56 protein-coding genes, 7 pseudogenes and 1 riboswitch (2 of these 64 cut by a window edge) are annotated in these 55,000 nt (G+C 65.6%); of the genes and pseudogenes, 29 read left to right on the plus strand and 34 right to left on the minus strand.

The window, feature by feature from the left end; genetic code table 11:
• The 9 genes and pseudogenes from G6N54_RS23255 to G6N54_RS23290 all read right to left on the minus strand — a co-directional run.
• Positions 1-294, minus strand: the start of a protein-coding gene (locus tag G6N54_RS23255) for an SDR family oxidoreductase (RefSeq protein ID WP_163792402.1). The gene continues 492 nt to the left of window position 1, outside the view; 294 of the gene's 786 nt are visible here — the first part of the coding sequence; the start codon lies at positions 292-294; its stop codon lies beyond the left edge, outside the window.
• A 24-nt stretch (positions 295-318) separates the two neighbouring features.
• On the minus strand, positions 319-1,197 hold the full coding sequence (locus G6N54_RS23260) for an aspartate dehydrogenase (RefSeq protein WP_197939552.1): 879 nt from the start codon (positions 1,195-1,197) through the stop codon (positions 319-321).
• A complete protein-coding gene (locus G6N54_RS23265; protein WP_408632589.1) occupies positions 1,143-2,102 on the minus strand; it encodes an amidase in 960 nt (319 codons plus the stop codon). Before G6N54_RS23265 ends, G6N54_RS23260 begins: the two co-directional genes overlap by 55 nt.
• A pseudogene (locus G6N54_RS31735) lies at positions 2,038-2,559 on the minus strand (amidase family protein); the annotation flags it as partial. The gene G6N54_RS23265 and the pseudogene G6N54_RS31735, both read right to left, overlap by 65 nt.
• Positions 2,556-2,762 carry a hypothetical protein gene (locus G6N54_RS23270; protein WP_163792405.1) on the minus strand — a complete coding sequence of 69 codons (207 nt, stop codon included), beginning with the start codon at positions 2,760-2,762 and terminating at the stop codon, positions 2,556-2,558. The pseudogene G6N54_RS31735 and the gene G6N54_RS23270, both read right to left, overlap by 4 nt.
• Positions 2,759-3,664 carry a polysaccharide deacetylase family protein gene (locus G6N54_RS23275; protein ID WP_197939553.1) on the minus strand — a complete coding sequence of 302 codons (906 nt, stop codon included), beginning with the start codon at positions 3,662-3,664 and terminating at the stop codon, positions 2,759-2,761. Before G6N54_RS23275 ends, G6N54_RS23270 begins: the two co-directional genes overlap by 4 nt.
• A complete protein-coding gene (locus tag G6N54_RS30760) occupies positions 3,664-4,350 on the minus strand; it encodes a FadR/GntR family transcriptional regulator (RefSeq protein ID WP_163792409.1) in 687 nt (228 codons plus the stop codon). Before G6N54_RS30760 ends, G6N54_RS23275 begins: the two co-directional genes overlap by 1 nt.
• Positions 4,351-4,439: 89 nt before the next feature.
• Positions 4,440-6,089, minus strand: a complete 1,650-nt coding sequence (locus G6N54_RS23285; protein WP_163792411.1) for a DNA repair helicase XPB — start codon at positions 6,087-6,089, stop codon at positions 4,440-4,442.
• 7 nt (positions 6,090-6,096) lie between these two features.
• A complete protein-coding gene (locus G6N54_RS23290; RefSeq protein WP_163792413.1) occupies positions 6,097-8,349 on the minus strand; it encodes a helicase-associated domain-containing protein in 2,253 nt (750 codons plus the stop codon).
• Between the two features lie 138 nt (positions 8,350-8,487).
• On the opposite strand from G6N54_RS23290, the gene G6N54_RS23295 reads away from it, so the two are divergent.
• Genes G6N54_RS23295 through G6N54_RS23310 form a run of 4 tightly spaced genes read left to right on the plus strand, consistent with a single transcriptional unit; the run spans position 8,488 to position 10,089 of the window.
• Positions 8,488-8,688: a hypothetical protein gene (locus G6N54_RS23295; RefSeq protein WP_163792415.1), complete on the plus strand. Its 201-nt coding sequence runs from the start codon at positions 8,488-8,490 to the stop codon at positions 8,686-8,688.
• 2 nt (positions 8,689-8,690) lie between these two features.
• Positions 8,691-9,185, plus strand: coding sequence for a cyclic pyranopterin monophosphate synthase MoaC (moaC, locus tag G6N54_RS23300; RefSeq protein WP_163794918.1), 495 nt, complete (start codon positions 8,691-8,693; stop codon positions 9,183-9,185).
• Positions 9,185-9,667, plus strand: coding sequence for a MogA/MoaB family molybdenum cofactor biosynthesis protein (locus G6N54_RS23305; RefSeq protein WP_163792417.1), 483 nt, complete (start codon positions 9,185-9,187; stop codon positions 9,665-9,667). Before moaC ends, G6N54_RS23305 begins: the two co-directional genes overlap by 1 nt.
• Positions 9,664-10,089, plus strand: coding sequence for a molybdenum cofactor biosynthesis protein MoaE (locus tag G6N54_RS23310; protein WP_163792419.1), 426 nt, complete (start codon positions 9,664-9,666; stop codon positions 10,087-10,089). The genes G6N54_RS23305 and G6N54_RS23310 overlap by 4 nt, the downstream gene beginning before the upstream one ends.
• Before the next feature lie 300 nt (positions 10,090-10,389).
• On the opposite strand, the pseudogene G6N54_RS31740 reads toward G6N54_RS23310, so the two are convergent.
• The 4 genes and pseudogenes from G6N54_RS31740 to G6N54_RS23330 form a co-directional block, all read right to left on the minus strand.
• A pseudogene (locus G6N54_RS31740) lies at positions 10,390-10,855 on the minus strand (transglycosylase family protein); the annotation flags it as partial.
• An 11-nt stretch (positions 10,856-10,866) separates the two neighbouring features.
• Positions 10,867-11,052: riboswitch (cyclic di-AMP (ydaO/yuaA leader) on the minus strand.
• A 236-nt stretch (positions 11,053-11,288) separates the two neighbouring features.
• Positions 11,289-11,567, minus strand: coding sequence for a MoaD/ThiS family protein (locus G6N54_RS23320; RefSeq protein ID WP_163792423.1), 279 nt, complete (start codon positions 11,565-11,567; stop codon positions 11,289-11,291).
• Positions 11,560-12,642: a GTP 3',8-cyclase MoaA gene (moaA, locus tag G6N54_RS23325; protein ID WP_163792425.1), complete on the minus strand. Its 1,083-nt coding sequence runs from the start codon at positions 12,640-12,642 to the stop codon at positions 11,560-11,562. The genes G6N54_RS23320 and moaA overlap by 8 nt, the downstream gene beginning before the upstream one ends.
• Entirely contained in the window at positions 12,639-13,037 is a 399-nt protein-coding gene (locus G6N54_RS23330) for a YccF domain-containing protein (protein WP_163794919.1), read from the minus strand. Before G6N54_RS23330 ends, moaA begins: the two co-directional genes overlap by 4 nt.
• Positions 13,038-13,202: 165 nt before the next feature.
• Here G6N54_RS23330 and G6N54_RS23335 point away from each other — a divergent pair, with 165 nt between their 5' ends.
• The 3 genes from G6N54_RS23335 (at position 13,203) to G6N54_RS23345 (ending at position 16,654) form a co-directional block, all read left to right on the plus strand.
• Positions 13,203-13,610 carry a cold-shock protein gene (locus G6N54_RS23335; RefSeq protein ID WP_163792427.1) on the plus strand — a complete coding sequence of 136 codons (408 nt, stop codon included), beginning with the start codon at positions 13,203-13,205 and terminating at the stop codon, positions 13,608-13,610.
• Between the two features lie 75 nt (positions 13,611-13,685).
• Complete coding sequence (locus G6N54_RS23340) at positions 13,686-15,641, plus strand: acyl-CoA dehydrogenase family protein (RefSeq protein ID WP_163792429.1); 1,956 nt, start codon at positions 13,686-13,688, stop codon at positions 15,639-15,641.
• Between the two features lie 14 nt (positions 15,642-15,655).
• Entirely contained in the window at positions 15,656-16,654 is a 999-nt protein-coding gene (locus tag G6N54_RS23345; RefSeq protein WP_163792431.1) for a glutathione S-transferase family protein, read from the plus strand.
• Between the two features lie 88 nt (positions 16,655-16,742).
• On the opposite strand, the pseudogene G6N54_RS23350 reads toward G6N54_RS23345, so the two are convergent.
• The 3 genes and pseudogenes from G6N54_RS23350 to G6N54_RS23360 form a co-directional block, all read right to left on the minus strand.
• Positions 16,743-17,587 (minus strand): annotated as a pseudogene (locus G6N54_RS23350) (endonuclease domain-containing protein); the annotation flags it as partial.
• 105 nt (positions 17,588-17,692) lie between these two features.
• Positions 17,693-18,181 (minus strand): DUF2771 domain-containing protein, encoded by a 489-nt coding sequence (locus G6N54_RS23355; protein ID WP_163792433.1) that lies wholly within the window; start codon positions 18,179-18,181, stop codon positions 17,693-17,695.
• Positions 18,178-19,821, minus strand: a complete 1,644-nt coding sequence (locus tag G6N54_RS23360; protein WP_163794920.1) for an MFS transporter — start codon at positions 19,819-19,821, stop codon at positions 18,178-18,180. The genes G6N54_RS23355 and G6N54_RS23360 overlap by 4 nt, the downstream gene beginning before the upstream one ends.
• Before the next feature lie 116 nt (positions 19,822-19,937).
• On the opposite strand from G6N54_RS23360, the pseudogene G6N54_RS23365 reads away from it, so the two are divergent.
• Positions 19,938-20,714: pseudogene (locus G6N54_RS23365) on the plus strand (DUF3027 domain-containing protein); the annotation flags it as partial.
• A gap of 239 nt (positions 20,715-20,953) precedes the next feature.
• Here the strand turns inward: G6N54_RS23365 and G6N54_RS23370 are convergent.
• Both G6N54_RS23370 and G6N54_RS23375 read right to left on the minus strand, forming a co-directional pair.
• Positions 20,954-21,409 carry an SRPBCC family protein gene (locus tag G6N54_RS23370; RefSeq protein WP_163792437.1) on the minus strand — a complete coding sequence of 152 codons (456 nt, stop codon included), beginning with the start codon at positions 21,407-21,409 and terminating at the stop codon, positions 20,954-20,956.
• Between the two features lie 19 nt (positions 21,410-21,428).
• Positions 21,429-21,704, minus strand: coding sequence for a DUF2530 domain-containing protein (locus G6N54_RS23375; protein ID WP_163792439.1), 276 nt, complete (start codon positions 21,702-21,704; stop codon positions 21,429-21,431).
• 122 nt (positions 21,705-21,826) lie between these two features.
• On the opposite strand from G6N54_RS23375, the gene G6N54_RS23380 reads away from it, so the two are divergent.
• Genes G6N54_RS23380 through G6N54_RS23390 form a run of 3 tightly spaced genes read left to right on the plus strand, consistent with a single transcriptional unit; the run spans position 21,827 to position 23,363 of the window.
• Positions 21,827-22,258: an Rv0880 family HTH-type transcriptional regulator gene (locus tag G6N54_RS23380; protein ID WP_163792442.1), complete on the plus strand. Its 432-nt coding sequence runs from the start codon at positions 21,827-21,829 to the stop codon at positions 22,256-22,258.
• A complete protein-coding gene (locus tag G6N54_RS23385; protein WP_163792443.1) occupies positions 22,255-23,079 on the plus strand; it encodes a TrmH family RNA methyltransferase in 825 nt (274 codons plus the stop codon). Before G6N54_RS23380 ends, G6N54_RS23385 begins: the two co-directional genes overlap by 4 nt.
• On the plus strand, positions 23,076-23,363 hold the full coding sequence (locus G6N54_RS23390) for a DUF2537 domain-containing protein (RefSeq protein WP_163792445.1): 288 nt from the start codon (positions 23,076-23,078) through the stop codon (positions 23,361-23,363). The genes G6N54_RS23385 and G6N54_RS23390 overlap by 4 nt, the downstream gene beginning before the upstream one ends.
• Here G6N54_RS23390 and sepH read toward each other — a convergent pair whose 3' ends face one another.
• Positions 23,364-24,152: a septation protein SepH gene (sepH, locus tag G6N54_RS23395; RefSeq protein WP_163792447.1), complete on the minus strand. Its 789-nt coding sequence runs from the start codon at positions 24,150-24,152 to the stop codon at positions 23,364-23,366. It abuts the gene before it with no gap.
• 133 nt (positions 24,153-24,285) lie between these two features.
• Positions 24,286-25,404, minus strand: coding sequence for a phosphoserine transaminase (gene serC / locus G6N54_RS23400; RefSeq protein ID WP_163792449.1), 1,119 nt, complete (start codon positions 25,402-25,404; stop codon positions 24,286-24,288).
• A 232-nt stretch (positions 25,405-25,636) separates the two neighbouring features.
• Here serC and G6N54_RS23405 point away from each other — a divergent pair, with 232 nt between their 5' ends.
• Both G6N54_RS23405 and G6N54_RS23410 read left to right on the plus strand, forming a co-directional pair.
• Positions 25,637-26,662, plus strand: a complete 1,026-nt coding sequence (locus G6N54_RS23405; RefSeq protein WP_163792451.1) for an AurF N-oxygenase family protein — start codon at positions 25,637-25,639, stop codon at positions 26,660-26,662.
• Between the two features lie 18 nt (positions 26,663-26,680).
• Positions 26,681-28,366 (plus strand): FAD-dependent oxidoreductase, encoded by a 1,686-nt coding sequence (locus G6N54_RS23410; RefSeq protein WP_163792453.1) that lies wholly within the window; start codon positions 26,681-26,683, stop codon positions 28,364-28,366.
• Here G6N54_RS23410 and G6N54_RS23415 read toward each other — a convergent pair.
• Together G6N54_RS23415 and G6N54_RS23420 are read right to left on the minus strand one after the other, a co-directional pair.
• Positions 28,363-28,821, minus strand: coding sequence for a VOC family protein (locus tag G6N54_RS23415; protein ID WP_163792455.1), 459 nt, complete (start codon positions 28,819-28,821; stop codon positions 28,363-28,365). The two genes, G6N54_RS23410 and G6N54_RS23415, sit on opposite strands and share 4 nt — an antisense overlap.
• 126 nt (positions 28,822-28,947) lie before the next feature.
• Positions 28,948-30,069, minus strand: coding sequence for a citrate synthase 2 (locus tag G6N54_RS23420; protein ID WP_163792457.1), 1,122 nt, complete (start codon positions 30,067-30,069; stop codon positions 28,948-28,950).
• A 104-nt stretch (positions 30,070-30,173) separates the two neighbouring features.
• Here G6N54_RS23420 and pdxH point away from each other — a divergent pair, with 104 nt between their 5' ends.
• Positions 30,174-30,800 carry a pyridoxamine 5'-phosphate oxidase gene (gene pdxH, locus G6N54_RS23425; protein ID WP_163794921.1) on the plus strand — a complete coding sequence of 209 codons (627 nt, stop codon included), beginning with the start codon at positions 30,174-30,176 and terminating at the stop codon, positions 30,798-30,800.
• Between the two features lie 182 nt (positions 30,801-30,982).
• Entirely contained in the window at positions 30,983-32,275 is a 1,293-nt protein-coding gene (locus G6N54_RS23430; protein ID WP_163792459.1) for a citrate synthase, read from the plus strand.
• Here G6N54_RS23430 and G6N54_RS23435 read toward each other — a convergent pair.
• Together G6N54_RS23435 and G6N54_RS23440 are read right to left on the minus strand one after the other, a co-directional pair.
• A complete protein-coding gene (locus G6N54_RS23435; protein ID WP_163792461.1) occupies positions 32,272-33,834 on the minus strand; it encodes a phytoene desaturase family protein in 1,563 nt (520 codons plus the stop codon). The genes G6N54_RS23430 and G6N54_RS23435 overlap by 4 nt on opposite strands.
• A gap of 2 nt (positions 33,835-33,836) precedes the next feature.
• On the minus strand, positions 33,837-34,094 hold the full coding sequence (locus G6N54_RS23440; protein ID WP_163792463.1) for a DUF2630 family protein: 258 nt from the start codon (positions 34,092-34,094) through the stop codon (positions 33,837-33,839).
• 106 nt (positions 34,095-34,200) lie between these two features.
• Between G6N54_RS23440 and arfA the strand changes: the two genes are divergently transcribed.
• The 3 genes and pseudogenes from arfA (at position 34,201) to arfC (ending at position 35,704) form a co-directional block, all read left to right on the plus strand.
• Positions 34,201-35,169, plus strand: a complete 969-nt coding sequence (arfA, locus tag G6N54_RS23445) for a channel-forming protein ArfA/OmpATb (RefSeq protein ID WP_232072956.1) — start codon at positions 34,201-34,203, stop codon at positions 35,167-35,169.
• An 11-nt stretch (positions 35,170-35,180) separates the two neighbouring features.
• Positions 35,181-35,261: pseudogene (gene arfB / locus G6N54_RS31410) on the plus strand (channel accessory protein ArfB); the annotation flags it as partial.
• Between the two features lie 14 nt (positions 35,262-35,275).
• Positions 35,276-35,704, plus strand: coding sequence for a channel accessory protein ArfC, sunset domain variant (gene arfC / locus G6N54_RS31875; protein WP_163792466.1), 429 nt, complete (start codon positions 35,276-35,278; stop codon positions 35,702-35,704).
• Positions 35,705-35,720: 16 nt separating this feature from the next.
• On the opposite strand, the gene G6N54_RS23455 is transcribed toward arfC, so the two are convergent.
• Both G6N54_RS23455 and prrA read right to left on the minus strand, forming a co-directional pair.
• The gene (locus tag G6N54_RS23455) at positions 35,721-37,061 is read right to left on the minus strand and encodes a sensor histidine kinase (RefSeq protein WP_163792468.1); all 1,341 of its coding nucleotides are present in this window, start codon (positions 37,059-37,061) and stop codon (positions 35,721-35,723) included.
• A 22-nt stretch (positions 37,062-37,083) separates the two neighbouring features.
• Entirely contained in the window at positions 37,084-37,794 is a 711-nt protein-coding gene (prrA, locus tag G6N54_RS23460) for a two-component system response regulator PrrA (RefSeq protein WP_163792470.1), read from the minus strand.
• A gap of 381 nt (positions 37,795-38,175) precedes the next feature.
• Here prrA and G6N54_RS23465 point away from each other — a divergent pair.
• A pseudogene (locus G6N54_RS23465) lies at positions 38,176-39,221 on the plus strand (ATP-binding cassette domain-containing protein); the annotation flags it as partial.
• Between the two features lie 35 nt (positions 39,222-39,256).
• On the opposite strand, the gene G6N54_RS23470 reads toward G6N54_RS23465, so the two are convergent.
• Positions 39,257-39,883 (minus strand): TetR/AcrR family transcriptional regulator, encoded by a 627-nt coding sequence (locus tag G6N54_RS23470; protein ID WP_163792472.1) that lies wholly within the window; start codon positions 39,881-39,883, stop codon positions 39,257-39,259.
• Between the two features lie 54 nt (positions 39,884-39,937).
• Here G6N54_RS23470 and G6N54_RS23475 point away from each other — a divergent pair, with 54 nt between their 5' ends.
• Together G6N54_RS23475 and G6N54_RS23480 are read left to right on the plus strand one after the other, a co-directional pair.
• Positions 39,938-40,381 (plus strand): alpha/beta fold hydrolase, encoded by a 444-nt coding sequence (locus G6N54_RS23475; protein WP_163792475.1) that lies wholly within the window; start codon positions 39,938-39,940, stop codon positions 40,379-40,381.
• Between the two features lie 125 nt (positions 40,382-40,506).
• A complete protein-coding gene (locus tag G6N54_RS23480) occupies positions 40,507-40,902 on the plus strand; it encodes a hypothetical protein (protein ID WP_163792477.1) in 396 nt (131 codons plus the stop codon).
• 63 nt (positions 40,903-40,965) lie between these two features.
• On the opposite strand, the pseudogene G6N54_RS31750 reads toward G6N54_RS23480, so the two are convergent.
• The 3 genes and pseudogenes from G6N54_RS31750 to G6N54_RS23490 form a co-directional block, all read right to left on the minus strand.
• Positions 40,966-41,088: pseudogene (locus tag G6N54_RS31750) on the minus strand (hypothetical protein); the annotation flags it as partial.
• 180 nt (positions 41,089-41,268) lie between these two features.
• Complete coding sequence (locus G6N54_RS23485; RefSeq protein ID WP_163792479.1) at positions 41,269-42,459, minus strand: PPE family protein; 1,191 nt, start codon at positions 42,457-42,459, stop codon at positions 41,269-41,271.
• Between the two features lie 74 nt (positions 42,460-42,533).
• Positions 42,534-43,352, minus strand: a complete 819-nt coding sequence (locus G6N54_RS23490) for an HpcH/HpaI aldolase/citrate lyase family protein (RefSeq protein WP_163792481.1) — start codon at positions 43,350-43,352, stop codon at positions 42,534-42,536.
• An 11-nt stretch (positions 43,353-43,363) separates the two neighbouring features.
• On the opposite strand from G6N54_RS23490, the gene G6N54_RS23495 reads away from it, so the two are divergent.
• Positions 43,364-43,567 carry a hypothetical protein gene (locus tag G6N54_RS23495; protein ID WP_163792483.1) on the plus strand — a complete coding sequence of 68 codons (204 nt, stop codon included), beginning with the start codon at positions 43,364-43,366 and terminating at the stop codon, positions 43,565-43,567.
• Positions 43,568-44,490: 923 nt separating this feature from the next.
• Positions 44,491-45,042 carry a TetR/AcrR family transcriptional regulator gene (locus G6N54_RS23500; protein WP_308207250.1) on the plus strand — a complete coding sequence of 184 codons (552 nt, stop codon included), beginning with the start codon at positions 44,491-44,493 and terminating at the stop codon, positions 45,040-45,042.
• Between the two features lie 225 nt (positions 45,043-45,267).
• Here G6N54_RS23500 and G6N54_RS23505 read toward each other — a convergent pair whose 3' ends face one another.
• Together G6N54_RS23505 and G6N54_RS23510 are read right to left on the minus strand one after the other, a co-directional pair.
• The gene (locus tag G6N54_RS23505; protein ID WP_163792485.1) at positions 45,268-46,533 is read right to left on the minus strand and encodes an alpha/beta hydrolase family protein; all 1,266 of its coding nucleotides are present in this window, start codon (positions 46,531-46,533) and stop codon (positions 45,268-45,270) included.
• A gap of 897 nt (positions 46,534-47,430) precedes the next feature.
• Positions 47,431-47,754 (minus strand): DMT family transporter, encoded by a 324-nt coding sequence (locus tag G6N54_RS23510; protein WP_163794923.1) that lies wholly within the window; start codon positions 47,752-47,754, stop codon positions 47,431-47,433.
• A gap of 182 nt (positions 47,755-47,936) precedes the next feature.
• Here G6N54_RS23510 and G6N54_RS31755 point away from each other — a divergent pair, with 182 nt between their 5' ends.
• Positions 47,937-48,317 carry a PE-PPE domain-containing protein gene (locus G6N54_RS31755; protein ID WP_163792487.1) on the plus strand — a complete coding sequence of 127 codons (381 nt, stop codon included), beginning with the start codon at positions 47,937-47,939 and terminating at the stop codon, positions 48,315-48,317.
• The gene (locus G6N54_RS31175) at positions 48,239-48,487 is read left to right on the plus strand and encodes a PE-PPE domain-containing protein (protein ID WP_163792489.1); all 249 of its coding nucleotides are present in this window, start codon (positions 48,239-48,241) and stop codon (positions 48,485-48,487) included. Before G6N54_RS31755 ends, G6N54_RS31175 begins: the two co-directional genes overlap by 79 nt.
• A 38-nt stretch (positions 48,488-48,525) precedes the next feature.
• Here the strand turns inward: G6N54_RS31175 and G6N54_RS23525 are convergent, their stop codons facing one another.
• On the minus strand, positions 48,526-49,998 hold the full coding sequence (locus G6N54_RS23525; protein WP_163792490.1) for an acetyl-coenzyme A carboxylase carboxyl transferase subunits beta/alpha: 1,473 nt from the start codon (positions 49,996-49,998) through the stop codon (positions 48,526-48,528).
• Positions 49,999-50,025: 27 nt separating this feature from the next.
• On the opposite strand from G6N54_RS23525, the gene G6N54_RS23530 reads away from it, so the two are divergent.
• Together G6N54_RS23530 and G6N54_RS23535 are read left to right on the plus strand one after the other, a co-directional pair.
• Positions 50,026-50,757 carry an enoyl-CoA hydratase gene (locus tag G6N54_RS23530; protein ID WP_163792491.1) on the plus strand — a complete coding sequence of 244 codons (732 nt, stop codon included), beginning with the start codon at positions 50,026-50,028 and terminating at the stop codon, positions 50,755-50,757.
• Between the two features lie 4 nt (positions 50,758-50,761).
• The gene (locus tag G6N54_RS23535; protein ID WP_163792492.1) at positions 50,762-51,880 is read left to right on the plus strand and encodes an MBL fold metallo-hydrolase; all 1,119 of its coding nucleotides are present in this window, start codon (positions 50,762-50,764) and stop codon (positions 51,878-51,880) included.
• Here the strand turns inward: G6N54_RS23535 and mug are convergent.
• The gene (gene mug, locus G6N54_RS23540; protein WP_197939554.1) at positions 51,858-52,397 is read right to left on the minus strand and encodes a G/U mismatch-specific DNA glycosylase; all 540 of its coding nucleotides are present in this window, start codon (positions 52,395-52,397) and stop codon (positions 51,858-51,860) included. The genes G6N54_RS23535 and mug overlap by 23 nt on opposite strands.
• A gap of 44 nt (positions 52,398-52,441) precedes the next feature.
• On the opposite strand from mug, the gene G6N54_RS23545 reads away from it, so the two are divergent.
• Together G6N54_RS23545 and G6N54_RS23550 are read left to right on the plus strand one after the other, a co-directional pair.
• Entirely contained in the window at positions 52,442-54,022 is a 1,581-nt protein-coding gene (locus G6N54_RS23545) for a serine hydrolase (RefSeq protein WP_163792494.1), read from the plus strand.
• Positions 54,019-55,000, plus strand: the beginning of a protein-coding gene (locus G6N54_RS23550; protein ID WP_163792495.1) for a cation-translocating P-type ATPase. It continues 1,418 nt past the right edge of the window; the window shows 982 of its 2,400 coding nt (coding positions 1-982); the start codon lies at positions 54,019-54,021; its stop codon lies off the right edge, out of view. The genes G6N54_RS23545 and G6N54_RS23550 overlap by 4 nt, the downstream gene beginning before the upstream one ends.

Raw genomic sequence — 55,000 nt, forward strand, 5'->3', positions numbered from 1 at the left:
TATTGGCGGAGGACCGCCGGTGTTGTTGACCAGAATGTCTACATCGCCGTACCGATGCGGCAGGTCAGCGAGCATCTCGGACAAGCTTGTAGCATCAGTGAAGTCAACAACTAGGGGAGTGAAGTCGAGCTTCTCATCGCTTATCGACGCCGAAACTGCGGTAAGAGATTCAGCGTTGCGATCGGCGCCGAGCACGCGGACACCTTCACGCGCTAGCGCCAATGCGATGGCTCCGCCGAGTCCGCCCCCGGCGCCGGTGACAAGGGCGACCTTATCGATTATTCCGAAATCCATAATATGCCTTCAATAATCGGAGAATTAGGTTGCCAGGCGCAGCGTGGCCGCTGTTTTGGCGAGGTGGGCTACCACGCTTTGAGCGGTGATTCGGCCTGTTTTGGGGTTCTCGGTGGGGATGTTTGCAATGCGGATGTGTAGATCAGCGGAATCCGAGCGCATGTCCACGATATGGGTATTGCGGTCAACTGTGGGGTCGGCCCACACCCGCAAGGTGGTCTTGTCCGGTCCGATCCCGGCGAGGGAAAGTGCCACGGCGACATTGAGATTGGCCGGGAATCCGGTGGCCGCTTGGCGAGCGTTTCCCTCGAAAAGCAGCATCGGTTCACGCAATGAGCGCAGCTCGTCGTCGCGACCGCGCAGGTAGGGGGCGCCGATCAAGCTTGCGATCGGTTTGCGCGTGGTCATCGTGACTTCGAAGATGGTGCCGTGAGCTGCCGCCTGGACTGCGTCCAATCCCGCGATCGCTCCGGAGGGCACGCTGATAACGGCTCCGGTTTGGTGAGCGCGCTCAACCAGGCTCCAATGTTCCAGCAGTGCACTCGAACTCAGGACGACAAGACGCTTTCCTGCCTCGATAGTTGGTGTGGCGATCGTGGTGAACAGGGATGCCGGCGCGCATTCGATCACGAGGTCAGAGCAGGGTTCGATCTGGTCGGCATCCACCACGGGGACTGGTGAGGTAAGCGTTCGGGAGAAGTCTTCAGCGAGCTTGGTGCGCCGGGCGCTGATCGCGGATAGACGGTAGCCGGCGATGCCTTTGTCGATAGCTCGGGCCACAACGCTTCCGACAGGTCCGAGCCCGACGATTCCGACGCGGAGGGGATTCGGGGTGGTGACGGAGGCAGTCATTGGTTGCTTTCGAGTGCAGGGGCAGGGATGGGAAGGATTGACGTCGAACACTTTTGGAAGGCAGCTGCCACGGTGAGGACTGTTTGGTCGGCAAATGGTCTTCCGGCAAGTTGCAGGCCTACGGGCAAGCCATCGGCGTCGGTGCCCGCTGGGACGGTGATGGCCGGAAGGCCGAGGAAACTAAACGGGCGTGTCGTGCGCAGCAGGCGTGACGTCGTCTGCGCGGCATCTTCGGTCGCGGCGACGATGGTAGGGGCGGTGTCCGACGTCGTATTGGTTGCGAGGACATCACGCTCGTCAAAGACCGTGTTGAGGAACCGTGCAAGCGAAACGCCCTGGGCGCACAACGCCCGTACGTGATCCGCGCTGCTGGTGACGAACGCGTGATGCAGTCGCGATCGTATTGCCGCGGGATAGTCGTTGGCGGCATTACCGAAATGGTCTCCGTGAACCGCTGCTGCTTCACACCAGGTCAGTAGTGATCCGGCTCGGTCATAGTCTCGAAGCGGTCTCAGATCCACTTCGACGAGTTGTGCACCCATGGATTCCAAGAGCTCCCAGGACGCTTCGATGTTGGTGGCTATGTCTGGGCTTGACTTCTCACGCAGGTAGGCAGAATCGATGCCGATTCTTGTGTTGTGCAAGTTGGCATCTACTTGTGCCAGCGGCTGGATTGGTCGGCACTTGATGGATGCCGGGTCTGCCGGATCGTGCTCGGCCATCACCGCTAGCGCGAGGGCTACATCCTGCACCGTCCGAGCGATGATGCCGATGGTGTCTTGGGACTGAGACAACGAGATTGCACCCCGCCGCGATATGCGCCCAAATGTGGGTTTGAAACCGACCACGCCACACAGAGCAGCGGGAATTCTGACTGAGCCCCCCGGTGTCGCTGCCGATCGCGATGGGTACCGCACCGCTTGCGACGACTGCGGCCGACCCGCTCGATGATCCACCGGCAATGCGAAGTGGGTCGAAAGGATTGCGCACGTGGCCGTGGTGGGTGTTGAGTCCCGTTGCCAAGTAACCGTAGGGGTCGAGGTTGAGCCGGCCCAGCGTGATTGCGCCTGGACTATCGAGCTGGTCGAGGCATGGTGTGTCATCGTCTGCGGTTCGTAGCGATGAACGGCTCACTCCTAGCCCGGCTGGTTGTCCGTTACGCGTGAACATGTCCTTATACGCATAGGGGACACCGGCTAGCGGTAATGATTGCGGGATAGGCGTTTTCATAACCTGATCTATCCGCGCTGCCACATGACGCGCTCCTCGCTCGTCGAGACTAACGAAACAGTTCGTCGACGCCTGTGCTAGCTGGCTGGCTTCTATCGCGGACTCGACCACCTCGGTGGCGCTTAGGGTTTGGGAGCGCACGCCGGCGCAGATCTCGACGGCAGTCAATGGTTGTCGGCTCACGCGCTCGCCTCACGTCTGAGGAGTTCCCGGAATTGCCCGATCTCCAGCAGGGCTGTTTCGTCTTTGATCATCGAATTCACGGTTGAGCGAACGGATCGGATTGTCGAGCTGATTCGGGCAGCTTCAGAGTCATCGACGATCACGCCATGCTCTTGCAGTATCGGGCGGATGCTGGCGGATCCTGATGCGTCGTAGTCAGTCATGAACGCGCCGCATCCGGAGGCGGACAGAGGTGGGTGCGGTAGTAATCGGCGATTCCGCCGGGTGTGGTGAACCACACGGATTCTCGTTGGCGTTGTATATGTTCCAAGGCCCGTCGGAAGTGGTGCAACCGGAACGGCTGGCCGACGATGAAAGTATGTATCGAGATACCAAGTACGAGGGGCTGTTCCAACGATTGTTGCCGCATCTCGTCGAATGATGCGACGACCATATCGGCAAATTTGTCCGCGCTGCCATGATGCAGGACGACCATCGGTACGTCGTTGACTTCATGGGGGTAGGGAACGCTGAGAAGTGGGCCGGTACGGGTGTTGAGCCAAACTGGTTGGTCGTCCATCGGCCAATCCAACGTGTATCGAAACCCACGCTCTGCCAAGAGGTCCTCGGTGATTGCGCTCGGATTGGCGCCGGGACTCATCCACCCTTGGGGTGGGTGCCCCTCGTAATGTGTGATCTTTGCAAAGGTTTCATCGATGATGGCTCTTTCGGCATCTTCATCCAGCCCGTTTGGATGGATTGAGTTCGTTCGGCCATGCGCAACAAATTCCGCCCCTTGTCCGCGGAACCGGTCCATTAGTGCTGGGGCATGCTCGTAGGCGGCGGTGTTCAGGAGCACGGTCGGTGCGATCCCGTACTGATCGAGAAGATCTGCGATTCGGAAGCCGCCTACTCTGTTCCCGTAGTCCCGCCATGCCCAGTTGTAGGTATTGGGGTGATCGAGCCCGGGCGAGTAAGACAAACCCAACCCATCCTCGTTGTACGAGAAGTGTTCCGCATTAACGGCCACATATAGGGCCAGGCGTTTGCCGTCCGGCCAGCAGAAGTCCGGCCGATCAACTATTGCCGAGTACTTGAAGCGGCCGTGGGTGGGCAGCGCAGGCATCATCGTTCTCCGTATGCTTGGGCGATTTGAGCGCGTTCTTGGATCGCGCGTAAATGTGCGGCCATTGCCGTCTTGGCCCCTTCGGCGTCCGCCGCGGCGATCGCGTCAACGATCGCCCCGTGCTCAGCGATAGGCGCGCCCAGCCCGCCCAGCCGTCTGGCTGTCTTGACTGTCTGCTCGAACTGAAGCTCGCGAAGCTGACTGATCAATCGCACGTGCAGTGAATTCCCGGTCATCTCGGCGATCGCCGTGTGAAAGCGGAGGTCGTTGCGCACCCACGTCACGACGTCGGCGTCCTCGCTGTTGGTTGCCGCTAATTCGAGCAGCTGATCCAGCTGCTTAGTGCTCCTGCGCTGTGCTGCCAGACCGGCGCCAGGGACCTCCAGCATCGATCGCACCTCAAAGAACTCGGTAGAGGTTGTTCTACCAAGTAGGGACAACCCTGCGTCGGTACCGGTCGCACTGGTAACGAATGTCCCTGCTCCCGAACGGCTCTCGATCATTCCTGCCGCACGCAGCCCGCCGAGGGCTTCGCGGAGCACCGGGCGAGACACGCCGAACGACCGAGCCAAGGCGATCTCCCCCGGCAGCCGATTTCCCACCGCGAAGTGCCCCGACCGAATCAGCGTGACCAGCTCGTCTCGTACCGCGGTCGCCGACGTCGTCCGCCGGATGGGCGCCGGCATGGTGGGCGATTGGTCCTGGATCTGTCAAACTGTAATACAGCGTTACCGGAATCGCAAAACTAACCGCTGCCGAAGTATCGTTTCGCTCCCTAAATCGCGGGGCCCAGAAGGTCGTCCGCGTCCCGGATGATGTAGCCGTAGCCCTGCTCGGCCAGGAAGCGTTGTCGATGGGCGGCATATTCGGCATCCAGGCTGTCGCGGGCCACCACGGAGTAGAAGATGGCGCCACCGCCGTCGGCCTTGGGTCGCAGCAGCCGGCCCAGCCGTTGCGCCTCCTCCTGACGCGAGCCGAAGGTACCCGAAACCTGAACCGCCACTGAGGCTTCCGGCAAGTCGATGGAGAAGTTGGCGACCTTGGACACCACCAGCGTCCTTATCTCGCCGGTGCGGAAGGCGTCGAACAACGCCTCGCGTTCCTTGGTCTTGGTGGAGCCCTGGATCACCGGGGCATTCAGCTCGGTGCCGAGCTCGTCGAGCTGGTCGAGATAGGCGCCGATCACCAGGGTCTGCTCGTCCGGATGCTTGGCCAGAATCGACTTGACCACAGCGATTTTCGTGTGCACCGTCGAGCACAGCTTGTAACGCTCTTCGGGTTCGGAGGTGGCGTAGATCATTCGCTCGTTGTCGGTCATCGTGACCCGGACTTCGACACACTCCGCCGGGGCGATCCAGCCCTGCGCCTCGATGTCCTTCCATGGCGCGTCGTATCGCTTCGGGCCGATCAGCGAGAACACGTCTCCCTCGCGGCCGTCTTCGCGGATCAGCGTGGCGGTCAGGCCGAGCCGCCGCTTGGACTGCAAGTCGGCCGTCATCCGGAACACCGGCGCCGGCAGCAGGTGCACCTCGTCGTAGACGATCAGCCCCCAGTCGCGGCTGTCGAAGAGTTCCAGATGCGTGTATTCGCCCTTACTGCGGCGGGTGATCATCTGGTACGTCGAGATGGTGACGGGCCGAATCTCCTTGCGTTCGCCCGAGTATTCGCCGATTTCGTCTTCGGTCAGCGAGGTGCGCGCGATGAGTTCGCGTTTCCATTGCCGGGCGGCGACGATGTTGGTGACCAAGATCAGCGTCGTCGCACTGGCTTTCGCCATCGCGGCCGCGCCTACCAACGTCTTGCCGGCACCACACGGAAGCACCACCACCCCGGAGCCACCGGCCCAGAACGAGTCGGTGGCCAGCCGCTGGTAATCGCGTAGCTCCCAGCCGTCGGGCTCCAGGCTGATCGGATGCGCCTCGCCGTCGACGTAACCGGCGAGATCCTCTGCGGGCCAACCGATCTTGAGCAGCATCTGCTTGACCCGGCCGCGCTCGCTGCCGTGCACGATGACGGTGTCGTCGTCGATCCGGGCGCCGAGCATCGGTGCGATCTTCTTGTTGCGCAGCACCTCCTCGAGCACCGCACGATCCAGGCTCACCAGGGTCAGGCCGTGCGCCGGGTTTTTGACCAGCTGCAGCCGGCCATACCGGGCGATCGTGTCGACGATGTCGACCAGCAATGGCTGCGGCACCGCGTAGCGCGAGAAACTGACCAGCGCGTCGACGACCTGCTCGGCGTCATGGCCCGCGGCGCGCGCGTTCCACAGCGCCAGGGGAGTGATGCGGTAGGTGTGCACGTGTTCGGGTGCGCGCTCGAGCTCCGCGAATGGCGCAATGGCGGCGCGTGCCGCGTCGGCCAGTTCGTGGTCCACTTCCAGCAGCACCGTCTTATCGGACTGCACGATCAACGGTCCGTCGGTCATGCGTCCATTATCCGTTCTCCGCCGACACCACCGACGTGATGCGGTGGATCGCGAAGTCGCGCAGCCGTCCCGACGCCGAATCGAAGGCCACCAGCTGTCCGCCACGTACGGCGATCGGCGACACCATCCGCTGGCTCGCGACGCCCGCCGCGTCGAGGTAACCGATCACCAGCGTGTCCTGATTCCTGGCCGCGTCGGCCAGCAGCGATATCGCGATCGCCGGGTCGACACGGCTACTGCCGAACGGCGCCGTGGTCACCTTGCGCAGCACCGACACCACCGCGTTGAGCGTCTCGGTGTTGGGCCGCGGGGCCCCGCGGTAGGGCCGACGTTGCTTCGGCGTGGGCACCCGCGCCCGCCGCGGGCGGACGTCGACGATGGCGCCGGTGGAATCCTCGGCGGCCGGAGCGAAACCCGCTGCCCGCAGCGCGGCGAGCACTTCGGCGATCGGCGCGGGGGACACGGCCACCGTCGGCGCCAGCGCCCGCAGCTGCAGGTCCTCACCGGCCGCCACCGCCTGGGCCAGCAGCGCCGGGTCCTCGCAACGCACGAACGACGCGGCCATGCCGATGCGAAGTTGGCCGTGTCGGCGCGCCACGTCGTCGATCAGGTAGGTGAGTCCTTGTGGCACAGGCGTTTTCGAGTGGTTGGCGAAAAAGGCGTGCATCCAGTCGCGAGTCTTGCCGATGTCGAGCGCGTGGCGGATCGACTGCTCGCTGATCCGGTACACCATCGCCGCCCCGGCGGACTCGACGTTGGCCACCGTCGCCAATTCGTCGGCGAGATCGCGTTGCAGGGGCCCGGGCACGACGACGGTCAGGTCGGCCTGCATCAGGAAGTGGTCGACCGGTTTGGGCAGTGCTCGCGCCATCACGTCGACCGCGGCGGAGAAGTCGATGGTTTCGGCCAGCAGTTCGCGCCCGGGCGTGCTGATCGCCCCGCGGCCCACCAAGCCCAGCGCGTGACTTTCGGCCAGCAGGTCGCCCATCGGCCCCGGCTGCAGGCGCCGGGTCCACCGTGGGCGGCGCCAGATCAGTGCCGCCGACGCCGTCGTCGCGTCGACGCCGGCGCCCGGCGGCAGGTCGGCAAGCATGTCCAGCAGCAACCGCCGGTCCAGCGGGGCCGCCGTCGAGTACAACGAATCCGATAGGGCCGCATACGGTTTGCCATCGGGGCCGCGGCCACCGATCAGCGCCGGGCGGCTCGAAAGATCAAGCCAGGCGGTGGCCAGCAGGTGCCAGCGCTCGGCGGCGGACATCGCGCCGAAGCGGTCGGCGGCCACCGTCGGCGCCCAATATAGGCCGTCGGCATGCTCCGGTTCCGGATCGGGCGTGCCGTTGGCGATCAGCCCGGCCGCCGCCGCTACCTCGAGTACCAGGCCCAGTCGCGGCTCGTCGATGCCGGTCGCTTTGGCGAGCCGCTTGACTTCGCGCACCCCCAGACCGCCGCTACGCAATTCGGAAACTGTTGTGGTACCGAGGTTTTCGAGCAGCACGTCGAATTCGCGCAACAGGTCGATGACGGCTCCGGCCGCCGCGGCGTCGACGTCGCCGGGTGTGGTCGTCGACACCACCGGGTCGGGTGCTGTGAGCTGCATCGGGCCGGGCTGCTCGCCGCGCAGCACCTGTGCGACGTGGCGGGGCAAGATCACTGTCTCTGCGTCGACCCGTCGCAGCAGCCCGATCGCGAGCAGCTGCGGCACCGGCCGCTCCGCGGGCGCGCCGGGCGCAGCGTCGCGGGTGCGCCCCATCGGGGATCCTTCGAGCAGCTTGTCGAGCACTTCCCGCTGCGCCTGGTTCAGCCCGTCGATCAGCTCCGAAATCTGTGCCCCGGTGCGCGACGCGTCCTCGAGCGTCACCTGTCCCGGGTGCCACGGCAACGCCATGCCGGTGTCGGCAGCCAGCCGCGTCGCGGCATCTCCCCACACCAGGGCACGTCGGCGCAGGTCGTCCAGCGCGTCGATCACGTCGGCCTCGGGAGCGCGGTCGCCGATGAGCGCCAGCAGCTTCGCCGTCGGCACCGGCGCGGTGTCCGCGTGCAATACCAGCAGCGCGTCGAGCACCGCCAGCCGCAGGAAGTCGAGCTCGTCGGTGGCAGCCTTGACCGACTGACGGGCCTCAGCGCGCGCGGCCAGGGCCGCGATGCTGCCGGGTGGCGGCTGGGCAAGGTCCGGCCGCAGTTCCAGCAGTTGGATCAGCCGCTCGTCGGGCAAGTCGGCCAGCCAGGACCCCAGCGGGATATCCGGGGTGTTGTCGGTCATTGCTGACCAGCGTAAAGCAGCTGGCGGATCCGCCGGCGGCGGCGAGTGGGCCCCGGCCTCGGCCACGGGTTGTGGGGAAGAACTCGTCCGTGGCGACTAGCGTCACGCGCGCGTGCGCGACCTGTCAGAATGGACGACGTGGCTGACATTGCTGAGGGCAAGGCGGGCAAAACCAGGTACGTCGACAACGGCTGGCCGACGACGGACCCCGACGACCATGCGGTAAGCGAGCTGGTGACCGATCGCACCGGGGCGCTCTCGCCGTTCGGTGACCTGGTGTTCCCGGTGGAATCCGACCACCTGCCCTACCTCCACCCGGTCACGGTCATCAACCGGTAGGTATTGCCGGGATGACTGGGGCATCCCGCCCGGACGCGCTTTCGCACCTCGACGAGCGGGGCGCGGCACACATGGTCGATGTCACCGAAAAGGGAGCCACCAAGCGCACCGCCGTCGCCGCGGGCACCTTGAGAACCTCCGCTGACGTCGTCGCGCTGATCTCCAGCGGTGGGTTGCCCAAGGGTGATGCATTGGCCACGGCCCGGGTGGCGGGCATTCTGGCGGCCAAGCGCACCAGTGACCTGATCCCGCTGTGCCATCAGCTCGCGCTCACCGGAGTGGACGTCGATTTCACCGTGGGCGAGTCGGATATCGAGGTCATCGCGACGGTGCGCAGCACCGACCGTACGGGGGTGGAGATGGAGGCGCTGACCGCGGTCAGCGTGGCCGCGCTTACGCTTTACGACATGATCAAGGCGGTTGACCCGGCGGCCCGTATCGATGACATCCGCGTGCTCCGCAAGGAGGGCGGCAAGACCGGAAGCTGGGTGCGCTGATGGGCGCCCGCTCCGCACGCATCATTGTCGCCTCGACGCGGGCTTCGGACGGCGTCTATACCGACGAATGCGGTCCAATCATCGCGGAGTGGCTTGAACAGCATGGGTTTTCGACTGCGGCCCCGGCAGTGGTCGCCGACGGGAGTCCGGTCGGCGAGGCACTGCGCGGTGCGCTCGACGACGATGTCGACGTCATCCTCACCACGGGCGGCACCGGTATCTCGCCCACCGACAGCACGCCCGATCAGACCGTCGCGGTGGTCGACTACATGATTCCCGGCCTGGCCGACGCCATTCGCCACTCGGGGTTGCCCAAGGTGCCAACCTCGGTGCTCTCGCGCGGCGTGTGCGGAGTCGCCGGCCGGACCCTGATCGTCAACCTGCCGGGTTCACCCGGTGGCGTCCGTGACGGGCTGGGAGTGCTTGCCGACGTGCTCGACCATGCCCTCGACCAGATCGCGGGCAAAGACCACCAGCGATGACGGTCGTCCTGCGTGCGGCGATCACCGAGCAGCCGATCTCGCTGGCCGAGCATGAAGAACTGGTAGACCACCAGGCGGCCGGGGCCGTCGTCGGGTTCGTCGGGGTGATTCGCAATCACGACGGCGGCCGCCCGGTGACGCGGCTGGAATACTCCGCGCATCCGTCGGCCGCGCAGGTGATGGCGGAGGTGGTCGCCGAGGTCTCCGAGGCCGCCACCGGTGTGCGCGCGGTCGCGGCCAGCCACCGGATCGGGGCGCTGCACATCGGCGAGGCGGCACTGGTGGCCGCGGTTGCCGCGGATCACCGACAGGAGGCGTTCGCCACCTGCGCCAAGCTGGTCGACACCATCAAGGCGCGGCTACCGGTCTGGAAGCACCAATTTTTCGACGACGGAACCGACGAATGGGTGGGTTCGGCCTAGCGCGTACGACTAGGCGCCAGCCCGCCCGTCAGTTGACGGGGGCAGGCTGTGCCAGCGAGTCCAGTGCGTCGTTTCCATTGACGTCTTCGCCGCGGATCGCTTCCCATAGTTTCTGGATGTAGCCGACCTTGGTGGCCTGCTGCACGGCGTCCGAAGGCGGCGGAGCGTCGGCGGGCGGCGGAGCGTCGGCGGGCGGGGCCGGTGGCAGATCCGCGGGGGGCGGTGCCGGTTGGTCAAAGGACGCCAGCTGCACCGGCGCGGGCGGGTCAGCGGGTGGCGGAGGCGGCGGTGGAGGAGCGTCCGGCGGAGGCGCATCGGCCGGCGGCGGGGCCAGCGGTCCCGGGTCGCCGTTGAGCCCAGGGACGTCCAAGCCCGCCGGAGTCGGAAGGACCTCGCGCGGGGTGGGACCCGACAGCGGTCCACCGCACACCGGCCAGGCGCCGCGACCCTGTGTCGCGAGAACTCGCTCAGCGACGGCGATCTGCTGTTCCCGAGCGGCCAGCTCGGCGGACGGTGCGTACTCGCCGCCGCCGTGGGAGGCCCAGGTACTTGCGTTGAACTGCACGCCGCCGTGGTAGCCGTTGCCGGTGTTGATTCCCCAGTTGCCGCCGGACTCGCAACGGGCTACCTGATCCCATTCGCTGTCGGTGGCCGCCACGGCTTGACCAGCCAGGGCAATGCTGCCGCCACCAAGTACCGCCCCGGTAAAGGCGATCTTGGCGACGCTGATGTTGGATGTCGTGGGCTTGCGGTGACGTCCACTCATACGCGCCGAAAATTTCCTCTCGTGACGCGCCTGCGAGGTCAGCTGTCGGGTTCGGGTACACGAGGTCACCCGGCCTTTGTCGTCTCGAGTCATCTCTGAGAGCCGACGCAGGCTTCACCCCAAGGAGTCGCACGCGACTCCAGTCCGGCGGACCGGTGGGTCCCCCGCCTCCATCCAGGTTTCGGTCTCCCTTGCCCATTGGATGGAGCTCGGCGCTACGGGTAAGGGAGGAACGCCAATCCGTGTTCTTGGCGAGCCTGCGCAGACGGTAACCGGTTCTGTCGGCCGCGTCACCTTCTACGTAACTCGGCGTTTTCCGCACGGACGTCTTCGAAAGACGCAGGAATACCTAGAATTTGCGCAGGTCACCACAACCCGATATCGCGCTGTGTCCGTGCCGTTATCATTCCGTTACGTGAGCTATCTCACAAAATTAACCACCGGCGAAGGGTGGTAACACATCAATCGTGTTACCCGAGCGCAACGCTTTGGTTTCGTCGCGGACCGCGATGCCGTCGCAGAGATAGGAGCAGCGGTCCAACACGGTTGCCAGACGAGTACCCGGAACGGCGAGTGTTTCAACCAGCTCGGCCACCGTGGCGCCCTGGCGCAGCACCACCGTTTCGGACTCGGCTCCGGCCGCCGCGCGCGCGGCCGCGAAGTACCGGATCGTCACCTGGATGCCGTCGGTGTCGACGGAAAGCTCAGCCACCGATAGCACTCATCGGGCGATCGGGCTGGACGAAGTTCGGGTCGTTGATGCCGTGGCCGGCGGGCTTGGCCCACATCGCGGTGCGCCAGGCGGCCTCGATCGCATCGTCGGTCGCGCCGCCGCGCAGCAGGCCACGCAGGTCGGTCTCGGCGGCGGAGAACAGGCAGCTGCGGATCTGGCCGTCGGCCGTCAGCCGGGTGCGGTCGCAGGTCCCGCAGAAGGCGTGCGACACCGAGGCGATGACGCCGAACTTTCCGGCCGGCGTATCCGGGCCGGTGTCGACCAGCCACAGCTCGGCGGGAGCGGAACCGCGGGGCGTCGGATCGGGCCGGAACCGGAAGTGCGGACGCAGCGCCGCCAGCACATCGTCGGCGGTCAGCGCGGCGTCCCGGCGCCACTGGTGCCCGGCGTCCAGCGGCATCTGCTCGATGATGCGCAACTGATAGCCGTGGTCGAGGCAGAAGCCCAGCAGCTCAACGACATCCTGGCGACCGGTAGCGGGATCGAGCACCGCGTTCACTTTGACCGGCGCCAGCCCGGCGGCCTTGGCCGCGGTCAGGCCGGCCACCACCTCGGCCAGCCGGTCGCGGCGGGTGATGGCCGCGAAGCGCTCCCGGTCCACGCTGTCCAGTGAGATGTTGACCCGGTCCAGCCCGGCCGCGGCCAGCTTGGCTGCCCGCCGCGCCAACCCCACGGCGTTGGTGGTCAGTGAGATCTCCGGGCGGGGACGCAATGCGGCGGCCGCCGTGACCACCTCTTCGAGATGGCGGGACAACAGCGGCTCACCGCCGGTGAACCGCACGCTGGTGACGCCGAGCCGGGTGACGGCGATATGCATCAGCCTGGCCAGCTCCTCGCGCCGCAGCAGCTGCTCTCCGGGCAGCCAGTCCAGGCCCTCGGCCGGCATGCAGTAACTGCACCGCAGGTTGCACCGATCGGTCAGCGAGACGCGCAGATCGGTCGCGGCCCTGCCGTAGGTGTCGAGCAGCGGGCCGTCCGTTGGCATTCCGACGCCGACGGCCCCGCCGCTCGACAGGCTGGGCACTGTCGGCACACCGAGTGCGGTCAGCGTCATGCGGGCACCCGCGCGGGAGTGGAAACGATCGCAACGATGTCTTTGCCGAGCGGCATCAGCGACACCGGGATCAGTTTGAGGTTGGCCAGTGCCAGCGGGATGCCGATAATCGTCACGGCCATGGCGGCCGCGCTCACCACATGCCCGATCGCCAGCCAGATACCGAACAGCAGCACCCAGATGACATTCCCGATCAGGGCGCCGGCGCCGGCGGTCGGCTTGTCGACGATCGTCCGGCCGAACGGCCACAGCGTGTACAGCGCGATGCGCATCGCCGCGAACCCGAACGGAATCGTAATGATGAGCAAAAAGCTGATGAGTGCCGCAGCGAGGTACCCGACGGCCATCCAGAGGCCGCCGAATACAAGCCAGATGACGTTCAGAATCAGGCGCATATCTCCTCCAGCAGTACTGCCAGCGTAGCGAGTCACGCGGAAACGGGGGTGCTGGCCGGGCAATCACCCGAGTAGGATCTGGAGCCGCATCGCGTCCTGCACAGGCGGGACGCTTCTTATGTTGTCCATTCCTAGTTATTTCCTTCAGACAAGCAGGTGAGACCAGTGCCGACCGGCAAGGTTAAGTGGTACGACGCCGAAAAGGGGTTCGGCTTCCTATCGCAGGAAGACGGCGAGGACGCCTACGTCCGATCGTCGGCGTTGCCCGAGGGCGTTGAGGGGCTGAAGACGGGGCATAAGGTGGAGTTCGGCTTGGCTTCTGGCCGGCGCGGACCTCAGGCGTTGAGTCTCAAGCTGATCGACCCGCCCCCGACCCTTGCCAAGACGCGGCGCGAGGCACCTGTCGAGCACAAGCACAACCCCGATGAGCTCCACGGCATGGTCGAGGACATGGTCACTCTGCTGGAGAGCACCGTGCAGCCCGAGCTGCGTAAGGGGCGTTACCCCGACCGCAAGGTGGCCCGTCGCGTCTCCGAGGTCGTCAAGGCCGTGGCCCGGGAGCTCGACGCCTAACGCCCTGACGGGGGAGTACCGCGTCCCAGTTTGGGTACTCACTCCTCGCGACAGTCGTGTAGCGAGGAGGCTGCGATGGCACAGCAGGCGCAGGTCACCGAGGAACAAGCGAGAGCTCTCGCTGAAGAGTCCCGCGAAAGTGGTTGGGATAAACCGTCCTTCGCCAAGGAGTTGTTTCTCGGTCATTTCCCGTTGGAGCTGATACGCCCGCTCCCCAAACCGTCCGACGCCGACGAAGCGCGCACCCGCGAGTTTCTCGCGAAACTGCGGGAATTCCTGGACACCGTCGACGGCAGTGTCATCGAACGCGATGCGCAGATTCCCGACGAATACGTCAAGGGCTTAGCCGCACTGGGCTGTTTCGGCATGAAGATTCCGTCCGAATTCGGCGGGCTGAACATGTCGCAAGTCGCCTATAACCGGGCATTGATGATGATTTCGTCGGTTCACCCGAGCCTGGGCGCGCTGTTGTCGGCGCATCAATCGATCGGGGTCCCCGAGCCGCTGAAGCTTGCCGGCACCGACGAGCAGAAGCGAAAGTTCTTGCCGCGGTGTGCCGCCGGTGCGATATCGGCCTTTCTGCTCACCGAGCCGGACGTGGGCTCTGACCCCGCGCGGCTGGCCTGCACGGCGACACCGGTCGACGACGGGCAGGCCTACGAACTCGAGGGCGTGAAGTTGTGGACCACCAACGGCGTGGTCGCCGAACTGCTGGTGGTGATGGCCCGAGTGCCCAAGAGCGACGGGCACCGCGGCGGCATCAGCGCCTTCGTCGTCGAAGCGGATTCGCCCGGGATCACCGTGGAGCGGCGGAACAAGTTCATGGGACTGCGCGGCATCGAGAACGGTGTGACCCGGCTGCACGCCGTCCGGGTGCCCAGCGAGAACCTGGTCGGCCGGGAAGGCGACGGCCTGAAGATCGCGCTGACCACGCTCAACGCCGGGCGGTTGTCGATTCCCGCGAACGCGACGGGATCGTCGAAGTGGGCGCTGAAGATCGCCCGCGAATGGTCCGGTGAGCGGGTGCAATGGGGCAAGCCGTTGGCCAAACATGAAGCGGTGGCTCACAAGATCTCGTTCATCGCCGCCACCAACTACGCGCTGGATGCCGTGCTCGAACTGTCTGCCCAGATGGCCGACGAAGGGCGCAACGACATCCGCATCGAGGCGGCGCTGGCCAAGTTGTGGTCCAGCGAAATGGCTTGCGTCATCGCCGATGAGCTCGTACAGATCCGCGGTGGTCGTGGCTATGAAACCGCGGAGTCGCTGGCTGCGCGCGGAGAGCGCGCGGTACCTGCCGAACAGGCGGTGCGTGATCTGCGCATCAATCGCATCTTCGAAGGGTCCAGTGAGATCATGCGGCTGCTCATCGTCCGTGAAGCCGTCGATGCTCACTTGAGTGCCGCGGGTGACCTCGCGAAATCTGACACGGGGTTGCGGGAAAAGGCCGCCGCGGCGGTCGGTGCCAGCGGCTTCTATGCAAAGTGGTTGCCACAGCTTGTTTTTGGTGAGGGACAGCGCCCGCGTGCCTACAGCGAATTCGGTCCGCTGGCGTCACATCTGCGGTTCATCGAGCGCTCCACCCGCAAGCTGGCCCGCAACACCTTCTACGGGATGGCGCGCTGGCAGGCCAAGCTCGAGCAAAAACAGGGGTTCCTGGGGCGCATCGTCGACATCGGCGCCGAGCTGTTCGCGATGTCGGCGGCGTGCGTGCGCGCCGAAGGGCAGCGCGTCGCGGATCCGCAACTGGGACAACAGGCTTACGAGCTGGCCGAGGCATTCTGCCAGCAAGCGAGCTTGCGGGTCGAGGCTCTGTTCGACGCCCTGTGGGCCAACACCGACAGCAGCGATGTGCAGCTCACCCACGAGGTGTTGCAAGGACGGTACCGCTGGCTGGAGGACGGGATCGTCGATCAGTCCGATGGCACCGGGCCGTGGATCGCGCACTGGGAAGCGGGCGAGACCACGGAGACCAACCTAGCTCGACGGTTCCTGACGGTGTCTGCGTCGACGGGCTCAAACGCCAAGTAGCAGAATCATCTCCCATGGCCACCTACGTTGCCGGTGCAGGGGAATTCACCCGCGACACCAACTACATCACCACCCGCATCACCGCCGACGGACGCGACGGCTATCCCGTCGAGCCGGGGCGGTATCGACTCGTCGTCGCACGCGCCTGTCCCTGGGCGAACCGCGCGATCATCGTCCGGCGGTTGTTGGGCCTGGAAGACGCCCTCTCCATTGGATTTTGCGGTCCCACCCACGACCAGCGCAGCTGGACGTTCGACCTTGACCCTGGTGGTGTGGACCCAGTCCTGAAAATCCCGCGGCTGCAGGATGCCTATTTCAGACGCTTCCCCGACTATCCCAAGGGGATCACCGTTCCGGCGATCGTCGACGTCCCGACCGGCGGCGTCGTCACCAACGATTTCGCGCAGATGACGCTGGACCTGTCCACCGAGTGGACCGCCTATCACCGCGACGGCGCGCCCGAGCTATACCCCGAGCGGCTGCGCGCCGAGATCGACGAAGTCAGCAGACGGGTCTACACCGAGATCAACAACGGCGTGTACCGGTGCGGTTTCGCCGGCTCGCAAGACGCCTACGACGCCGCCTATGACCGGCTGTTCACCGCGCTGGACTGGGTGAGCGATCGGCTGACCAACCAGCGATACTTGGTGGGCGACACCATCACCGAGGCCGATGTGCGACTGTTCACCACGCTGGCCCGCTTTGACCCGGTTTATCACGGGCACTTCAAATGCAACCGGAGCAAACTCTCCGAGATGCCGGTGTTGTGGGCCTACGCGCGTGACCTGTTCCAGACGCCGGGGTTCGGGGACACCGTCGACTTCATGCAGATCAAGCAGCACTACTACATCGTGCACGCCGACATCAATCCGACCCGGATCGTGCCCAAGGGGCCGGACCTGACCAACTGGCTTAGCACACACGGACGGGAGGCGTTGGGCGGCAGGCCTTTCGGTGATGGAACACCGCCCGGGCCACCGGTCGACAGCGAGCGGGTGCCGGCACTTCCTTGAGTGCCGAACGTCGACTTGTTGGGAGAAATAGCCCCCTTCGGGCCCAACAAGTCGACGTTCCGCTTATTCAGAGCGGACAACCGGCGGCAAGCAGGGCGGCACGGGTACGAGCGACTACGACCTGGGGTCGGTATCGCAGCATCTCGGCACTTACCGGATGATCGTCCAGCCCCTGTCCTGAAGCTCTGCCAGTCGATCGATGTCCCTAGCCCGCTGTGTGGGGTCGGTCCAGTGATGTGCGCCGTCGAATTCCACTCCGACGCACCATTCTTCCCAGCCCATGTCGATGCGCGCGACAACCGCGCCCCACTCGTTGAGCACCTCGATCTGGGTATGCGGCCTAGGCAATCCGCCACCTAAAAGGGCCAGACGGGTCTTTGTCTCGCAGGGTGATTCCGCGCCACCGTCAGACATCAGCAAGGCCTGTCGCAGTTGGACTAATCCACGTGCACCCTGATGCCGGTCCGCTAATAGTCCGACGTCGGCCGACTTCAACTCGGTTGCGCGCATCAGCGCGTCCAGCCGAATTACCGCTGTAAATAAGCCTTTTCGCCTACCCAAGTCGAAAGCCGTCCGTGCTGGCGTCGTTAGGCTGATCCCGTCTCGGACGCACGTTTGGTCCTCGTCGAGTGAGTCGCTATGCAAGACGATGCCGCGTGCTTTGTCCCGGCTGCGTCGGTTCAAATCGGCGGGCAGCCAATCGTCGATCCACGCCGTCCGGTGTACTGCCGCCGCGGACAGCCCAGCCAGTGCCGCGGAACGGTCCGACCAAAGCCACGCGGCGATCGCCCGTGTCACGGGTGTCAGCCTCTTCCCGCGCGGGATGTACACGTTGCGGTGGACCGGTTCGAAGTCCGTCCGTAATCGATGCGGTGTGACGAGTCCGGCGGCCATTGCTTCAGTCCCTCTGAACGGCCACTCCAGGGCTTTCATGCCGACACCATGCTCCGCCGCACCGACACCTTCGGCCCAACGTCGACTTGTTGGGGGAAATAGCCCCGTTACGGCCCAACGAGTCGACGTTCGGCGGTGAGAGGCTCAGTGGGTGAGCCGCACCGACCACTCCGCGTGCGGTGCTTCGCGCAGTTCGCCCGCGGGATCGATCACCAAAGTCAGTAGCTGCACGACGATTCCGGTCAGCCGGCCGCGCTGCGGGTCGATCGACGGGATAGTGACCGCAAGCCGCGTGTTGGGACGGTACATAGTGGCCGCGGTGTTGGCCGGGTCCTCGTATACCTGTAGCAGTCGCCACGGTGCCCGCGAAATCGCCTCGGGGACCGAGAGTTGCACCGGATAGTTGCCGGTGACCCGCAGCTCGCCCTGAGCTCCCGGTCGCTGGCAGTCGTCGAGGTTGAGCACATTGCAATACAGGTAGGGCCCCACCCGGATCGAGCGGCCGTGCGAATACGCACTAATCTCTGGTCGCTGCGGGCCGGAGTCGCGCAGCAGCCACCACGTGCCGACTCCGGCGCCCACGGCAAGCAGCGTGACCACGACCGCAAGCGCAACGGCCACACCACGTTTCACTTCGGCACCGCCGCGGTCATGCCGCCTCGCGGCATGCCTTCCTGCTCGACCATCACCGGCCGGTTGCCGCCTAGGCCCGGGATCAACGAGTTGCCGCGGAAGCTGACGATGGTCTGCGCCAGACCCAGAATCAATATCGCACTGATGGCCGTGAAGCCTACCCACAGCTCGGTGTAGACCATCACACCCACCGCGCCGCCCAACACCCAAGCCAGCTGCAGCGTCGACTCCGAGCGCCCGAACGCCGACGCCCGGGATTCTTCGGGCAGGTCGTCTTGCAGCGATGCGTCCAGCGACGCCTTGCCGATCGCGGCGGCGGCGGAGGTGATCAGGGTGGCGATCGCGGCCGACACCAGAGTCCCGCCGATCGCCGCGGCCAACGCGACCGCGCACACCGCCACGGTGCAGCGCACCACCAGCACGGCGGGCCTGCCCAGTTTCAGCCGTGCGGTGGTGAAATTGCCGACGAAGTTACCGATCCCGGCCGCGGCGCCGATGACACCCAGCATCGCGAGCTGCTCCCACCCGCTGGCTTGGTGCGACTTCGCGACGAAGGCGGGATACAGAAACAGGAAGCCGACCATCACCTTGATCGTGCAGTTACCCCACAGCGAAGTAATGATGTTGCGGCCCAACGGCTGTCGAAGGGCCCCGCTGACTTCCTTATGCCAGCTGCGGCGCAGCGGCTCGCTGTCCTGCCGATAGCTCAGGGTGGTAGGGACCTCGCCTGCCGTCACCTCGACCCAACGCGGTATCCGCATCGACAGCATCGCGCCGGCGATCGTCACCGCGACCACGACGAACAACGCTCCGGGCAGCTTCAACAAGTTTGTCCCGGCGTACTCGACGCCGCCAGCGATCGCACCGCCGGCGATCGTGCCGCCGAGCAGACCGAACATGGTCAGCCGGGCGTTGACCCGCACCAGGTCGATGGTCGGCGGCATCACCCGAGGTGTCACCGCGCTGCGCAGCACGCTGAACGACTTCGAGAACACCATCATCCCGAGCGCGCACGGGTAGAGCACCCAGGACGGAAAGCTGCCGCTGGTGCCGTCGTAGTTCATGATCAGCAGCACTGCCAACGCGGTGCGCAGTCCGAAGGACAGGGCGAGCGCGACGCGGCGGCCATGCTGGAGTCGGTCCAGCGCTGGACCGATCAACGGTGCGACCACCGCGAACGGTGCGATGGTAATCAGCAGATAAAGGGCAACTTTGGACTTGCTCTCCCCGCTGGCCGCGGCAAAGAACAACGTGTTCGCCAGCGCGACTGCCATCGCGGAGTCGGCCGCGGAGTTGGCCACCACCGGCCACGTCAGCGCCGTGAGGCCGGACTTGTCGGCACCGTCGGCGGTGGCCGCCCGCTGGACCATCCAGTACATCCGGGAGCCCATCTCGCGGCTACGCATCGCGGCCGCGCGGGTGACGGTGATCCGTTCACCGGGAGTGGGGCGGCGCGGGGGTGGGGTGTCGCGGGGCGGTTCTTTCTGCCGTCCCAGCGGCGGCAGATAGCGGTTGGCGCTGGGCGGCGCGGGCGGGCGGCGCGTGCGCCGATGGTCCGCGTCGTCGGTCGGGTAATTGGCCATGCCCGGGTGCTGATTCGTCGATCCAGTGCGGGTCCGGCGGCCCGGGTTGGGGGCCACGCGGCCCGGATCATCACGCCGCCGTCCAGCCACGAATCAATTCTGTCTTATACCGAGGGGCAACCGGGCGTGGCTCGCCAACCTAGTATTGAGACGCGATGCGTGGAGAAGAAAGCGTGAACGGACCCACCGAGGAATCCGCCGTGGCAACCGTGGCCGAGTGGCCCGAAGGGTTGGCGGCGGTGCTTCGGGGTGCGGTCGACCAGGCCAGGGCGGCCGTCGAGGAGTTCAGCGGACCCGAGGCGGTCGGGGATTACCTCGGCGTCAGTTACGAAGACGCGACCGCAGCCACCCACCGATTCTTGGCTCACCTGCCCGGTTACAGCGGGTGGCAGTGGGCCGCCGTGGTAGCCGCTTACCCCGGCGCCGACCATGCCACGATCAGCGAGGTCGTGCTGGTCCCCGGGCCGACGTCGCTGCTCGCGCCCGATTGGGTGCCGTGGGACCAGCGGGTGCGACAAGGGGACCTGAGCCCCGGTGATCTGCTGCCCCCGGCGGCCAACGACGAGCGGTTGGTTCCCGGGTTCACCTCGAGCGGCGACCCGCAGGTCGACGAGACAGCCGCCGAAGTCGGGCTGGGCCGGCGCTGGGTGATGGGCCTGTGGGGCCGCGCCGACGCGGCCGAGCGCTGGCACGCCGGGGAGTACGGACCCGATTCGGCGATGGCGCGATCCACCAAGCGGGTGTGCCGCGACTGCGGCTTCTTCCTGCCGCTGGCGGGTTCGTTGGGCGCGATGTTCGGGGTATGCGGCAACGAACTGTCCGCCGACGGACACGTCGTCGACAAGCAGTACGGCTGTGGCGCCCATTCCGACACACCGGCTCCGGCGGGCAGCGGTTCACCGGTGTACGAGCCCTACGACGACGGTGTCCTCGATGTCATGGCGGCGCCCGAGCCTCCGGCGTCGGATCCGCCGGCGGCGCCAGCCGAGGTGTCCGGACCGGACGAAGAATCGCCCGAGGCGTCGGCGGTTTCGACGGAGGAGCCCCCGGCGGTGCCCGACGTCCCGACCGAGACAGCCGAGGCCTCGCAGGCTGCAGAGCCTTCCGAAACACCTTCCGAAACCTCGCAGGCCTCGGCGGAGCCGGAAGCCGCTCCGGACGCACCGGAATCGGCGACGGACTCGCCCGACTAGCCTTTCTCGGCGGCGGCTTTGATCCTGGCCAGCGAGGCGTTCATCCCCTCGACCAATTCGCGTTCGAAGTTCGCGGTCCCACCGAACAACGCGTTGACCGACAAACTCGAATACGCGCTGACGCCGTTCTCGGCGTGTCTGCTCTCGACTACCCGGGTGCCTTTGCCGTTGGGCTCGAGTTCGTAGCTCCACATCGTCCGGTTGGTGTCGACACGAAACGCCAGCTTCTGCTCCGGAATGACCTCGATGACGGTGGCAGTAGTCGGCCAAAGCACGTGGAAGCGCCGGTTGAGGTTCAGCGTGCGGGTGCCCGGTCGCAGCGGTCCGAACGCCTTCATCAAGCGGCACTGTGGACTCCACTGCGGCATGCGCCGGAAGTCGGAAATCAGCGCCCAGACTTTCCGGGGCGGTGCATCGATGTCGATTTGCGCCTGCAGTAGTGGGGCTACCATTGCGTCCTCCCGGCCGAAGCTACTTGGGGTCGAGGAAGGGTTCCAGACCCGTCTGCGCGCCGCGCTCGCCACGGCGGGCACCGGCGAGTTGTAGCAAGAAGATCGACGTACCGACGACGCCCGTGCCCAACCCGGCCAGCGCGATCGGACGCCAACTCGCAAGGGCGGGAACAAGAAACGCCGCGACCACGGCGAGCAGCCAGCCCACGGCGCCAATTGCGATGAACGGCCACACCTGCAGCAGCACGGGTGGCAGCGGAGGGGGCTCGGGGCTGGGGCCAGGTTCGGCGCTCATCGCGATCAATTTAACCCGCGGTCGTCAACGCATGCCGCGTCGGTTGTCCCAGCGGGTGCGTCCTCGGCCACCCTTCGACGTTTCTAGGCCCGAATTCTTGCGTTCCGATGTAACCTCGCGCCATGCCTGACAGCGATGCGCGGCTGGCGGCCGACCTGTCGTTGGCGGTCATGCGGCTGGCGCGACAACTGCGGTTTCGGAATCCGTCCGCTCCGGCGTCGCTTTCGCAGCTGTCGGCATTGACGACCCTGGCCAATGAAGGCGCGATGACGCCCGGCGCCTTGGCGATTCGCGAACGCGTCCGGCCCCCGTCGATGACTCGGGTGATCGCGTCGCTCGCGGACGAAGGCTTCGTCGACCGCACTCCGCACCCCGTCGACGGCCGGCAGGTGCTGGTATCGGTCTCCGAATCCGGAGCCGAATTGGTCAAAGCGGCGCGCCGTGCCCGCCAGGAGTGGCTGGCCGAACAGCTCGCGACGATGGACAGCGATAAGCGCGCCACCCTTCGCGAGGCGGCCGACCTGATGTTGGCGCTGGTCGACGAAAGCCCGTGAGCCCGCGCCTGGATGTCCAGGACGTCAACGATCCCGACGACCCGCGGCTCGATGATTTCCGCGACCTGAACAGCATCGACCGGCGCCCCGACCTGCCCACCGGCAAAGGACTGGTGATCGCCGAGGGTGTGCTGGTCGTGCAGCGGATGCTGGCGTCCCGGTTCACGCCGCACGCCCTGCTCGGCACCGAGCGCAGGCTCGACGAGCTCAAAGACGACCTGATCGGCGCCGGGGCCCCGTTCTACCGGACATCCGCCGACGTCATGGCGCAGGTGGTCGGCTTCCACCTCAACCGTGGGGTGTTGGCCGCCGCGCGACGGGTGGCGGAGCCGAGCGTTGCCCAGCTGATCGAGGGCGCGCGAACGATCGCCGTACTCGAAGGTGTCAACGACCACGAGAACCTGGGCTCCATCTTCCGCAACGCGGCGGGCCTGGGCGTGGACGCGGTGGTGTTCGGCAGCGGCTGCGCCGACCCGCTCTACCGTCGGGCCGTTCGGGTCTCGATGGGGCATGCGCTGCTGGTGCCCTACGCCCGCTCTCCGAACTGGCCCGCCGATCTCGGGATGCTGAAAGAAAGCGGATTCCGGCTGCTGGCTATGACCCCGGACGGCGAGGCGTGCGCACTGGCCGACGCGATGGCCGCCGCGCGCGATGATCGGATCGCGGTGCTGGTCGGCGCCGAAGGCCCGGGCCTGACCCCCGCCACCCTGAGGATGAGCGACGTGCGAGTGCGCATCCCGATGTCGCGCGGCACCGACTCGCTCAACGTCGCGACCGCTGCGGCGTTGGCGTTCTACGAGCGGGTTAGGCTCGGCGGGTGAGCGACAAACTCGGCCAGCACACCCAGTCTGTGCCCTGGGCAACGGGTTTGACGGTCGCGGGGTTTGTCGCCGCGGTCACCGGCGCCGCGATCGTGGTGCTCAGTCTCGGTCTGGTCCGGGTGCATCCACTGTTGGCCGTCGGGCTCAATGTGGTGGCCGCGGGCGGACTGGCGCCGACGCTGTGGGGGTGGCGGCGCACTCCAGTGCTGCGCTGGTTTGTGCTGGGCGCGGGAGTGGGCGTGACGATCGCGTGGCTGGCGCTGCTCGCGATGACGTTGTCGTAGCTAGCGCTGTCCGCCCGAGCGCACGCCGAGCAGCACGTCCTCCCAAGCCGGAATGACGGGCTTGCCGCGACGGCTGTGCACCGGCTGCTCCGGCGGCGGGGCGGCAGCGGCCGGCTCCACCGGCTCGGTGACGGCCACCGGCTCGGCCGCGGGCGCTTCGAACGCGACGTGAGCCACCCGGGCCAGCGGGCGCAGCGGACGCTCGAAGTCCGGGTCGATCAGCTCACTGGCCGCATCGTCGATCGCGGTGACGGTGCCACCGTGCGCGCCCGGAACAAAGCAGAAATGCGCCAGATTGTCGGAACGGCCGACCTTCCAAGCCAGCTGCACGGTCCAGCGGTTGTCCTCGTTGCGCCAGGCGTCCCAGCTGAGTCCACTGTGATCCAGGCCGCGGGTGACCATCGCGGCGCTGACGGTCTCCAGCAGGGTCATCACCGCGGGCCGATCGGCGAGCATGGGGTGTGCGGCGGTTGCCAGCTCGGCAGCGCGGAAGCGCTCCAGCAACACCGGGTGGGCGAATCGGCGGACGCGGGAGAGGTCTGAGCCCGACGCCGCTGCCACCTGCTCCACGGAGGCGCCGGCCCGGATCTTGGCCTGAATCTCCCTGGGGCTCAGCATGTTGGTGACTTCCATGTCGAGGTGCGGCTGGTCGGGCGGCGCCACTTGCTTGCGTACCAGGTCCCGCACTCGATCGTCGACCGCCAGCTTGAATTGCTCCGCGGGGCCATCACCCTCACAGATGATGTATTTGCTGTCGGCGTCGAGCCCAACCACTTTGAGTTCCCGCATGGCTTCTCCTCGCAGGCTTTGTGCAGGTCAGCTTCAATTTCTCCGGACCCGTCACTGTGCCGCACTCTAGTCCAGCTAACGCCCACAACCTGTGCTGACACGCTGGGCGGTTTGCGCGTCGATGGCCGGCGGGTTAAAGCCGTTCGACAACCCAGTCGACGCATTGCGTCAATGCGCTGACGTCGTCGGGGTCGACCGCGGGAAACATCGCGATCCGCAACTGGTTGCGGCCGAGCTTGCGGTACGGCTCGGTATCGACGATCCCGTTCGCCCGCAAAACCTTGGCGACCGCCGCGGCGTCGACGTCGTCGACGAAATCGATGGTGCCCACCACCTGGGAGCGCAGGGCCGGATCGGTGACGAACGGCGTGGTGTACGACCGCTCCTGGGCCCACGAGTACAGCCGCTGCGACGAATCCGCCGTGCGCTTGACCGCCCAGTCCAGTCCGCCGTTGCCCAGCATCCAGTCGAGCTGCTCGGCCATCAGCGCCAAGGTGCCGATCGCGGGTGTGTTGTACGTCTGATCCTTGAGGCTGTTCTCGATCGCGATCGGCAGCGACAGGAAGTCGGGCACCCAGCGACCGGAGGCGGCGATGGCCTCGACCCGGGCCAGCGCGGCGGGGCTCATCACGGCCAGCCACAGGCCGCCGTCGCTGGCGAAGTTCTTCTGCGGCGAGAAGTAGTAGGCATCGGTGTCGCTGATGTCGACCGGAAGCCCGCCGGCCCCGGACGTCGCGTCGATGAGGACCAGGGCGTCGCCCGAACCGGCCGGGCGACGGATCGGGACGGCAACGCCGGTCGACGTCTCGTTGTGCGCCCAACCGATCGCGTCGACCGACGGGTCGGTCTGCGGCTCGGGCGCGCTGCCGGCGTCGGCCTTGACGATGATCGGATCGCCGACGAGCGGGTTCTTGGCGACACAGGAGGCGAACTTCGAGCTGAACTCGCCGAAGGACAGGTGCAGCGAGCGCTTGTCGATCAGCCCGAACGCGGCCGAATCCCAGAAGGCGGTCGCGCCACCGTTGCCGAGAACGACCTCGTACCCGTCCGGCACGGAGAAAAGCTCCGCGACCCCCTTGCGCACCCGGCCCACCAGATTCTTGACCGGCGCCTGCCGGTGCGAGGTGCCGAACAGCGCCGCCGCGGTGGTGGTCAGGGCCTGCAATTGCTCGGGTCGGACCTTGGAGGGGCCGCACCCGAAGCGGCCGTCACGAGGTTTGAGGTCAGCGGGAATCTGGAGCTGGTCAGCCATGCTCCTCAGGGTAGTGAGCCGACCTGATAGGGCGATGCGGCGGGCTGTTTGTTCGGCCGCAGCAACGGCTACCTAGAGTGACAACGGCCGTTTGATGTGATGCAGATCACAGAGTGTCGATGACCACTGGTCAGGCGACAGTGCTCGCGAGGGCTCTAGTCAATTCCCGGTACCTGCGGTACTGTTTGGACATAGCACGTCCGAATGTAAACCTCGTTGGGGAGGCTTGGATATGGCTAGGACGCGAATGGTCCGGCGTTGGCGCAAGAAGATGGAAGTGCGCGACGACGCCGAGTACGTGCAGATGCTCGCCACACTGTCTGAGGGGTCTGTGCGGCGGAATTTCAACCCGTACACCGACATCGATTGGGAATCACCGGAGTTCGCCGTCACCGAGAATGACCCGCGGTGGATTCTTCCGGCGACGGACCCGTTGGGCCGACACCCCTGGTATCAGGCCCAGTCCGAAGAGCGCCAGATCAAGATCGGCATGTGGCGCCAGGCGAACGTGGCCAAGGTGGGGTTGCACTTCGAGTCGATCCTGATCCGCGGCCTGATGAACTACACGTTCTGGGTGCCCAATGGTTCCCCGGAATACCGGTACTGCTTGCACGAATCGGTCGAAGAGTGCAACCACACCATGATGTTCCAGGAGATGGTCAACCGCATCGGCGCCGACGTCCCGGGCATGCCGCGGATGCTGAAGTGGCTGTCGCCGGCGGTTCCGCTGGTGGCCGGGCCGCTGCCGGTGGCGTTCTTCATCGGAGTGCTGGCCGGCGAGGAACCCATCGACCACACGCAGAAAAACGTTCTGCGCGAAGGCAAGTCGTTGCACCCGATCATGGAGCGGGTGATGGCGATCCACGTGGCCGAGGAAGCGCGGCACATCTCGTTCGCGCACGAATTCCTCCGCAAGCGGTTGCCGGAATTGGCCAAACGGCAACGGTTCTGGACCGCGTTGTACCTGCCGCTGACCATGAAGCTGTTGTGCCGCGCAATTGTGGTGCCGCCCAAGTCTTTCTGGCGTGAGTTCGACATACCGCGGGAGGTCAAAAAGGAACTGTTCTTCCGGTCACCGGAATCGCGTAAGTGGTTGTCCGACATGTTCGGTGATGTGCGGATGCTCGCCTATGACACCGGGCTGATGGAAAACCGCTCCGCGCGGCTGATGTGGCGGATCTGCAAGATCAACGGCAAGCCGTCGCGTTACCGCAGCGAGCCACAGCGCCAGCATCTGTCCGCTGTCCCGGCCGCGTAACCGCCGCGAGTTCCCTATATGCCGCACGTTATTACCCAGTCGTGCTGTAACGACGGGTCCTGCGTCTTCGCCTGTCCGGTGAATTGCATTCACCCGTCACCGGACGAGCCGGGATTCGCGACGACCGAGATGCTCTACATCGATCCGCTGGCCTGTGTGGACTGCGGTGCATGTGTGAGCGCTTGCCCGGTGGGCGCGATCGCGCCCGACAACCGGCTGGAAAGCAAGCAGCTGCCGTTCGCCGAGATCAACGCCTCGTTCTATCCCGAGCGACCGGCCGACGTGAAGCTGCCGCCGACGTCGAAGCTGGCGCCGGTGATCCCGGCCGCCGAGGTGCACGCCCGGCGCCGGCCACTGACCGTCGCGATCGTCGGGTCCGGGCCGGCGGCGATGTACGCCGCCGACGAACTGCTCACCCAGCATGGCGTGCGGGTCAATGTCTTCGAAAAGCTACCCACGCCTTACGGTTTGGTGCGTACAGGGGTGGCACCCGATCACCAGAACACCAAGAAGGTGACCGAGCTCTTCGACCGGGTTTCCCGGCATCGCCACTTCCGCTTCTATCTCAACGTCGAGGTCGGCAAGCACCTGAGCCACGCCGAGTTGCTGGCGCATCACCACGCCGTGCTGTACGCGGTGGGCGCGCCCGACGACCGCCGGCTCGACATCGACGGCATGGGCCTGCCCGGCACCGGCACCGCGACCGAGCTCGTCGCGTGGATCAACGGCCATCCCGACTTTCAGTACCTGCCAGTCGATCTCAGCCACGAGCGAGTGCTGATCATCGGCAACGGCAACGTCGCGCTCGACGTGGCCCGCGTGTTGACCGCGGATCCGGACGACCTGGCCCGCACCGACATCTCCGACCGTGCACTCGCGGCGTTCCGCAAGTCCGCGGTCCGTGAGGTCGTGATCGCCGCCCGGCGCGGCCCTGCCGACTCGGCGTTCACCCTGCCCGAATTGATCGGGCTGGCAGGCGCTTCCGACGTCGTGCTCGATGCCGGCGACCACAGCCTGGTGGCCCGCGATCTCGCGACCGCCCCGGACACGTTGACCCGCAACAAACTCGAGATCCTGAACAAGCTCGGCGACGCGTCGATTCCGGGCTCCCGTCCACGCATCCGGCTGGCCTATCGACTCACCCCCGCGCGCGTGCTCGGTGAGCAGCGTGCCACCGGCGTGGAGTTCTCGATCACCGGCGCCGACGAGGTGCACCGCATCGATGCGGGTCTGGTGCTGACGTCGATTGGCTACCGCGGCAAGCTGATTCGCGATCTTCCGTTCGACGAGTCGGCATCGGTCGTTCCCAACGACGGCGGCCGCGTCGTCGACCCCGTCTCCGGCCGGCCGGTGACCGGGACCTACGTCGCGGGGTGGATCAAGCGCGGCCCGACGGGCTTTATCGGCACCAACAAGTCCTGTTCCTTCCAGACGGTCCAGGGGCTGGTCGCCGATTACAACGCCGGCGCGCTGACCGACCCGGTGGCCAAGCCGGACGGACTGGACCAGCTGGTGCACGCACGCCAGCCCGACGTCGTCGACTCCGCGGGATGGGCCGCGATCGACGCCGCGGAGATTGCCCGCGGCATCGACGACGGGCGCCCGCGCAACAAATTCACCGACATCGCCGACATGCTCGCGGCCGCCGCTGCGACCGCGCCACCGGCGCCGAAACGCCGGCTGCTGGCGCGGCTACTGGGCTAGCTGCCCGCCTGCGCGGCCATGGCTGCTTGGATCTCCTCCGGGCTGACCTCGCGCATCGGCTGTCCTAGCGACCAGTGGTGGCCGAATGGGTCCGCGACCACGCCGTAGCGGTCACCCCAGAACTGGTCGTCCAGCGGCATCACCAGCGTGGCGCCGGCGTCCAGCGCCCGCTGGAACTTGGTGTCGACATCGGTGACCGTCAGATGAATGGTGACCGGCGTTCCACCCAGCGACGTGGGCGTCATCGACTTGCCGCCACACATCTCGGGAAAGTCGTCGTTGAGCATGACCGTGCTCCCGTTGATGCGCACCGCGGCGTGCACCAGCTTGCCGTCCGGGCCTGGCACCCGGCCGATCTCCTCGGCGCCGAAAGCCTTGACGTAGAAGTCGATTGCCGCCGCGGCGTCGTCGACGACGAGATGGGGGAGAACTGCGGGTTCGATCGTGATGGCCATTGTGGTCTCCTTGCTGTCGTGTCGCACGCCAGACCCGGCCGGGACTGGCTCACGGTTATTGACTGCGCCCGCGACGCAAAATCATCGCGGCGAGACCCATTCAAACGCCGGGCACCGACAAGCGGATTACGCGTGCGCGAGAACCCGATCCCAGCCCTCGACGGACTCCGGGCTGCGCGGCGCCGGTCCCACGTAAACCGCCGACGGCCGTACCAGCTTGCCGAGCCGTTTCTGCTCGAGAATGTGCGCGCACCAGCCCGCGGTGCGCCCACAGGTGAACATCGCCGGCATCATGTTGGCCGGCACCTCGGCGAAGTCCAGGATGACCGCGGCCCAGAACTCGACGTTGGTCTCGATCGCCCGATCCGGACGGCGTTCGCGCAGCTCGGTCAGCGCGGCCTGCTCCAGGGCAACCGCGACCTCGTGGCGCGGCGCTTTCAGTCGCTCGGCGGTCGCACGCAGTACACGGGCCCGTGGGTCCTCCGCGCGGTAGACCCGGTGCCCGAATCCCATCAGCTTGTCGCCGCTGTCCAGGATCTTCTTGACCAGGCCGCGCGCGTCGCCGGTGCGCTCGACCTCCTCGAGCATCGGCAGCACCCGCGCCGGTGCGCCACCGTGCAGCGGACCGCTCATCGCTCCGATCGCTCCGGACAGCGCCGCTGCGACGTCGGCGCCGGTGGACGCGATCACCCGGGCGGTGAACGTCGAGGCATTCATGCCGTGTTCGGCGGCCGACACCCAATACGCGTCGATGGCCTCGACGTGCCTCGGATCGGGCTCGCCCTGCCAGCGGGTCATGAAACGCGCCGTGACCGTTTGGCATTCATCGATGACCCGCTGCGGCACGGCAGGTTGGTAGATGCCGCGCGCGGACTGCGCGACGTAGGACAGCGCCATCACCGACGCCCGGGCCAGCTGGTCGCGGGCGGTGGCTTCGTCGGTATCCAGCAGCGGCTTGTAGCCCCAGATCGGCGCCAGCATGGCCAGGCCTGCCTGCACGTCGACGCGAACGTCGCCGGTGTGGATCGGCAGCGGGAACGGCTCGGCAGGCGGCAAACCGTGGCCGAACCTACCGTCGACCAGGAGCGCCCAGACATCGCCAAATGTCACCTGCTGGTCCACCAGGTCTTGGATGTCGACGCCGCGGTAGCGCAGCGCACCGCCGTCCTTATCCGGTTCGGCGATCTCGGTGGTGAAGGCTACGACGCCCTCGAGACCGGGGACAAAATTTTCCGGGACCACAGACATAGGAAAATTCTTGCACCTCGGAGTTTGGCCGACGCTACCGGCCGGTAGCTACCGCCGGTAGCGTTGGGCCGGTGGCCGGACCAGACCAAGATCACCTGCAGCGGATGCGCGTGGAATACGGCTCGGCGGAGCGCGACGCCAGCCCCGATCTCGACGCTTCCTGGCTCGCCGACGGGTGGCTTGCGTTATTGCGGACGTGGATCGACGACGCCGAACGTTTCGGGGTCCCCGAGCCCAACGCGATGGTGGTGGCGACGGTCGCGGACGGCAAGCCGATCAGCCGTACGGTGCTGTGCAAGAGCGTCGACGAGAGCGGGATCACCTTTTTCACCAACTACGACTCCGCCAAGGGCATCGAGCTGGCCGAGACGCCGTACGCGTCGGCGATCTTTCCCTGGCACCTACTGGGACGCCAAGTCCACGTCCGCGGCGCGGTGACCAGAGTCAGCGCGCAGGCCAACGAGGACTACTGGTCCAAACGGCCACGCGGCTCACAGCTGGGCGCCTGGGCGTCGCACCAGTCGCAGCCGATCGCATCCCGTGCGGCGCTGCTCGATCAGCTGGCCGAAGTCACTGGCCGCTTCGCCGATTCCGAGACCATCCCGGTGCCGCCGAACTGGGGCGGCTACCTGATAGCGCCCGAGGTGGTGGAGTTTTGGCAGGGCCGCGAAAACCGGCTGCATAACCGCATTCGGGTCATCGGCGGCCGCGTCGAACGCCTGCAGCCCTGATCACGCGCGCCGGGCGGGTGTGATGCCTAACACCGCACGCTAAGGCGGGGTTCACCGCGAGGAAAGCCGCGAGGTCTGCAGAGCAGACCCCGGGCAGGCGCGTCGCCACGATAACGACTACCTTCAGCTGTACGCACCTAGCCAAGGCGCAGCCATACCAGCCAGAGCGCAAAGGGGTTCTCGTGGCCGACACCGACGACACCGCAACTCTGAAGTACCCAGGCGGTGAGATCGACCTGCAGATCGTCAAAGCCACCGAAGGCGCCGACGGTATTGCTCTTGGCCCGTTGTTGTCCAAGACCGGCTACACGACGTTCGACAACGGCTTCGTCAATACGTCCGCGTGCAAGAGCTCGATCACCTACATCGACGGCGACGCCGGCATCCTGCGTTATCGGGGAATCCCGATCGATCAGCTTGCCGAGAAGTCGACCTTCATCGAGGTCTCGTACTTGCTGATCTACGGCGAGTTGCCCACCGCCGACCAGCTGGCCGACTTCACCAAGCGGATCCAGTTGCACACCATGCTGCACGAGGACCTGAAGCGGTTCTTCGACGGCTTCCCGCGCAACGCCCACCCGATGCCGGTGCTGTCCAGCGCCGTCAACGCTTTGTCCGCGTACTACCCCGACTCGCTCGACCCGATGGACACCGAGGACGTCGAGCTGTCGACGATCCGGTTGCTGGCCAAGCTGCCGACCATCGCCGCGTACGCCTACAAGAAGTCGGTCGGCCAACCGTTCCTCTACCCGGACAACTCCATGTCGCTGGTGGAGAACTTCCTGCGGATGACGTTCGGGCTGCCCGCCGAGCCGTACCACGCCGATCCCGAAGTAGTACGGGCGCTGGACATGCTGCTCATCCTGCACGCCGACCACGAGCAGAACTGCTCGACCTCGACGGTCCGGCTGGTGGGGTCGTCGCAGGCTAACCTGTTCACCTCGATCTCCGGTGGCATCAACGCGCTGTGGGGACCCCTGCACGGCGGCGCCAACCAGGCCGTGCTCGAGATGCTCGAAGAGATTCGCCAGAGCGGCGACGACGTCAGCGAGTTCGTCTGCAAGGTGAAGAACCGCGAAGAGGGCGTCAAGTTGATGGGCTTCGGCCACCGGGTCTACAAGAACTACGACCCGCGTGCCCGGATCGTCAAGGAGCAGGCCGACAAGATCCTGGCCAAGCTCGGCGGCGACCCGCTGCTCGACATCGCCAAGCAGCTCGAAGAGGCCGCGCTGACCGACGACTACTTCATCGAGCGCAAGCTGTACCCGAACGTCGACTTCTACACCGGGCTGATCTACCGGGCACTCGGCTTCCCCGTCCGGATGTTCACCGTGCTGTTCGCGCTGGGCCGGCTGCCTGGCTGGATCGCGCACTGGCGGGAGATGCACGACGAGGGGGACAGCAAGATCGGCCGTCCGCGCCAGATCTACACCGGGTATACCGAACGCGACTACGTCGGCATCGATACCCGCTAGCCACCGATCGAGGCCAGTACCGCCATCGCGGCGTTGTGGCCGTCGATGCCCGACACGGCACCGCCGCGGCGAGCACCAGAGCCGCACAACATGATTCGTTCGTGTGTCGTCGCCACACCCCACTGACGGGCCGGGCTGTCGAGCGGATCGTCGTCGTCCGCGAACGGCCATGATAGCGCGCCGTGAAAGATGTTGCCCGCCGTCATCGCCAGGGTGTGCTGCAGATCCAGGGTGGTCGTGGTCTCGATGCAGGGCCGGCCCTGCGCGTCGCTCATCACCACGTCCGTAATCGGCTCGGCCAGAACGGAATTCAGCGACTTCAGCACTGACTCGGTCAGCTGGTCGCGGGAGGTGGTGTCGGTCAACGAGTGTGGTGTGTGCAAGCCGAACACCGTCATCGTCTGCGCACCCGACTCGCGCAGCTCGGCCGACAGGATGCTGGGGTCGGTCAGCGAATGGCAGTACGCCTCGCACGGCAACGGATCCGGTAGCCCGCCGGCAGCTGCGCGTGCGTAGGCCGAATCCAGTTGGCTCCACGTTTCGTTGACGTGAAACGTGCCGGCAAACGCCCGCTCCGGGGTGACGCTGTCGTCGCGCAACCGCGGCAGGCGGCGCAGCACCATGTTCACCTTCACCTGTGCCCCCGGCGCGGCCGGTGCCGGTGGCTCGCCGAGCAGCTCGGCCAACACCGTCGGGCTGACGCCGGCCAGAATGAACCGGCCCCGAACCCGAACTTCTTGTCCGTCCTGGCGATAGCGCACCCCGCCGTCCGGCTCGACACCGTAAACATCTGCACCAGTGATGATTTCGGCTCCGTGACGGACAGCTGCGGCGGCCAGGGCCGCGGTCAGCGCGCCCATCCCGCCGACCGGGACGTCCCAGTCGCCGCCGAGCACGTGATACCGGAAGCAGATGTTCTGCAGCAGCGACGGATCGTCGAGACGGGCGAACGTGCCGATCAGCGCGTCGGTGCCGATCACGCCCCGGACCAGGTCGTCGCGCACGGCGTCGGCGATCGCGTGCCCGATCGGCTCGTCGACGATCGCCCGCCACACCGCGGCGGCCCGCGGATCGCCGCCGTCGATGACGTGGCGGCGCGCCTGCGCGCGGGTGCGCAGCGGCTCGGTCAGCGTCGGCCACAGCCGGTCGGTCAGCACGCGGCAGCGGCGGTAGAACTCCGCGAATCCCCGCTCATCGGCGGCGGCGCCGACGAGCGAACCCTGCGACCCGACCAGCAGCCCGCTGCGCCCGCCCGTCGCCGGGTGCGGCGTATACGACGAGAACGGCCGCCGAGCCAACCGCACGTCGGCGCCCAGGTCCGCCACGATGCGCGGCGGCAGCAAGCTCACCAGGTACGAGTACCTCGACACCCGGACGTCGACGCCGTCGAAGGCCCGCGCCGAAACCGCGGCCCCACCGACGTGCCCCAGCCGCTCCAGCAATCGCACCCGGAGCCCGGCCCGGGCCAGGTAGCCCGCTGCCACCAGGCCGTTGTGGCCCCCACCCACGACAACGGCGTCGCAATCCGGGTCACAATCCGGCGCGTCACCGAGGGACATATCTAGCCCAGGTAACCCTCGACCTGGTCGCCGGGGCGCACCGCGGCCTCGCGCGGATCACCGCCGGTTTCGCGCAGCGCGCGCCGCTGACGCAGCAGGTCCCAGCACTGGTCGAGTTCGATCTCGACTCGGCGGAGCCGTTCGTGCTCCTCGGACTCGCTGATGTCGCGGTGCTGCAGCTGTGCCCGCAAATTCTTCTCCTCGGCGACCAGATTGCGGATGTGCGCCAGGGTCTCGCTGTCGGTCGGTCTACTGCCCATTGCTCCAGTGTGCCCGACGCGCCCGGTGACAACAGGTGCAGTCGGTAGGCTGCATATCGCTTGCGGGGTCGACACGCCCCGGCACAGGCATCGAGGAGGGGCAGTCGTGGGTCTGCGGGCGCGTTTCGGCCATGCGGCCGACTCGCCGCACGCCCCGATCTCCTATCGGCGTTCGCTGGGCCTGGGCTGGCTGATCGGGTTGGTGGTTATCCCATTGCTGATAGCCGCGATCGGCTACGGCGCACTCGAGCGGTCCCGAGCTGCCCCCGGGCCGGCGCGTGCAGCACCGCCGGTCGCGTCGTCGGGCAGGCCCGGCAAGCCGCCGCTGTCCCTGGCGCCGCTCTCAATTGTCCGCACCGGCAACGACGTAACCCTCACCGGCGAGTTTCCCGACGATTCCGCGAAGGCCGTGCTGACCCGGGTGCTGAAAACCGCACTGCCGGCCGATGGGGACATCATCGACCAAATCGGCATCAATCCGAACGTGGACGCACTCGACTTCTCCAATGCCGGACCGATTTTCACGAACAGTGCGTCGATCACCAACTTCAATCTCACGGTCGACGGGAACACGATCACCCTGACCGGAACAGCAGCGTCGCAAGATCAGAAGAACACGATCGACTCCGACGCCGCGCACACCTGGTCGAATCTGACTGTCGTCGACCAGCTTGCGGTTGACGGCACGCCGCCGCCGCCACCGCCCGCGGGCCAGTGCGGCGACCTGCAGTCGGACATCAACGCCGTGACGGGCGGGCTGATTACGTTCGGCAACGACGGATTCAGCCTGACCCCGGCCGACGATCGGATGTTGACCCAGGTCGCCGACAAGCTGAAGGCCTGCCCGAATGCGCACGCGACGATCAACGGCTACACCGACAATTCCGGCACCGAGGCGGTGAACATCCCGCTGAGCGATAGCCGGGCTCAGATGGTGACGAATTGTCTTGTCGCCCAAGGCGTCACGAGTAATCGCTTGACCGTCCGGGGCCTGGGTTCGATCAACCCGGTCGCCGGCAACGACACCGCCGACGGCCGCGCGAAAAACCGCCGCGTCGAGATCGTGGTTGGCTGAGGAGGATCGGCGTGGATTTCGTGATCCAGTGGTTGTGGTACCTGCTGGCCTTCGTGGCGGGATCGTCGGTTGCCTGGGTGATCGCCGCGCTGATAGCTGTGCGCCGATGAATCACGTGCACTGGTGGCTGTTCGGCTTGTCGTTCGCGGCAGGGTTGCTGTTGACGCTCGCGTTCCTGTCCCGGCCCGTCAAACATGAAGTGCCGCTTGAGGTACCTGTCGACCACCCGGTGATACCCGACCCCCCGACCACGAGGATCGTGGCAGACCCGCCGACAACGCAGCTCCCCGCGAATAGCGAGTCGCGGACGACGAAGATCCCGGTGCCACCACCCACCCCCTACGGACCCGGCTCCGCGCAACCCGGACCGGATGGCCGCGGACCGGCGGGATGGCTGGTCAAGGCGCGCGTCGATGTCCGGCTTTACTACACCCCCGACAACCCCGGCTACGACCCGACCGTTGCCCAGGTCTGGTTCTCCGACGAGCAATCCGCCTTGCGGGCCGGCTTCACGCCGTGGCACCCCGGGAAATGACCATGGGCGCCGGGCATTAACTCGGGGCGGGCAGCCGCAGCAGCAGTCGCGCGCCGCCCAGGGGGCTGTCTTGCAGCGAAGCCGTCCCGCCGTGCAAGTGGGCCTGCTGGGCCACCAGGGCCAGCCCCAGACCCGATCCCGAGTGCGAGGCCGTCGACCCGCGGGAGAAGCGCTCGAACACCAGGTGGCGCTCGCCTTCTGGCACGCCACTGCCGTTGTCGTCGACGGCGATGTCCACCCCGGCGCGCGAACTGACCGCGGACAGCTGAGCCCGGGTGGCGCCGCCGTGCTTGACGGCGTTGGCGATCGCGTTGTCGACCGCGAGGCGCAGACCCGCCGGCATTCCCACGATGATGCAGGTGGGCGACGGTACCAGCGAGACGTCGACATCGGGATAGACCCGCGTCGCGTCGTGGGCGGCGCGGTCCAGAAGTTCGGTGATGTCAACCGGCACGTGATCGTCGGAGGTGGACAGTTCGCCCTGGGCCAGCCGCTCCAGCGCGCTCAATGTCGCCTCGATCCGGGACTGCGTCCGGATGACGTCGCTGATCACCTCGTTGCGCTGGTCGTCCGGCAGATCGAGGGTCGACAGCACCTCGAGGTTGGTGCGCATCGCGGTCAGGGGGGTGCGCAGTTCGTGGGAGGACACGGCAGCGAAATCGCGCGCCGACGAGAGCGCTTCCTTGGTGCGGTTTTGCTCGTTCCAGATGCGTTGCAACATGCCGCGCATGGCCTCGGCGATCTCGACGGCCTCGGTGGCGCCGTACACTTCGACACGCGGCGCCTCGTCACCCGCATCGATCGATCGGGTTTGCTGCGCAAGCTGTTTGAACGGGCGTACCGCGAAAGAGGCCAGCAGCCAGGCGAACACCGTCGACGCGAAGATGGCGAACCCACAGATGAGCAGCACCCTGCGGTGCAGATTGTTGGTCTCGGCGAGGGTGGCGTCATACGTCGCGCCGACGGCCAACGCCGTCGGCTCCGGCCCCGGGATCTCCACCGTGCGCACGCGGTAACGCACGCCGTTGATGTAGGTGTCGGTGTAGTCGACGTCGAAACGGGGCAGCGTCACATCGGAATTCGACTTCACCCGGCTGCCACGCCGGATCGTCATGATCGCGTCGCGGTCGTTAGGCGAGCGCGGGATCTCATCGAGGCCGCGCGGCAGGAACGGGATCGCGAAGCCCGCGGCCTCGTCGAGCCGGCGGTCCAGCCGCTCCTTGCGGTCGTTGGTGATCCCGACCCAGACGACGGCCCCGACGATCAGCACCGGGATCGCCGCACCGATCGCCGTCGCGAGCACCACCCGGGTCCGTAACGAGGGCGTACGGGCCAAGAGCCGCGATAGGAACTTCATGCCTGTGGTGCCTACCGCGTCGTTACTGCATCCGCAGGACGAACCCAACGCCACGGACGGTGTGCAGCAGCCTGGGACCGCCGTTGGCCTCCAGCTTGCGGCGCAGGTAACCGATGAAGACGTCGACGACGTTGGTGTCGGCGGCGAAGTCGTAGCCCCATACCAGCTCCAACAGCTGCGCGCGGGACAGCACGGCGGTCTTGTGCTCGGCCAGCACCGCCAGCAGGTCGAACTCGCGCTTGGTCAGGTCGACGTCGACGCCGTTGACCCGCGCCCGCCGGCCCGGAATGTCGACTTCCAGCGGGCCGACAGTGATCGTTTCCGACGAGGTCGACGCGGCGGCTCCGCGGCGGCGCAGTAGCGCCTTGACGCGCGCGACCAGCTCGGCCAGCACGAATGGCTTGACGAGGTAGTCGTCGGCACCCGCCTCCAGGCCGGCGACGCGGTCGTCGACCGAGCTACGGGCGGAGAGCACGCAGACCGGGACGTCGTTGTCCATCGCGCGCAGGGCGGTGACGACGCTGACGCCGTCCAGCACGGGCATGTTGATGTCCAGCACAATCGCGTCCGGGCGGGTCTCGGTGGCGCTGCGCAGGGCCTCGGCCCCGTCGACGGCGGTGGAAACTTCGAAGCCGGAGAGACGCAGTCCGCGCTCCAGCGAGGCAAGCACATCGGAGTCGTCGTCGACGACCAAGACGCGAGGTGAGCTGACGCCAGAGTCCATGTCGTCCATTTTGCCGGATTGTTGGCTCAGGCGGGTTATCGGGGACCGGCCCGGTGGCTAAATGGTTACGCTTTCGAGTCTCAGCCGCGACTGGCGAACGATAACGACCATGCGATGATCGAATCCAGGTGGCAGGCCGAGACATTGAGTGTCTTGGTCAGCATTGACGTTGCGGGCCTTCGATTTCGGTGCCACTGGCCGCAACGGAACTCCAGAGACGGAATCGTTGTGACTGAGGCCCTGGGTCCGCCGGACGCGCCTGCCCGCTCGGCGTCCGCGATCACCCCGGCGTCCACTGGCCCGGCCCCCGCATCCGACCCGGCACCACACCGCGCCCGCTGGATCGTCGTCGCGGCGGTGGCGGTCATCAGTTTCATTGCCGCGGTGTGCATTCCGGCCATCACCAGAGCCATGGTCGATGGGCACATGCGCCATCACCACCCGGGCGGGTTATGGGTGCTGGGCATCGCCGCCACGACCCTCGGTCTGGCCGCCCTCGTCACGGTGACGGTGTCAGTGGTGTGGCCGATCGCCTCGATGGACTTCCTGCTGTCGAGGGGTGCGGATGCCGAAATCCCCGATGTGCCCCGCGATGTCCCCGGCGGGCCGCAACCCGAACCCGTCCGGACCGGGCGTCTCGAGCTCGACGATGTGGGTTTTCGAGTGCCCGACGCGGTGACGGGCGAACAATGGTTGCTTCGTCATGTCACGCTGATCGTCGAAGCCGGCGAGACACTAGCCCTCGTCGGCGCCGCGGGTGCCGGGACATCCCTTCTGACAGCATTGCTTTCCCGCCTCTATGACGCCTCCGAGGGGAGGATTCTGCTGGACGGCCAGGACATCCGCGAGATGTCGCTGCCGACGCTGCGCGGCGCGGTGTGCACGGCGTTCGAGGACCCGACGGTGTTTTCGATGTCGGTGGCCGAGCACCTACGCATCGGCCGACCGGACGCCACCGACGCGGAATTATCCGCGGCGCTCGACATCGCGGCCGCGCGGTTCGTCCACGACCTGCCGTTTGGGATCGATACCCGGATCGGCGAACAGGGCATGCGGCTCTCCGGTGGGCAGCGTCAGCGGTTGTGCCTGGCCCGGGCGATCGTCGCCACGCCGAAGCTGCTGGTGATCGACGACGCCCTGCCCGGGCTCGATACGCAGACCGAGATCGGGATCGCTGCGGCGCTGCGGGTAGCGCTCAAGGGCGTCACGGGCATCATCGTGGCGCGCCGCATCTCCAGCGTGCTGCTGGCGGACCGGGTGCCTTCATAGAAGACGGCGAGGCCGGACCGACCATCACTCACGTCGGCCGGCATGCGGAGCTTTTCGCTCGGGTACCGCAATACCGTCGTTTTCTGACCACCCAGCACGGGAATGAGAACGACACCATCAGCTGCCCTCGCAGTGTGGGCAACTTGCGCGGCGAGGCGCATGCCTGACAGTCGACCCGCGGCGAGGCGCTGGCCCGTTCGGATCATCCTGCCGATACGCTTCTTCGGGGCGTCCCACCGACGTCGTATCCGATCGACTTGAGTGCTTCGGCAACCGCTCGCCGCAATGGCAAGACGGCGGCGTCCGACCGAGAACGCAAATTGATTGTGTAAGCCAACGAGGCAAGCATCTCGGCGGCCCTATCCGGGTCCGCATCGCCGGAAAGCTGCCCTTGGGCGCGCCCCGCACGAAGGGCGGTGCTTAGGGCGCCGCGCAGCTGTTGGTGATGCCGGTTGAGTAAGGAGCGGATCTCGGGAGCGGTGCTTTCGATGCCGGCGTGTGCATTGGTGACCATGCACCCCCAGCCGGCGAAAGGTCCTCTGCACCGGAGTCGAATCAGGCCATCGAACAGGTCGACAATGGCCGGAACTCCGCGCTCGCTGTCGGTGAGATGACGATGCACGGGCCCGGCCCACGTGTCGATATAACGTTGCAATGCGCGCGCATACATGGCCTGCTTATTGCCGAAGGTGCTATATAGGCTGGATCGGTTGACGCCGGTTGCCGACACGATGTCTTGGATGCCAGTGGCGGCCAAGCCGTTTCGCCAAAACAGCTCAACGATGGCGTCCAAGGCCGCATCCGTGTCGAAATGCTTGATGTCGGCCATGACCCTCTGCGCAGTTTGATTTCGGGCTTTCACTGTAGCACTCGTCCTGCTATCTTGAAACGCGCGTTCCAGGTTTTGGCTTACGCCGTCGAAGGGGGGCAACCGATGGCCCCTGAGGTCGAACTTCTTCTCGAGGCCCACCGCGGTGCAGGTCATATGGTCGACGTCGGTGGCGTCGCGACCTTTGTCCGTGATGAAGGAGCAGGCGCGGTCCCCGTCGTCTGCGTCCACGGCGTTCCGGTATCGAGCTACCTGTGGCGATGTCTGCTTGCCGAATTAGCAACCCGGGGAATGCGGGGTGTGGCGCCAGACTTACCCGGCCTCGGATTGTCGGCACGTCCAACAGATTTCGACTGCTCCGGGACCGGCCTGGGGCGGCATCTGCGAAAAACGATGGATGCCATGAAGATCGAGCGATTCCATCTCGTGGTCCACGACATCGGTGGACCGGTGGGCTTCGAGGTCGCCGCCTATGCGCCGGAACGCGTCGCTCGTTGACGATCCTCAACACGATGGCCGAAGTACATACATTCCGAAAGCCATTGCAGATGCGGCCATTTGCTTGGCCAGTGATCGATCGCGTGTGGCTCACGGTCGGAAGGGGGCCAGTGTTCCGTGCGCTGATGCGTTCGATTGCCTTGTCGCGCGACACCCATACGACGAATGCCGAGATCGGGGTTCATCAATCATCGCTGTTGAGGGTCGACGGTGGCCGCGCTTTCCGGCGAATCATGCGCGGATTCGAGGCCACTCGGGCAAAGACAGGGCTGTACGTCAGCGCCGTGGCCAACACCCGCTACCCGGTTCAAGTCCTTGCCGACGACCTTGACATTCCGCGCAACAGATACGCCGCGCACGTCGTTCGGGGCATCGCGGCGTTGAACCTGCTGATCGGACAGCCCGGTCGTGTCCCGACGTTAGGGTGCCGACTCGAACGGTTCGGTCGACGGGTCACTACCCGATCCGTGGAGAGAGGTCTCGAGGGCAACAAGGCAACGCACTACACGCCCCTTGGATAGGGCGACCGAAGATGTTCTTCGACGTGTCGTGTGTGGTTTACGTGTCGCGGATCCGGTTCGCAATCAAGGTAATCCGATTACGCGATAACGCTGCAGCCGTTGGGCAATACGCTCGGCGCACGGGATGCTGCGCAGCGCGTGCACTTCTGCGGCAATGGCGCCCGATAGTCGCTTGGAAAACTCGATCCCGGATCGCGGTTTCGCCGCCGTGCGACCGATTGCGAGATCGGCGTGAACACAGTCCTAAGTGAAGCCATTGAACGTATCTTTGTGGGCAGTCGCTCGAAATCTACAGTGGCAGATGCTATTTTGAGTTTGCTCCACACTTGTAGAGATATCGCATTGCGTACTCCCGGTGTCGGTTGTCTACCCGCCAGCCGGGTGGCGGACGATTACGGGCCGCCTGACACCGTATTGAGGAAGGTCAGGGCCCAACGCTCCGGGGCCAGACTTCGGTCCCGTGGTAATGCCTGGCATACCAGGCATTACCGCGATGGGCGCTGTTGGATTTGAAGCGTCCCGATCCGGGGTGATTTGGCTAGCGGTGGGGGCCGGGGCGGCCCAACTCGGCGGCACCGCTAATTGTCCGATCAATGCGGCTTTACCTAGACCTGCCGCTGCTCCCCCCGAAGTCCCTACGCCGATACCGCCCAGCGGTGGTGCGACCACATGTTCAAGGTCCTCCGCGGCAACGTCTTTGGCTATGTCAGTGGTTGCCGCCCGCGTCGGCAAGCTGAGGAGAGTGGTTAAGAGGCCGGTTGTTGCAACAAACAAAGTGTTCCACATGTTGGCGTTGGGCCCCCACTTGTTCCAGAGATTGTTCAGCCAAGGCGCGGCGGACTCTGTTGCCAGACTGGTGATCCCGGACGCGCCTGGAAGTGATGTTGTCGAGGTTGCAGGCGATGCGAGGATGTGTAGAGCGGCAGGGACTGTGGACGTTAGCTGGGATACCAATAGGTGCTGCGTTTCGATGATCGTGCTGGGCGCGTGGATGACTGGGATTGGTTGTACGGTGTGCCCGGGTGTGATCGGTTGTTGCGGGAGGAATGGCGAAAGCCGGGTGGCCGTCGCTGACGAGCTGGCGTAGCCGTACATCGCGGCGGCGTCTTGGGCCCACATCTGGTCGTATTCAGCCTCCGTAAAAGCGATTGTCGGGTTGTTCTGACCCAGGATGTTGGTCGAGATCAGCGTCTTGAGGCGCTCCCGGTTAGCTGTGATCGTGGGCGGCGGCACCACGGCCGCGACAGCGGCTTCGTACGCCCGCGCCGCGGCGAGAGCCTGCACTGCGGTTTGCTCGGCGTGGGCAGCGGCCGTGTTCACCCACGTTGAATATCGAGCGGCTGTGGCCTCCATGGCAGTCGATGCCAGGCCTTGCCACTCACTGACGACCAGCGTCGCGACCACGGATCTGAAAGATGATGCTGTCAAACGCAATTCGTCGGCCGGGGCGTTCCACGCGGCTGCGGCAGTCACCAGTGGCGCCGAGCCTGCACCGCAGTACATGCGTCCAGAATTTATTTCGGGTGGCAGCGACCCGAAATCCGAAAGCGCAGTCATCGTCGGTCATCTCCTTTATTCCAGCTGTGCCGCGGCGGCGACGGCGCGTTCCCAACGAATTTCGCGAGTCGTGGTTACGAGGTGTGGCTGACGATGTGGCGAGCGAATTCACGGCGGGATTCATCTACGATTCGGCCGTCGATCCGTATATCGCTCAGTCGCTTTTTGGCGGCTGCGAGAACACGCAGCGCCCATGCGCTTTGATGATCGTTGTAGCCGAAAGCTGCGTTGATGTAAGGAATCTGGCTCGCGCTAATGCACAGCTTGGCGCCCAATCCGAGGATCGAGGCAGGACATGCCGATCGGGCGGCGTACTGGGGGTCGGCGACGCGCGTATCGGCCCGGTCGATAAGCGGATCGACATTGGCCGCGTGGCAAGCAAAGACGAGGCAGCCGCGTGGATAAATCCAGGGGTGTTCGTCGTGGCCGAGCCCAGCGTCGATTAGAAATGAGGACTCACCCAACGCCAGTGTCGCTACTCTTGGCGTGGCGGCCAGCGCCGGCGTTTTGTGAATGCCGTGGGCACATTCCACGAGTGCCACGATGCGTAGACGTTTGTCGAGGCGCTTACGGGTGTCAGAAATATCAGATGGATACTGTGTTTTCGGTAGTACGACGCCAGCGAGGCGATTGGCCGGGACTTTCTCCAGGCTAAGTAGGTCTTCCATCCGCCAGTTGCTGGCACGGGCATTGATGCGTACCCAGACCGGGAGTCGACGCTCTTTCTCGCACAGGACCTCGACCACCACTCTCCTTGCCACCTGCTTTTCGTGAGGCGCTACGGTTTCGTCCCAGTCCAGGACCATCGCGTCGGTGCCCGAACCGAGTGCCATAGCGAAATCGCTTTTGCGGTGCCCCGGGATCGAGAACCAGCTGCGTGGTTGACGGTTCATGAGGAGTCGGCTTGAATTTGGAAAAGGTCCGGTGCGTCACCTTGCGAGCGTTCAATGGCGAACCAGATATTGGAGAGTTCGTGCTGGACTGCAGCCACGCTGTGGGCGACGGCATCACCCTGTTCGACAGGGCTTGCGCATTTGCGAGTGCCTCGGGCGGCCATTTCAACGTAGGTGACAGCAGCAGCATGTCCAGCGTGGAGGAGGGCCCGTAAACGCTCGGCATGGACCCTCGGCGAGGCGTTCGTTGGTTTGGGCGAGGGTGCGGGGTGGGTTTTGCGACTCAAGGTGCAATGGGCACACAAGGTTAGTGGCCAGCCTCCTGTGGATTGAGGACCGTTGGGCGGGAATGGAACTCCACTTGCTGCGACGTTTTGACGTTGCAAATCGACCGAGCGCTCAAGGAGGGATGGCAGCTTCGGCGCGGTCAAGGTGGAAAACGTCGCCTGCGACGAGCATCTCGTGAAATTTGTGGCTAGTAACCCTGAAGCCGCGAGGGCGTCGTGCGCATCTCCCGTGTTGCCCTCAATCAACCTCGTGCGCTCCTTTCTCTAAGCCAGAGACCCCAGGCTGGGCTCGCTTGCGATGTCGTAGTGATCAACGTCGATGATGCAGTAATGTTGCAAATAGGTCGTAACTGTCTTATATAGGGAACGCATACGTCGGCCTGTGCATTGGGGTCGAGACGTGTTATTTGGTTAAAGGTGTTGTGAGGGGTAGGGATATGAGTGATTTCAGCTAAACGCGGCCCGCTCCGATGCATCCGATCGCCACGACAAGGCCGATGTATGCTGGCGTTGCCGTCGAGACGGGCGAGCCCATGTGGCAAACCGCCTGCCGACCACTTCGTGTCAAACGCGCTAATTCTTTAATTCAGAAGAGATCTGGCGGGGAAAAGGACCATCTCAACCCTGTCGCGATCGGCGCGGAACTGTCTGGCGACTCGCGTCGGGTCGCCCTGATACTTCGATCCCGATCAATGCTTGCGACGACGCCGACGAAGTTCCATACGGCGCAGATCAAGCAGCAGAAGCGCTGAAGCCTTAATCAGAATGATCGTCTGTGACGCGCCGCCGCCACTAGGCACACGTATGCCTCATATGAGATATATATAGCTCAGCCGCGTTAAAGTGTGTGTGTGCCAGACGGGATGGCGGCGAAGAGCCGTGCGCGCATGTTGCTTTCGGCGGCTGATTATCTTGGTCGCCGGCCCGCAGCGACGATGGACGAAATCGCCGTCGCGGTGGGGGTGAGCCGTGCCACCCTGCATCGGCACTTCGCCGGAAGGCCCGCACTGATCGAAGCGCTACGCGAGGCGGCGATCACCGCGCTCAAGGCAGTGTTGGTGGAGGCTCAGTTGACGAAGGGCTCGGCGGTCGAAGCTCTACAACGCTTAGTCCTCGGCTGTGAGCCGGTAGCGGGATATCTCGTGTTGTTGTACTCGCAAGAACTTGACTTCGCAGAAACTCTGGTTGGTTTTGCCGACCTTGACCGACAGATCACCGATCTGTTCGCACGCGGACAACGAGACGGCGAGTTTCGAACCGACCTCACCGCGGTCTGGCTAACCGAAGCGTTCTACAGCCTCGTGGCAACCGCGGAATGGTCAATTCAGCTCGGTAAAGTTGCGCGCCGCGATTTCTCGCTGATGATCGCCGGCCTGATGTTGGAGGGAATCCTAGGTTCGTGATGCGCGAACGCAGTCGACTCCAAGTTGTGATTGTGGATTCCGGTTGCGAGTGGGGGAGCGGCGGCGAAACTACGGTGTTAGTTGGTGCTGTCTACGAGTTCCCAGTCCCACGAGCTTCATTGCAGCCGCCGGGGCTCGGTCGACCTGAGCCGCTGGAGCCTGGTTCCAGGCTGCGACGGGTGCCACAGACTTCGGCGCGACCACACACCGGGCTCACCCACTGCCCTACTGCGACGGCACACAATTGGTGTGGGGGCGGGGCGTGGGGCCGCCATGCTTGTTGAGAAATCGTAATTGCAGGCAGAGGCTGTTCAGTAGAGGCTGCATATGGTCCTGCCCGGGCAGGACGACCTCGTCGATCTCTGAGCCCAGATGGCGCAAGCGATAGATGAGCTGGAATGTGCCGACGGCGGGGACGACGGTATCCGCATCCCCAGTGACGACTAAGACGGGACCACGGGTAGGCAGACTGTCGGGATTGCCGTACCTGGCCAGGCGCGGTTCGAGTCCGGCGATGGCGTCCTGGTTATTAGAGAACACACTGGCCTCGGGAAGTTTGTCAGAGTGGTCGAAATATTCCAGCAAGCACATGCCGTGCGGGATGGTCTGTATGAGTCGCTTCCCCTGCGCTGATAACACCGAATTCGGTTGGACCCTCGGGTCAGAAGCGGCAGCACCGATGAGGACATACATGTCAAGAAGGGGAGCGAAAGGGTCCCGGTCGCTGCCGTCAATGACCGCCGACGGCACCCTATCGGTCGAGTTTCCGGGCGCGATCGCGATAGTGCCGGCAAGACCCGCGGGGATCTCTCCGCCTTCGCCGGCTCGGGTGGCGTCTAGGGCGGCCGCACCACCTTGCGAGTGCCCACTCACGAACCAGGTGGCCGACAGGTATGGATTGAGGCGTCTTGCTGCGGGAACAATGTCGGCAACGGCGTTGCCTTGATCAATAGCACTCATGTAGGTGTGAACGCCTGGGGTGCCCAATCCGATGTAGTCGGTGGCAACCACTGCGTAGCCAGAGATAAGGAGTAGACGCAAGTAATTCGCTGCGTCATCGAAGCCCAAGTTTGGGTAGTGCGACGGCGCGCAACGGTCCGATATGCCCATCGTGCCGTGGGCCCACGAGATCAAGGGCCAGCCTCCGTCGGGTGGAGAACTGCTGGGAACAAGCAGGACCCCGCTAACGGCAACATCTTCGCTGCGCGAGTTGACCGAGTGGTACAGCAGGTCAGTACGATTGGCCCCGCCGAAAGCGGCGCTGGGACCCTTGTTAATCGAGGTAATCAGATCACCGCGACGCCCCGGAGGCAACGGGTTGGGCGTCAGGTACGTATCGTCATTATTCGTCGGCAATTTGAGATCCAACGCGTGTTGCGGCACGATCAACGGTCTGCCGGTCCGCGAACACCCCATCAAACTTGCCGCCAGCACCCCGGCAACTCCCACAAAGACGGCAGGCGCTTTCTTCCAAGTCGCCATGCGCGACATCGTCACTCCTCAGTTTGTCCGATGCGATCCCCGTAGCGCCGGGCGTGCCTTAGTAACGAGCCAGCAGCAAGGGTTGAACGAACATGATAGTAAGACAAAGATGTCTTATATGCAACGTGTTAATCTCAAGCTGTTTGTGCGGGTTCGTGGGTGAAACGCGATGTTTGGGATGGCGGCCGTCATGCCGTCGGCGGCCCATGAGATGACCGGCCAGCAGTGTGAAACCGCCCGGATCGCCGCGATCATAAGTTGCCATTCGGCAATTTCGTGAGCCACTGCGTTCCGGTTGAATCGCGCTTCGTGCCAAGACTTTTGGGTAACTCTCAGCGAAAAAGGCCCGACAGAAAAAAGCAATCCAGACCCACTCTTGCGTCGGTGCCCCTGTTCGCACCCGGCAGCCGTCCGGCTGGCGCTGTGATCTCAACCGCTGCCAGTGACGGGGCGCTGCTCGCAGGGCTCATCTTCCGTCATCAAGCCACCGCGATTGCCGAGCACATCGATTGAATGTTGGTGATTCCCTTCATGGTCGCGAGAAACCCGCCGGTCCGTGGAGATCACGTCTACCGACTTATCGTCGACCTCACTTCAGATCTGGTATTGCGCCGCTGCCGCGTCGCACGCCGCCACTTCGAACCCGTTGTCATGGTGGTCGATCCCACCCAGATGCGCACCGCCTGGCGTACCCAGATTTGCGAGCCTCGACTTCTACTGCCTCTGCGTCCATCTCAAGACGGTTCGTCATGTGGCGCAACGCGCTTGGAGAGACGATGAACGGTACGGGCATTCTTGTCTTGTTCAAGGCTCGAATAACCTTCAATGCGCGTCCGGGCGCAACGTCATTCACCATCCCGCAGGACGCTTGATTCCGGTCTCCTCATTGCGTATCTGGAGCCGCTGTCAATGATCGCCAGATAGGTTCATCGTGACAACGCCGGCGATGATTAGGGTGATGCCAACAACTTTCGCTGTCGAGACTGGCGAGTCCAGGAACAATGTGGCAACGACCGTTATGCCGGCCGTGCCGATTGCCGACCACAACGCATAGGAGACGTCTACCTGCATGCCGCGCGAGATGGACAATGACATTAGCCAGAAAGAACCGGCGTAGCCCGCCGCGACGGCCAGTGACGGCCACAGTCGCGCGAAGCCTTCGGTGCTTTTGAGCAGACTCGTCGCTACCACTTCGGCGAAGATTGCGCACAACAGAAATACCAAAGCCAATACGACTCCTTGTTCGTAACGGTCGGCCACAGACGCGGACGACCTCACTAGCTCGCCGCCAAGACAAACCCCTGTCACTGGCTCCGCATAGCAAGTCTCGTCGTTAGCGAGCCGCCAGTCGCTGCTGAGTCAATAATGTCTCATATGTACCATATATGTCTGATACAGTCCATAGCTGTCGCATGGACTGCGACGGTTGTTGCCGCCGGCAATCAATCCCGTACGCTCCCGGGCTTCGGGGAGTTTCGCTTCGCCACACCGCTCATGACGTCGTATGCACTTCAATTTTCACTTCGGAATACGACGCGATCGCCGATTTCCCGCCGCACCCGTTTTGGCTTCTGACGCCCTTGAACTCGCTCGCTGTCCAGCGTGTTTTACACGCATCCCATTGCTTCCTATGTTGCTGCGGCAGGGCTTGGCAACGCCATCGAAAGCCAGATTGGCAACCTGACTTACTATTTGATGTCGACCGCGCAATTCGATGCGGACCGCGCAACTGCCTCTGCTGGATCCGCTACGGACATGTCTCCCCGTCCTGGGAAACCCGTTGGCCGACGTGATCCAGCCGTTTCTCGGGCCGATTATCGATCTCGGCCGTGCGCCCGGGATATGGCTCCCGGCTCCGCTGAGTGTCGCGGAAAACGCCGGCCAGGGCGCGGTAACCGGAGTCACGACTCCGTCGGCGGCCAAACCGCCGCTGATCCCGAGCGGCGTGGCGAGTAGGTTCTAGCTTCAGCGGAGTCGAGGAGCACTCACCCGACGCCGCGTTCAAGGCAATCCGATTCCGCGGTAACGCCGCAACCGTTGGGCAATACGCTCGGCGCACGGGATGCCGCGCAGCGCGTGCACCTCTGCGGCAATGGCGCCCGATAGTCGCTGGGAGAACTCGATCGGCTCGTCGGCGGCATCGGGATGTTCCGGCACGATGGCGTCGACGATCCCGGACCGCAGCAGGTCCGCTGACCGAATACCTTGGGCCGCAGCAAGTTCGGGGGCATGCGCGGTATCGCGGAAGACGATCGCGCTGGCGCCCTCCGGCGGCAGCGGTGCCAGCCAGCCGTGTAGCGCGGCCAGCACCCGGTCGGCGGGCACCATCGACAGCGCCGGCCCGCCGCTGCCCTGGCCTAGCAGCACCGACACCGTCGGGGTATCCAGCGTCACCAGTTCGGCCACGCATTGGGCGATCTGACCGGCCAGCCCGCCCTGCTCGGCCTCGGCCGACAGCGCGGGCCCGGCGGTGTCGATCACCAGCACCAGCGGCAGTCGCAATTCGGCGGCCAGCGCCATGCCACGGCGGGCTTCCCGCAGCGACGCCGGCCCGACCAGCCCGCCGGTGAGGCGCTGCTGGCCGAGCACCACCGCGGGCTGGCCCGCGAATCGGGCCAGCGCCAACAGGGTGGTCGCCGCCTCCCCGCTGCCGGTGCCGGACAACAGCACCAGATCGGTGGCACCGTGGCGCAGCAGATGCCCGACACCCGGCCGGTCCGGGCGTCGCGACGCGAGCACCGAATCCCAGGCCGGCACATCGGGTATCGCTTCGTCGGGTGCGGTCGCGGGCAACGGCTCCGGAGGGTCGGCGATGACGGTCAGCGCGCGATCCACCGTCCGGCGCAGCTCGTCGATCGCGACGACGCCGTCGATCACCCCGTGACGTTGCAGGTTCTCCGCGGTCTGGATGCCCGGCGGGAAGGGTTCGCCGTAGAGCTGCTCGTACACCCGCGGCCCGAGGAACCCGATCAGCGCGCCGGGCTCGGCGACGGTGATGTGACCCAGCGAGCCCCACGACGCGAAAACCCCGCCGGTGGTCGGGTTGCGCAGGTAGACCAGGTAGGGCAGATGCGCCCGCTTGTGGAGCCTGACGGCCGCGGCGATCTTCACCATCTGCAGGAGCGCGACCGTGCCCTCCTGCATGCGGGTGCCGCCGGAGCTGGGCGATGCCAGCAGCGGGAGACGCTCGGCCGTGGCGCGCTGCACGGCGGCGGTGATCCGTTCGGCCGCCGCGACCCCGATCGACCCCCCGAGGAAGCTGAACTCGCACACCACGACCGCCACCCGGCGCCCGTGTATTCGCCCCTCACCGGTGAGCACGGCTTCGTCGAGGCCGGTTGCCGCCCGGGCATCGGCGAGCTCGCGCGCGTAGGCCTCGCTGGTCGGTATCTTCAGCGGCTCGCTGTCCCAGCCCACGAAGGAGCCCTCGTCCAGTACCGCATCCTGCAGTTGTTCGGTCGTGATGCGACTCACGCGGCCAGGCTATATAGGCTGACGCCCATGATCGGTATCACGCAGGTCGAAGCCGTAATGACCATCGAAATGCAGCGCGCAGAGCGACGCAACGCGCTCAACTCACAGCTCGTCGACGAACTGCGCGAGGCCGTGCTGAAGGCCGGTGATGGATCCATCCGCGCCATCGTGCTGACCGGCCAGGGCACGGTGTTCTGCGCGGGTGCGGATCTGAGCGGCGACGCGTTTGCCGCCGACTACCCGGACCGCCTCATCGAGCTGCACAAGGCCCTGGATGCGGCTCCCATCCCGGTGATCGGCGCGATCAACGGTCCGGCCATAGGCGCGGGCCTGCAGCTGGCCATGCAATGCGACCTGCGGGTCGTCGCCCCCGACGCATTCTTCCAATTTCCGACGTCGAAATACGGCCTTGCCCTGGACAACTGGAGCATCCGCCGACTGTCTTCGCTGGTCGGACACGGCCGGGCGCGGGCGATGCTGTTGACCGCGGAGAAGCTGACCCCCGAGACGGCCCTACAGACTGGCATGGCCAACCGGATCGGGACGCTGGAAGACGCCCAGGCGTGGGCCGCCGAGATCACCGGGCTGGCGCCGCTGGCGATTCAGCACGCCAAGCGGGTACTCAACGACGACGGTTCGATCGAGGAGGCCTGGCCGGTGCACAAGGAGCTGTTCGACAAGGCGTGGGGTAGCCAGGACGTGATCGAGGCGCAAGTTGCCCGCGTGGAGAAGCGTCCGCCGAGGTTCCAGGGGGCCTGACGTCATGGTGCCCGCAGCGTTTCGCCTGGCCGCCGGCACGGTCACGCTCGCCGCAGGCGGGTGGTTGTTGCGCGCGCTGCACGGGGCACCGGCCGCCCTGGGGGCCGACCCGTCGTCGATCCGGGCGGTGACGCAGCACTCGCCCAACTTTGCCGACGGTGTCTTCGTCAACCTTGAACCCGCCTCGAACGCCAACCTGGACCGCGAGCAGCTCGCGCTGATCGCGTGGGAGTTGGTGGGAGGACGCGGCCACAGCCGCCCGCCGGGGCCGATCCCGCTGGCTGCGCCCGGGACGTTCGACGCCGGCCCCGGCCGATTGGCGGTCAGCTGGCTGGGCCACTCCACCGCCCTGCTCGAGATCGACGGCTACCGGGTGCTCACCGACCCGGTGTGGAGCCACAGCTGCTCGCCGTCGGACGTGATCGGGCCCGAACGTCTGCATCCGCCACCGGTGCAGCTCGAGGCGCTGCCGGCGGTCGACGCCGTGGTGATCAGCCATGACCACTACGACCACCTCGACATCGACACCGTCATCGCGCTGGCCCGCTCCCAGCGGGCGCCGTTCTTCGTCCCCCTCGGCGTGGGTGCGCACCTGCGGGCGTGGGGCATACCCGGGCATCGCATCGTCGAACTCGACTGGAATGAAAGCGGTCACGTCGACGAACTGACCCTGACTTGTTTGCCCGCACGGCACTTTTCGGGTCGCTTCCTGGATCGCAACACCACACTGTGGGTGTCCTGGGGAATCGCCGGTCCCAGCCACCGCGCCTACTTCGGCGGCGACACCGGATACACCAAGAGCTTCGAACAAATCGGTGCCGAGCACGGACCGTTCGACGTGACGCTGCTGCCGATCGGCGCCTACAACCCCGGCTGGCCCGACGTTCACATGAGTCCGGAGGAGGCGGTGCGCGCCCACCTCGATCTCACGGCCGGCGGGTCCGGGCTTTTGGTGCCGATTCACTGGGGCACTTTCCGGCTGGCTCCGCACCCGTGGGCCGAGCCCGTCGAGCGGATGCTTGTGGCCGCGGAAACCACCGGAGCGGCGGTGGCGGTCCCCGCACCCGGTCAACGGCTCGATCCGTCCGGGCCGCTGAGGTTCAATCCGTGGTGGCGGTTGTAGATAAACGACCGGAATCGCCGAGCGCACAACGTAGTTCAGAGTAGGCGCTGACCAGATCGTCCAGCGTGAACCCCCTATTGAGGCCGCCGGGGTTGGGCAACACCCATGCCACGGTGTCGGCGAACCCGGGGACATACGGGCCCCAGTCGATCTTCGGGACGCCGGTCATCGCCGCCAGGGCACGTTTGCCGAGGAAGGCGATCGCTCGCGGCGCGTAGCGCTGGATCTTTGCTTCGAACTCGGGTCGGGCGCCACGGAACTCTTCGGTCGAGACGTCGCTGGCTCGCCGAGTCGGCCGGCTGACGACGGCGGTGATGCCGCAGCCGTAGTCGAGCAACCGGCGCTCGTCCTCCGGACGCAATCGCGTATCGGTGAACCCGGCCAGATGCAATACGGACCAGAAACGGTTGCTGCGATTCGAGAAGTTATGGCCGTCGACCGCAGCGGTCGTTGCCGGGTTCATTCCGCAGAAGACGAAGTCGAGACCCGGGGCAAGGATGTCCGATTCATAATGCATCGTTGGTGATACTCCCATCGGCGAGCGCGCTAGAGTCTGCGGGCATGACGAAACGCGCGGCCCTGGCCGCTGTCGTGATATTGCTGGTGTTGGTCGGATGTGCCTCTGGCCAGCCCATATCGAGCCCGCTCGCTACGTTGTCCGACGCGCCTCCCAACGAAATGTCGGCTCTGGACATTCCCCCGGGCCGCATCGACGCCGCCATTTCGAAGGTCGATGGCCTGATCCACGATCTGATGCGCAGCACCGGCGTCCCAGGCCTGTCGGTGGCCATTGTCCGCGGCGGAAAAACGGTTTACGCCAGGGGTTTCGGCGTGAAGGACGTGACCAAGGGCACCGGCGGCGACAACAGGGTCGACGCGGATACCGTCTTCCAGCTGGCCTCGGTGTCGAAATCAGTGGGCGCGACCGTGGTGGCCCACGAAGTGACTACCAACGTCGTCACCTGGGACACGCCGGTGGCCGCCAAGCTGCCGTGGTTTGCGCTCTCGGATACCTATGTCACCGGCCATGTGACCGTCGGCGACCTGTACTCGCATCGCTCCGGGCTGCCCGATCACGCCGGCGACAAACTGGAGGATCTCGGATATGACCGCCGCCAAGTGCTGGAGCACCTGAAGTATCTACCGCTGGCTCCATTCCGAAGTAGCTACGCCTACACCAACTTTGGCTTGACCGCGGCCGCCGAGGCGGTGGCGGCCGCGGCGGGTAAATCGTGGGAGGACCTGTCCGACGAGGTGCTCTACCGTCCGCTCGGCATGGCATCGACGAGTTCGAAGTACGCCGATTACCTGGCCAGGTCCAACCGCGCCGTGCTGCACGTCAAGGCCGGGGACAAGTGGGAGCCGCGCTTCCAGCGTGACCCGGATGCGCAGACGCCGGCGGGCGGGGTCAGTTCGTCGATCAACGACATGGCGCGCTGGCTGACGATGGTGATGGCCAACGGAACCTACAACGGCCAGCGGATCACCTCGCCAGAAGCCCTGCTGCCCGCGATCACCCCGCAGGTCATTTCGAGTCCCGCGTCGCCGCCAAAAGCCCGGGCCGGCAACTACGGCCACGGTTTCAACGCCTCGGTGACCTCGTCGGGCCGCACCGAGTACGGCCACTCCGGAGCCTTCGCGTCGGGCGCGGCGACCAACTTCGTCGCGATGCCCTCGGCGGACGTCGGCATCGTCGCGCTGACCAACGGCGCGCCATACGGCATTCCGGAAGCGCTGACCGCGCAATTCATGGATCTCGTGCAGTACGGCCAGATTCGCGAGGATTGGCCGGCGCTGTACAACCACGCAATTGGCTGGATGAACAACGCCGAGGGCTCGCTGGTCGGCAAGCAACCCCCCGCCAACCCCGCGCCGCCGCGGCCGCTTACCGACTACCTCGGAGTCTACGCCAGTGACTACTGGGGCCCGGCCGTCGTGACCCAAGACAACGGGCAACTGCAGCTCGCGCTGGGCCCGAAGAATCAAACGTTTCCCCTCGCGCACTGGGACGGCGACACCTTCACCTTCTCCATCACCGACGAGAATGCCCCGCCCGGAACGATTTCCAAGGCTGCGTTTTCCGGTGACACGCTCAACCTGGAGTACTACGACACCGACAAGCTGGGAACGTTCACCCGATGAACCGCGCCGCCAGCTCAGGCCTGACCGACGCCGAGGTGGCGCAGCGGATAGCCGACGGTAACAGCAACGCGGTTCCGGCACGTGCCGCCCGCAGCACCGCGGACATCGTCCGCGCCAACGTTTTCACTCGGATCAACGCGATACTGGGCGTGCTGCTGGCGATCGTGCTCGCGACCGGTTCGGCCATCAACGGGCTGTTCGGCCTGCTGATCATCGCCAACAGCGTGATCGGGATCGTTCAGGAGATCCGGGCCAAGCAGACGCTGGACGCCCTCGCGATCGTCGGACAGGCAAAACCATTGGTGCGCCGGCAATCCGAGACTGCAACGCTACTACCCAGTGAAGTGGTGCTCGACGACGTCATCGAACTCGGGCCCGGTGATCAGATCGTCGTCGACGGCGAGGTGCTCGAACAAGACAACCTGGAGGTCGACGAGTCGCTGCTGACCGGTGAGGCCGACCCGATCGGCAAGGACGCCGGCGACCCGGTCATGTCAGGGAGCTTCGTCGTCGCCGGTACGGGTGCCTATCGCGCCACCAAGGTTGGCCAGGCGGCCTATGCCGCCCGGCTCGCCGAGGAAGCCAGCAAGTTCACGTTGGTGAAATCCGAACTGCGCAACGGCATTAACCGGATCCTGCAGTTCATCACCTACCTGTTGGTGCCCGCCGGTCTGCTGACGATATACACGCAGTTGTTCACCACGCGTGCGGACTGGCGACAGGCGGTGCTACGGACGGTCGGTGCGCTGGTGCCGATGGTGCCCGAGGGCTTGGTGCTGATGACCTCGATCGCGTTCGCGGTCGGCGTCATTAGGCTCGGCCAACGCCGTTGCCTGGTGCAGGAATTGCCCGCCATCGAGGGATTGGCCCGCGTCGATGTGGTGTGCGCCGATAAGACCGGCACCCTGACCGAAAGCGGTATGCGGGTGTCCGACGTCGCCGAACTCGCCGCCGGGCAGTCGGCGGCCATCGCGGATG

This window comes from Mycobacterium stomatepiae (assembly GCF_010731715.1).
GTDB classification, from domain to species: domain Bacteria; phylum Actinomycetota; class Actinomycetes; order Mycobacteriales; family Mycobacteriaceae; genus Mycobacterium; species Mycobacterium stomatepiae.

What these genes read in the sequence shown, in the direction of transcription:
- G6N54_RS23480 (WP_163792477.1), top strand. Translation starts at nt 40,507, where the DNA reads ATGCGTTCGATTGCCTTGTCGCGCGACACCCATACGACGAATGCCGAG.
- G6N54_RS23375 (WP_163792439.1), bottom strand. Translation starts at nt 21,704, where the DNA reads ATGAGCGCCGAACCTGGCCCCAGCCCCGAGCCCCCTCCGCTGCCACCC.
- G6N54_RS23535 (WP_163792492.1), top strand. Translation starts at nt 50,762, where the DNA reads ATGGTGCCCGCAGCGTTTCGCCTGGCCGCCGGCACGGTCACGCTCGCC.
- G6N54_RS23420 (WP_163792457.1), bottom strand. Translation starts at nt 30,069, where the DNA reads ATGTCTGTGGTCCCGGAAAATTTTGTCCCCGGTCTCGAGGGCGTCGTA.
- G6N54_RS23270 (WP_163792405.1), bottom strand. Translation starts at nt 2,762, where the DNA reads ATGACTGACTACGACGCATCAGGATCCGCCAGCATCCGCCCGATACTG.
- G6N54_RS23470 (WP_163792472.1), bottom strand. Translation starts at nt 39,883, where the DNA reads ATGGCCGACATCAAGCATTTCGACACGGATGCGGCCTTGGACGCCATC.
- G6N54_RS30760 (WP_163792409.1), bottom strand. Translation starts at nt 4,350, where the DNA reads ATGCCGGCGCCCATCCGGCGGACGACGTCGGCGACCGCGGTACGAGAC.
- mug (WP_197939554.1), bottom strand. Translation starts at nt 52,397, where the DNA reads ATGCATTATGAATCGGACATCCTTGCCCCGGGTCTCGACTTCGTCTTC.
- G6N54_RS23435 (WP_163792461.1), bottom strand. Translation starts at nt 33,834, where the DNA reads ATGTCCCTCGGTGACGCGCCGGATTGTGACCCGGATTGCGACGCCGTT.
- G6N54_RS23345 (WP_163792431.1), top strand. Translation starts at nt 15,656, where the DNA reads ATGGCCACCTACGTTGCCGGTGCAGGGGAATTCACCCGCGACACCAAC.
- prrA (WP_163792470.1), bottom strand. Translation starts at nt 37,794, where the DNA reads ATGGACGACATGGACTCTGGCGTCAGCTCACCTCGCGTCTTGGTCGTC.
- G6N54_RS23380 (WP_163792442.1), top strand. Translation starts at nt 21,827, where the DNA reads ATGCCTGACAGCGATGCGCGGCTGGCGGCCGACCTGTCGTTGGCGGTC.
- G6N54_RS23330 (WP_163794919.1), bottom strand. Translation starts at nt 13,037, where the DNA reads ATGCGCCTGATTCTGAACGTCATCTGGCTTGTATTCGGCGGCCTCTGG.
- G6N54_RS31755 (WP_163792487.1), top strand. Translation starts at nt 47,937, where the DNA reads ATGGACTGCGACGGTTGTTGCCGCCGGCAATCAATCCCGTACGCTCCC.
- moaA (WP_163792425.1), bottom strand. Translation starts at nt 12,642, where the DNA reads ATGACGCTGACCGCACTCGGTGTGCCGACAGTGCCCAGCCTGTCGAGC.
- G6N54_RS23455 (WP_163792468.1), bottom strand. Translation starts at nt 37,061, where the DNA reads ATGAAGTTCCTATCGCGGCTCTTGGCCCGTACGCCCTCGTTACGGACC.
- G6N54_RS23485 (WP_163792479.1), bottom strand. Translation starts at nt 42,459, where the DNA reads ATGACTGCGCTTTCGGATTTCGGGTCGCTGCCACCCGAAATAAATTCT.
- G6N54_RS23530 (WP_163792491.1), top strand. Translation starts at nt 50,026, where the DNA reads ATGATCGGTATCACGCAGGTCGAAGCCGTAATGACCATCGAAATGCAG.
- G6N54_RS23410 (WP_163792453.1), top strand. Translation starts at nt 26,681, where the DNA reads ATGCCGCACGTTATTACCCAGTCGTGCTGTAACGACGGGTCCTGCGTC.
- arfC (WP_163792466.1), top strand. Translation starts at nt 35,276, where the DNA reads ATGAATCACGTGCACTGGTGGCTGTTCGGCTTGTCGTTCGCGGCAGGG.
- G6N54_RS23340 (WP_163792429.1), top strand. Translation starts at nt 13,686, where the DNA reads ATGGCACAGCAGGCGCAGGTCACCGAGGAACAAGCGAGAGCTCTCGCT.
- G6N54_RS23305 (WP_163792417.1), top strand. Translation starts at nt 9,185, where the DNA reads ATGGGCGCCCGCTCCGCACGCATCATTGTCGCCTCGACGCGGGCTTCG.
- G6N54_RS23275 (WP_197939553.1), bottom strand. Translation starts at nt 3,664, where the DNA reads ATGCCTGCGCTGCCCACCCACGGCCGCTTCAAGTACTCGGCAATAGTT.
- G6N54_RS23290 (WP_163792413.1), bottom strand. Translation starts at nt 8,349, where the DNA reads ATGACCGACAACACCCCGGATATCCCGCTGGGGTCCTGGCTGGCCGAC.
- sepH (WP_163792447.1), bottom strand. Translation starts at nt 24,152, where the DNA reads ATGCGGGAACTCAAAGTGGTTGGGCTCGACGCCGACAGCAAATACATC.
- G6N54_RS23310 (WP_163792419.1), top strand. Translation starts at nt 9,664, where the DNA reads ATGACGGTCGTCCTGCGTGCGGCGATCACCGAGCAGCCGATCTCGCTG.
- G6N54_RS31175 (WP_163792489.1), top strand. Translation starts at nt 48,239, where the DNA reads ATGCGGACCGCGCAACTGCCTCTGCTGGATCCGCTACGGACATGTCTC.
- G6N54_RS23505 (WP_163792485.1), bottom strand. Translation starts at nt 46,533, where the DNA reads ATGTCGCGCATGGCGACTTGGAAGAAAGCGCCTGCCGTCTTTGTGGGA.
- G6N54_RS23285 (WP_163792411.1), bottom strand. Translation starts at nt 6,089, where the DNA reads ATGACCGACGGACCGTTGATCGTGCAGTCCGATAAGACGGTGCTGCTG.
- G6N54_RS23490 (WP_163792481.1), bottom strand. Translation starts at nt 43,352, where the DNA reads ATGAACCGTCAACCACGCAGCTGGTTCTCGATCCCGGGGCACCGCAAA.
- pdxH (WP_163794921.1), top strand. Translation starts at nt 30,174, where the DNA reads ATGCGCGTGGAATACGGCTCGGCGGAGCGCGACGCCAGCCCCGATCTC.
- G6N54_RS23415 (WP_163792455.1), bottom strand. Translation starts at nt 28,821, where the DNA reads ATGGCCATCACGATCGAACCCGCAGTTCTCCCCCATCTCGTCGTCGAC.
- G6N54_RS23370 (WP_163792437.1), bottom strand. Translation starts at nt 21,409, where the DNA reads ATGGTAGCCCCACTACTGCAGGCGCAAATCGACATCGATGCACCGCCC.
- serC (WP_163792449.1), bottom strand. Translation starts at nt 25,404, where the DNA reads ATGGCTGACCAGCTCCAGATTCCCGCTGACCTCAAACCTCGTGACGGC.
- G6N54_RS23545 (WP_163792494.1), top strand. Translation starts at nt 52,442, where the DNA reads ATGACGAAACGCGCGGCCCTGGCCGCTGTCGTGATATTGCTGGTGTTG.
- G6N54_RS23440 (WP_163792463.1), bottom strand. Translation starts at nt 34,094, where the DNA reads ATGGGCAGTAGACCGACCGACAGCGAGACCCTGGCGCACATCCGCAAT.
- G6N54_RS23405 (WP_163792451.1), top strand. Translation starts at nt 25,637, where the DNA reads ATGGCTAGGACGCGAATGGTCCGGCGTTGGCGCAAGAAGATGGAAGTG.